This is a genomic window from Streptomyces sp. F63 (assembly GCF_018070345.1).
GTDB lineage: Bacteria > Actinomycetota > Actinomycetes > Streptomycetales > Streptomycetaceae > Streptomyces.
On the sequence record NZ_JAGPXX010000038.1, the window covers coordinates 1 to 56149 of the forward strand.

Sequence of the window (56149 nt, forward strand, 5' to 3'; positions counted from 1 at the left end):
CTTTCCCCCTTCCCGCCCTTCCCGTCGCCGGGCAGCCTCCCGTCGGCGCCGGGGTGGGCCGCTCCGCCGCCTCAACTCCCCGGCCGGTCCGGCCCCGTACCGGCAGCGCTCAGTTGTGAGCGGCGCAGATCACATGGGCGCGGGGGTGGCGCGGAGCGAACCGCCCGCCTACCCTCGTCGCAGGAGTTCGTACGCCGCCACAGCGGACAGTACGGACCAGCTTCCGGTGGCCTGGTGACGCAGCCGCCGGAGGCACCGCCGGTCCGGCCCGGTTCCGCCGGTCCGGCAGCACGGTGCGGTCCCGGGGACAGGGCCCGCCGATGCCCCGCCGGGCGCCCGCGCCCACCCGGGGCGTGACCGAAGTGCCTGAACAGCGGTGCCCGTCCGGGCGGCCGCCCGACTTCCCGGCCCCGCGCGCCCGTTCGGCGCCGGCAGGCCCCGTCCTCCTCAGTCGTCACTCTCCCCGGCTCCCTTGTCCGGGGATTTACCTTCTGGAGTCCGCGATGGACCGCAACTCTCCCGATCCCGCCTCCTCCTCCGTCACCCTTCCGGTGGTCGCCGTCGTCGGCCTGGGCACCATGGGGACCGGCATCGCCGAGGTCCTGGCCCGCGCCGGCCGCGAGGTCATCGGCATCGACATCAGCGAGGCCGCCGCCCGCGACGCCGTGACGGCCCTGGAGCGCTCCACCGCGCACGCCGTGGCCCGCGAGCGGATCACCGAGCAGGAGCGGCAGGATGTGCTCGCCCGCTTCCGCACCTTCTCCGACCTCCAGGCCGCGGCCGAGGCCGGCCTCGTCATCGAGGTGGTGCCGGAGGAGTACGAGACCAAGCGGCAGGTGTTCACCGCGCTCGACGGCATCGTCCGCCCGGAGGCGGTCCTGGCCACCGGCACCAACGCGCTGTCCGTGACCCGGCTGGCCGCCGACTCGGCCCGCCCCGAGCGGGTGCTGGGCCTGCACTTCTTCAACCCGGCCCCGGCGATGAAGCTCGTGGAGGTGGTCTCCACGGTCCTGACCGCCCCGGCCGCGACGGCCGCGGTGACCGAGCTCGCCCGTGAGCTGGGCAAGGAGCCGGTCGCGGTCGGCGACCGTCCCGGGTTCCTCGCCGACGGCCTGCTGTTCGGCTACCTCAACCAGGCCGCGGCCATGTACGAGGCCAAGTACGCCACCCGCGAGGACATCGACGCCGCCATGCGGCTGGGCTGCGGCCTGCCGATGGGCCCGCTGGCCCTGCTGGACCTGATCGGGATCGACACCGCCCGCACCGTCCTGGACGCCATGTACGCCGAGTCCGGCGACCGGCTGCACGCCCCGTCCCCGATCCTCAAGCAGCTGAGCGCCGCCGGGCTGACCGGCCGCAAGGCGGGGCGCGGCTTCTACAGCTACGAGGCGCCGGGCAGCGGCACCGTCGTCCCCGACGAGCTGACCCCGGCCGCGGACGCGGCGGCCGCCGCGGGCCGCCCCGTGAGCAGTGTGGGCGTGGCCGGCTCCGGCACCATGGCGAGCGGTATCGCCGAGGTGTTCGCCAAGGCCGGTTACGCCGTGGTGCTCGCCGCGCGCAGCCAGGAGAAGGCCGACACGGCCAAGGCGCGGATCGCCAAGTCCCTGGGCCGGTCCGTGGACAAGGGCCGGATGACGGCCGAGGCGCGGGACGAGACGCTGGCCCGGATCACCCCGGCCGGCTCGCTCGACGCCTTCGCCGACGTCGATCTGGCCGTGGAGGCCGTGGCCGAGGACCTGGCCGTCAAGCAGCAGCTCTTCGGCACCCTGGACAAGGTCTGCAAGCCGGGCGCGGTGCTGGCCACCACCACCTCCAGCCTGCCGGTCGTGGCCTGCGCGCGGGCGACCTCCCGCCCGCAGGACGTCATCGGGATGCACTTCTTCAACCCGGCCCCGGCCATGAAGCTGGTCGAGGTGGTCCGCACGGTGCTCACCGCGGACGACGTCCACGCGACGGTCCGCGAGGTCTGCGCCAAGGTCCGCAAGCACCCCGTGGACTGCGGCGACCGGGCCGGGTTCATCGTCAACGCGCTGCTGTTCCCGTACCTGAACAACGCGGTCAAGATGGTCCAGGAGCACTACGCGACGCTGGACGACATCGACGCGGCGATGAAGCTCGGCGGCGGCTACCCGATGGGCCCGTTCCAGCTGCTGGACGTCGTCGGTCTGGACGTCTCCCTGGCGATCCAGAAGGTGCTGCACCACGAGTTCCGGGAGCCGGGCCTGGCGCCGGCGCCGCTGCTGGAGCACCTGGTCGCGGCGGGCTGCCTGGGCCGCAAGACGGGGCGCGGCTTCCGCGAGTATGCGAGGGCCTGACCGGTCCCGGGGCTGGGGCGGACTGCTGGAACCCGGCGGCGGTCCGTCCCGGCACGGCCCCGAGGAGCCGTGTTACGTTCCCCACATGTCCCATCCCGTGAAGTCCGCCCGCCCCCCGCGCACGGCCGTGAAAGGCCCGACGAACCAGGACAGTTCGGACACCGCCGGTCAGCGCAGGGCCGCCGCCCAGCGGCTGACCATGCGGCGCAAGCTGGCGGCCGCGGCGATGGAGCTCTTCGCGTCCAAGGGTTACGAGGCGACGACCGTGGACGAGATCGCCGCCGCGGCCGGGGTCGCCCGGCGCACCTTCTTCCGGCACTTCCGCTCCAAGGAAGAGGCGATCTTCCCGGACCACGACGACACCCTGGTCCGGGCGGAGGCCGTGCTGGCCGCGGCCCCGGCGGCGGAACACCCGCTGGACACGGTCTGCCGCGGCATCAAGGAGGTCATGCGGATGTACGCGGCCTCCCCGGCCGTGTCCGTGGAACGCTACCGGCTCACCCGCGAGGTGCCCACCCTGCGGGAGCGGGAGATCGCCTCGGTGGCCCGGTACGAGCGGCTGTTCACGCGCTATCTGCTGGGTCACTTCGACGAGCGGGCCCACCGGGACGGGGACGACGACCCGCTGCTCGCCGAGGTCGCCGCCTCGGCGGTGGTGACGGCGCACAACCACGTGCTGCGGCGCTGGCTGCGGGCCGGCGGGGAGGGCGATGTGGAGGCGCAGCTGGACCGCGCGTTCGCGATCGTCCGGGACACCTTCGGCAGCGGCATCGCCCGGGCGGTGCGGCCCGCGGCGGAGGAGGCCGCGGAGGGTGCCGCAGGGGAGGGCGACGCGGAGGCGCGCGGGCGGGCACCGGCGGTGACGGCCTCGGCGACCGACGAGGTGCTGGTCGCCGTGGCCCGTACGGACGCCCCGCTCAGCGAGGTCATCCGCACCATCGAACGGGCCCTCAAGAAGGACTGACAGGACTGACCCCTCCCGCCGCCCGGCGGGGTTCTCCGCTCCGGCGGGACGGCCGCCTCCCGGGCGGCCGTCCCGCCGTCTTCCGCCTCACCTCCCCTCCCTTGCGCTCATGTGCGCATGCTTCACGACGGGTGAGAGAAATTCTTGGCACGCAGTGTCTTGTCGAGTGGCACGCCGTGCCATACGGTGGTGCTCGTCCAGGGCGCTGTCCCCGCGGCTTCCGCCGTGCGCCCTGAACGCCTGCGTCACAGGCATCCCCGGAACCCGTCCGGGACAGCAGAGGCGCCCACCGGCGCCGTCACACAGCACCACCCGTGCGGACCGCATGGCGAGCCGCACACCGTGCCGCCCCGGCGGCACAGTGACCCCCAGACCCCAGCGTTCCCTCAAGCGTCCCCAAACGCTTCGCCGGAGGCCCAACCGTGAATGAGATCCTGGACGCCATCGTCGCGGACGGTACGACGTCCGCCGACTTCGCCGCCCTGCAGCTGCCCGAGTCCTACCGGGCCGTGACCGTCCACAAGGACGAGCAGGACATGTTCGCCGGCGTCGAGAGCCGCGACAAGGACCCCCGCAAGTCCCTGCACCTGGACGACGTGCCGGTGCCCGAGCTCGGCCCGGGCGAAGCCCTCGTCGCGGTGATGGCCAGCTCCGTCAACTACAACTCGGTCTGGACCTCGATCTTCGAGCCCGTCTCGACCTTCGGTTTCCTGGAGCGCTACGGCCGGCTCTCCCCGCTCACCAAGCGGCACGACCTGCCGTACCACATCATCGGCTCCGACCTCGCGGGCGTCGTGCTCCGCACCGGCCCCGGCGTCAACGCCTGGCAGCCCGGTGACGAGGTCGTCGCGCACTGCCTCTCCGTGGAGCTGGAGTCCGCCGACGGCCACAACGACACCATGCTCGACCCCGAGCAGCGCATCTGGGGCTTCGAGACCAACTTCGGCGGCCTCGCCGAGATCGCCCTGGTCAAGTCCAACCAGCTGATGCCGAAGCCCGGCCACCTCAGCTGGGAGGAGGCGGCGGCCCCCGGCCTGGTGAACTCCACCGCCTACCGCCAGCTCGTCTCCCGCAACGGCGCCGGCATGAAGCAGGGCGACAACGTCCTCATCTGGGGCGCCAGCGGCGGCCTCGGCTCCTACGCCACCCAGTTCGCGCTGGCCGGCGGCGCCAACCCGATCTGCGTCGTCTCCAGCGATCAGAAGGCGGACATCTGCCGCTCGATGGGCGCCGAGGCGATCATCGACCGCAACGCCGAGGGCTACAAGTTCTGGAAGGACGAGCACACCCAGGACCCGCGCGAATGGAAGCGCTTCGGCAAGCGCATCCGCGAGCTCACCGGCGGCGAGGACGTGGACATCGTCTTCGAGCACCCGGGCCGCGAGACCTTCGGTGCCTCGGTCTACGTCACCCGCAAGGGCGGCACCATCGTCACCTGCGCCTCGACCTCCGGCTACAACCACGAGTACGACAACCGCTACCTGTGGATGTCGCTGAAGAAGATCGTCGGCTCGCACTTCGCCAACTACCGCGAGGCGTGGGAGGCCAACCGCCTGATCGCCAAGGGCAAGATCCACCCCACGCTGTCGAAGACGTACAGCCTGGAGGAGACCGGCCAGGCCGCGTACGACGTGCACCGCAACCTCCACCAGGGCAAGGTCGGCGTGCTCGCCCTCGCCCCCGAGGAGGGCATGGGCGTCCGCGACCACGAGATGCGTGCCAAGCACCTCGACGCCATCAACCGCTTCCGGAACGTCTGAGACGGGTCTTTCACCGATGACTGAGCGTCGCAAGGATCGTCCGTGGCTGATGCGGACCTACGCGGGGCACTCCACCGCGGAAGCCTCCAATGAGCTCTACCGGCGGAATCTCGCCAAGGGCCAGACCGGCCTGTCGGTCGCGTTCGACCTGCCGACGCAGACCGGCTACGACCCCGACCACGTCCTCGCCAAGGGCGAGGTCGGCCGGGTCGGGGTCCCGGTCTCCCACCTCGGCGACATGCGCCGGCTGTTCCAGGACATCCCCCTGGAGCAGATGAACACCTCGATGACCATCAACGCCACGGCCATGTGGCTGCTGGCGCTGTACCAGGTGGTCGCCGAGGAGCAGGGCGCCGACATCACCAAGCTGTCCGGCACCACGCAGAACGACATCGTCAAGGAGTACCTCTCCCGGGGGACGCACGTCTTCCCGCCCGGGCCGAGCCTCCGGCTGACCACCGACATGATCACGTACACGGTGGCCAACATCCCCAAGTGGAACCCGATCAACATCTGCAGCTACCACCTGCAGGAGGCCGGCGCCACCCCGGTCCAGGAGATCGCGTACGCCATGTCCACGGCGATCGCCGTGCTCGACGCCGTGCGCGACTCCGGCCAGGTGCCGCCGGAGAAGTTCGGGGACGTCGTCGCCCGCATCTCCTTCTTCGTCAACGCGGGCGTCCGCTTCGTCGAGGAGATGTGCAAGATGCGCGCCTTCGGCCGCATCTGGGACCGGGTCACCCGCGAGCGGTACGGCGTCGAGAACGACAAGCAGCGCCGCTTCCGCTACGGCGTCCAGGTCAACTCCCTCGGCCTCACCGAGGCCCAGCCGGAGAACAACGTCCAGCGCATCGTGCTGGAGATGCTCGCCGTCACCCTCTCCAAGGACGCCCGCGCCCGCGCCGTCCAGCTCCCCGCCTGGAACGAGGCGCTGGGCCTGCCCCGGCCCTGGGACCAGCAGTGGTCGCTCCGCATCCAGCAGGTCCTCGCCCATGAGTCGGACCTGCTGGAGTACGAGGACATCTTCGCCGGGTCGCACGTCATCGAGGCCAAGGTCGACTCCCTCGTGGAGGAGTGCCTGGCCGAGATCGAGCGGATCCAGGAGATGGGCGGCGCCATGGCCGCCGTCGAGTCCGGCTACCTCAAGTCCCAGCTCGTCGCCTCGCACGCCGAACGCCGCGCGAAGATCGAATCCGGCGAGGAGAAGATCGTCGGCGTCAACTGCTACGAGTCGACGGAGCCGAACCCGCTCACCGCCGACCTCGACACCGCCATCATGACGGTCGACCCGGAGAACGAGGCCCGGGTCGTCGAGGCCCTGCACCGCTGGCGCGACGAGCGCGACGAGGCCCGCGCGCAGGACGCCCTGTCCGCCCTCAAGGCCGCCGCCGCGGGTGACACCAACCTCATGCCCGCCACCCTGGAGTGCGCCCGCGCGGGCGTCACCACCGGCGAGTGGGCCTGGGCGCTGCGGGACGTCTTCGGCGAGTTCCGCGCCCCCACCGGCGTCAGCAGCGCCCCGCTGGCCGTCGCGGCCGAGCAGGGCACCCCGCTCGCCGCCGTCCGCGCCAAGGTGGCCCGCACCGCAGAGGAGCTCGGCAGCGGCAAGCTGCGCCTGCTGGTCGGCAAGCCCGGCCTCGACGGGCACAGCAACGGCGCCGAGCAGATCGCCGTACGGGCCCGCGACGCGGGCTTCGAGGTGGTCTACCAGGGCATCCGGCTGACCCCCGAGCAGATCGTCTCCGCGGCCGTGGCCGAGGATGTGCACTGCGTCGGTCTGTCGATCCTGTCGGGCTCGCACGCCGAACTCGTGCCGGACGTCGTGGAACGCCTCCGCCGGGCCGGCGCCGCGGACCTGCCGGTGATCGTCGGCGGGATCATCCCGAGCGCCGACGCACGGGCGCTCCGGGAAGCCGGGGTCGCCGCCGTCTTCACCCCGAAGGACTTCGGGATCACGGAGATCATCGGCCGCATCGCCGACGAGATCCGGATCGCGAACAAGCTCGACCCTCTCGACCTCCAGGAGGACTCCGCATGACCGCCCCCGCCCCCGCCGCCGGCGAGAACCGTCTCCGCCCGCGCCGCTCCTGCCTGGCCGTGCCCGGCAGCAACCCGCGCTTCCTGGAGAAGGCCCAGGGGCTCCCCGCCGACCAGGTCTTCCTCGACCTGGAGGACGCCTGCGCCCCGCTGGCGAAGGAAGGCGCCCGGCACACCATCGTCGACGCGCTGAACAACGGCGACTGGACGGGCAAGACCCGGGTCGTGCGGGTCAACGACTGGACCACCCACTGGACGTACCGGGACGTCGTCACGGTCGTCGAGGGCGCCGGTCCCAACCTCGACTGCATCATGCTGCCCAAGGTGCAGAGCGCCGAGCAGGTGGTCGCCCTCGACCTGCTGCTCACCCAGATCGAGAAGACCATGGGCTTCGAGGTCGGCAAGATCGGCATCGAGGCGCAGATCGAGAACGCCGCGGGCCTGGTCAACGTGGACGCAATCGCCGCCTCCTCGCCGCGCATCGAGACCATCATCTTCGGCCCGGCCGACTTCATGGCCTCCATCAACATGAAGACCCTGGTCGTCGGCCAGCAGCCGCCCGGCTACCCGGCGGACGCCTACCACTACATCCTGATGCGCATCCTCATGGCCGCCCGCATGCACAATCTGCAGGCCATCGACGGACCCTTCCTGCAGATCCGCGACGTGGACGCCTTCCGCGAGGTCGCCGGCCGCTCCGCCGCCCTGGGCTTCGACGGCAAGTGGGTGCTGCACCCCGGCCAGGTCGAGGCCGCCAACGAGATCTACTCCCCCTCGCAGGAGGACTACGACCACGCGGAGATGATCCTCGACGCCTATGAGTGGTGCACCTCCGAGGCGGGCGGCAAGAAGGGCTCCGCCATGCTCGGCGACGAGATGATCGACGAGGCCAGCCGCAAGATGGCGCTCGTGATCTCCGGCAAGGGCCGCGCCGCCGGCATGACCCGTACCACCACGTTCACCCCGCCGGAGGCCTGATCCCATGCAGTTCGGACGCACCTACGAAGAGTTCGAGGTCGGCGCGGTCTACAAGCACTGGCCCGGGAAGACGGTCACCGAGTACGACGACCACCTCTTCTGTCTGCTCACCATGAACCACCACCCGCTGCACATGGACGTCAACTACGCCGAGAAGACGACGGACTTCGGCAAGAACGTCGTGGTGGGCAACTACATCTACTCGCTGCTGCTGGGCATGTCCGTGCCGGACGTCTCCGGCAAGGCCATCGCCAACCTGGAGATCGAGTCGCTGAAGCACGTGGCGCCGACCTTCCACGGCGACACCATCTACGGCGAGACCACGGTCCTCGACAAGACCCCGTCCCGCTCCAAGGACGACCGCGGCATCGTGTACGTCGAGACCAAGGGCTACAAGCAGGACGGCACCCTCGTCTGCGTCTTCCGGCGCAAGGTGATGGTCCCGACCGCGAAGTACACCGAGGCGCGCGGCGGCGAGCAGCCCGGCCGCCCCCAGCTCAAGTCCCAGGAGAAGTGATGAGCCGTCTCGCGCAGACCCACGGTCTGACCGACATCCAGCAGGAGATCCTCTCCACCGTCCGGGACTTCGTCGACAAGGAGATCATCCCGGTCGCCACCGAGCTGGAGCACCGCGACGAGTACCCCACGCAGATCGTCGAGGGCCTGAAGGAACTCGGCATCTTCGGCCTGATGATCCCCGAGGAGTACGGCGGCCTCGGCGAGTCGCTGCTCACGTACGCGCTGTGCGTGGAGGAGATCGCCCGCGGCTGGATGAGCGTCTCGGGCATCATCAACACCCACTTCATCGTGGCGTACATGCTCAAGCAGCACGGCACCCAGGAGCAGAAGGACCACTTCCTGCCCCGGATGGCGGCCGGCGAGGTGCGCGGCGCCTTCTCGATGTCCGAGCCGGCGCTCGGCTCCGACGTCTCGGCGATCTCCTCCAAGGGCGTCCGGGACGGCGACGAGTACGTCCTCAACGGCCAGAAGATGTGGCTGACCAACGGCGGCACGTCCACGCTCGTCGCGGTGCTCTGCCGCACGGACGAGGGCCACCCCGAGGGCACCGCCCCGCACAAGTCGATGACGACCTTCCTCGTCGAGAAGGAGCCGGGCTTCGGCGAGGTCCGCCCGGGCCTCACCATCCCCGGCAAGATCGACAAGATGGGCTACAAGGGCGTCGACACGACCGAACTCATCATGGACGGACTGCGGATTCCGGCCGACCGCGTCCTCGGCGGCACCACCGGACGTGGCTTCTATCACATGATGGACGGGGTCGAGGTCGGCCGCGTCAACGTCGCCGCCCGTGGCTGCGGTGTCGCTCAGCGCGCCTTCGAGCTGGGCGTTTCCTACGCGCAGCAGCGCACGACCTTCGGCAAGCCGATCGCGCAGCACCAGGCCATCCAGTTCAAGCTGGCCGAGATGGCCACCAAGGTCGAGGCCGCTCATGCGATGATGGTGAACGCAGCACGCAAAAAGGACTCCGGGGAACGGAACGACCTCGAAGCGGGCATGGCGAAGTATCTCGCCTCCGAATACTGCAAAGAGGTCGTCGAGGACGCTTTCCGGATCCACGGCGGCTACGGCTTCTCCAAGGAGTACGAGATCGAGCGCCTCTACCGCGAGGCACCGATGCTTCTCATCGGAGAGGGCACCGCCGAGATTCAGAAAATGATCATTGGCCGCCGTCTGCTGGAGGAGTACCGGTTCCAGGGGTGATCGCAGTGGATCGCTCCGCTTCGGTGCCGATTCCTCCCTGCGGGAAGATCACGGAAGCTCACCCGGGGTGATCACTGTTCGGACATCGACTGAGCTTCTGGCTTGCCCAGTTGCCGCTCGTAACCGATACCATCCCGGAAAGCCGCCGTCCCCAGTCGAAGCGCGGCATCATCCGCTACGAAGGTCATCCATGCCCCACAGCCAACCCTCTGCACCACGCGGCCGGGTCCGCCTCGCGCGCGGCGCGTCGCCGTGGCTCCTCCCGACCGTGGCCACCGCGGCCCTCAGCCTGTCCCGCGCCCGGCGTTCCGGGCGCGCGGCAGCGGTCGCCGTGCCCGCCACCGCTCTGGCGGCGGGCATGCTGTGGTTCTTCCGCGACCCCGAGCGCGAGATCACCCAGGGCAGAGTGATCTCCCCGGCCGATGGTGTGGTGCAGAGCATCATGCCGTGGAAGGACGGGCGCACCCGCGTCGCGATCTTCATGAGCCCGCTGAACGTCCACGTCAACCGTGCCCCGCTCGCCGGCACGGTGACCTCCGTCGAGCACGTCCCCGGCGGATTCGTCCCGGCGTTCAACAAGGAGAGCGAGAACAACGAGCGGGTGGTCTGGCACTTCGACACCGAGCTCGGCGACATCGAGATGGTGCAGATCGCCGGCGCCGTGGCGCGCCGCATCGTCCCGTACGTCACGCAGGGCACGAAGGTCGAGCAGGGTGAGCGCATCGGCCTGATCCGCTTCGGTTCGCGGGTCGACGTCTACCTCCCGGAAGGGGTCGAGGTGGACGTCGAGGTGGGCCAGGCCACACAGGCAGGGGTGACTCGTCTTGACCGTGATTGATTCCCGGGCCGACAGCGCGTGGGTCCCGGACGCCGAGGGGGACGAGGACGACGACATGCCGCTGTCGACACGCCTGTCGATAGCGGACGCCCTCACCCTCGGCAACGCCACCTGCGGTTTCCTGGCGGTGTACTTCACCACCACCGGGGTGCTCATCCCGCACATCACGGGCAGCGAGGTCAGCGGCATGGCGCGGCACAGCGCCGCGACCGCCGTCATGCTGATGCTGCTCGCCTCGGTGTTCGACCTCTTCGACGGGCTCGTGGCGCGCAAGCTCCGCAGCTCGGCGATGGGCGCGGAGCTGGACAACCTCTCCGACCTGGTCAGCTTCGGCCTGGCCCCGGCGTACTTCGTCGTGGTCTGGGGCATGGTCGCCAACGACGCCCACCAGCTGATGTCGGCGGTGGCCGCCATCGTGGTGCTGCTGGCGGTGGTACTGCGGCTGGCGCGGTTCTCCTGTGTCACGCTGCGGGACGGCATCTTCCAGGGGATGCCGTCGCCGTTCGGGGCCCTGACGGTCGTGTCGATCGTGCTGCTGGAGCTTCCCTTCTTCCCCACGCTGCTGGCGATCATCGGGGTGGCCTGGCTGATGGTGAGCCGGGTCGAGTACCCCAAGCCCCGGGGACCGCTCGCGGTCGCCATGCTCGCCTGGATCGTCGCGAGCATGGGCATGCTGGCGGCCTGGGCGTTCGACTCGCCGGGCGGCCAGCTGCTGCTCCAGACGGGCTGCGCGCTCCAGGTGGTGCTGGGCGCGGTGATCCCGCTCTTCGCCACGGCGCGGCGGGTGAACACCTTCCGCGACAACCGCCGCGAGGCCCGGGCGGCCCAGCTGCCGTAGCGCTCGCCGCGTGTCGCACACGCCCGTGGGCCCGAGCACTCCGCTCGGGCCCACGGGCGTTTCCTGGTCCGGCCCGGCCGGCCTCCTAGCCGGACGGCAGCCGGTCCGCGGCCAGCCGCTCCCCCACCCGCACCAGGAGCGGCCCCGCGCGGTCGACGCAGACGGCGGGGTCGGGCTCCAGGGCGGTGAGGGCGTAGGCGTGCTCGATCCCGGCCGCGGCGAGCTGCTCCGGCGAGAGGGCCAGCCGGCCGCAGACCGCGACCACCGGCTTCCCCGCCGCCCGGGCGGCCCGTGCGACCCCCGCCGGTGCCTTGCCGCGGAGGGTCTGCTCGTCCAGCGAACCCTCACCGGTGACGACCAGATCCGCCCGCTCCAGCGCCCCGGCGAAGCCCAGCACCTCCATGAGCACCTCGATCCCGGGCCGGAAACGGGCTCCGAGCACGGCCAGCGCCGCGTAGCCGACCCCGCCCGCCGCACCGGCGCCCGGCGCGGCGGCCAGTTCGGCGGCCGGCGTCCCGAGCACGCGGTGCAGCACGGTGGCGTAGTGGACGAGGGCGTGGTCCAGGAGGCGGACGCACTCCTCGTCGGCGCCCTTCTGCGGGCCGTAGACGGCGGCGGCGCCGTGCGGGCCGGTGAGCGGGTTGTCGACGTCGCAGGCGAGGACCAGCTCCGTCGCCGCGAGCCTCGGGTCCAGGCCCGAGAGGTCCGCGGAGGCCAGCTCCCGCAGCCCGCCGCCGCCCGGCGGCACCGGTCCCCCGTCCGGGGTGAGCAGGTGGACGCCCAGCGCGGTGAGCATCCCCGCGCCGCCGTCGGTGGTGGCGGAGCCGCCAATGCCGAGGACGATCTCGCGCGCCCCGGCGTCCAGCGCGGCCCGCAGCAGCTCTCCGGTGCCGTAGCTGGTGGCCGTGCGCGGCGCGAAGTGCCCCGCGGGAAGGTGGCGCAGCCCGGAGGCCTCGGCCATCTCCACCACGGCGGTGGTGCCCTGGACCGCGTACACGGCGGTGTGCGGGGTGCCGAGCGGGCCGATCACGGTGGTCTCCCGGCGCTCGAACCCGGCGGCGAGGGCGGCGGCGACCGTGCCGTCGCCGCCGTCTGCCACGGGCAGGGCCTCGATCCGCGTTCCGGGGGCGGCCCGGCGGATGCCCTCGGCGAGATACCGGGCGACCTCGACGGCCGTGAGCGAGCCCTTGAACTTGTCCGGGGCGATCAGCACCGCCGCCCCGGCCCCCGCCTCCGCCTCCGCCCCCGCCTCCGTCCCCGTCCCCGTCCCCGTCCCCGTCTCTGCGCCTGCGGTGTCGGGCACCGTGCACCCCTCGCTTCCGTACGGACCGTGATGACGCCGTGACCCTACCCGCGCCGGCCCCGGCCGCCCATCCCAGCCGGCGGCCGTACCGGCGCGTCAACCGGGTGCGGCAGCCGCATCACCCCGTGGCCGGAACGGCCGGGCACGTGCCCGGGTGCCGGTGCGGGGCGCGGTCACGCGGCGTCGGCGGAGCCGGTCCAGGCCGTCTCGCGCAGCAGGCGCAGCCCGTTGAGGCCGACGATGACGGTCGAGCCCTCGTGCCCGGCCACACCGAGGGGCAGCGGAAGCGTGCCGATCAGGTCCCAGGCGACCAGGGCGGTGATGAACACCCCGGCGATGGCCAGGTTCTGCACGACCAGGCGGCGGGCGGCGCGCGAGAGGTTCACGACGGCGGGCAGGGTGGCCAGCTCGTCGCGCACGGCGACGGCACCGGCGGTCTCCAGAGCGAGGTCGGACCCGGCCCGGCCCATGGCGATGCCGGCGTGGGCGGCGGCCAGCGCGGGGGCGTCGTTGACGCCGTCGCCGGCGACGAACACCTTGCGGCCCCGCCGTTCCCACTCCCGCACGGCAGCCGCCTTGTCCTGGGGCAGCAGTCCGGCGCGGACGTCCGTGATGCCCACCTCGGCGGCCAGCTGCCGCGCCGCGCGCTCGTTGTCGCCGGTGAGCAGCACCGGCGTACGGCCGGTGAGGCGGGTGAGCGCGGCGACGGCGGCGGGGGCGTCCGGCCGGGGCCGGTCGGCGATGCCCAGCACCCCCACGGGTTCGCCGTCACGCAGGACGGCCACCGCGGTGCGCCCGGCCTCCTCCAGTTCCCGCACCACCACGTGGGCGGCGTCCGCCCGGGCGGGCAGCAGGCGGGAGGGTGCGCCGGCCTCGACGGTGTGACTCCCGACCGTGGCCCGCACGCCCCGCCCGGGGGTGGAGGCGAAGCCGGCGGCCCCGGGCAGCGGCAGGGAGCGCTCGCGGGCGGCACCGACAACCGCGCGGGCCAGGGCGTGTTCGCTCGGGTGCTCGGCCGCGGCGGCGAGGCGGAGCAGCGCGTCCGGGCCCAGGCCGCTGCCGGGCAGGGGGCGCAGTTCGGTGACACGGGGGGTGCCTTCGGTGAGGGTGCCGGTCTTGTCGAAGGCGACGGTGTCGATCTGCCCGAGGCGTTCCATGACGACCGCGGACTTCACGAGCACACCGTGGCGGCCCGCGTTGGCGATGGCGGAGAGCAGCGGCGGCATCGTGGAGAGCACCACCGCGCACGGCGAGGCGACGATCATGAACGTCATCGCCCGCAGCAGCGCCGGCTGCAGTTCCTCGCCGAGGGCGAGCGGAACACCGAAGACGGCGAGCGTCGCGATGACCATGCCGATGGAGTAGCGCTGCTCGATCTTCTCGATGAACAGCTGCGTGGGGGCCTTGGTCCGGGAGGCTTCCTCGACCATCTTCACGATCCGGGCGAGCACCGAGTCCGCCGGGGGACGCCCCACCCGCACGCGCAGGGCGCCGGTGCCGTTGACGGTGCCGGCGAAGACCTCATCCCCGGGCAGCTTCACCACCGGCAGGGGCTCGCCGGTGATGGCGGCCTGGTCGATGTCGCCCGTTCCGTCGAGGATCCGGCCGTCGGCGCCGATGCGCTCACCGGGGCGGACCAGGATCGTGTCACCGACCGCCAGCCGCGCGGCGTCGGTGCTCTCCTCGGTGCCGTCGGGCAGGAGCCGGGTCGCGGTGGCCGGGGAGAGATCGAGCAGTGCGCGCACGGAGTCGGCGGTGCGGGCGGTCGCGACCGCTTCCAGGGCGCCGGAGGTGGCGAAGATGACGATCAGCAGGGCGCCGTCGAGGACCTGGCCGATCGCGGCCGCGCCGAGGGCCGCGAGGATCATCAGCAGGTCCACGTCCAGCGTCTTCTCCCGGAGGGCCCGGCATCCCTCCAGGCCGGGCCCCCAGCCGCCGGTGGCGTAGACGGCGGCGAACAGCGTCCCCCACAGCCACGCCGGGGCGTCCAGCAGGTACGGCGGGAGGGCGAGGAGGAACAGCACCAGCGCCGCGAGCGCCCACCGGGCCTCCGGCAGTGCCAGGACGCGTGATCGGCGCCGCGGCGGGGCGTGCTGCGGCCGGGCCGCGGCCGGCGCGGGCCGCCGGTCCAGGGTGGAAGACATGACGGGGCACCCCTTCGGGAGGGACGGGAGGAGACAACCACCCCCACCGTACAGGAATACATGAACAGGTCTTCATGCATCATGGGTATGATGGGCCTCATGGGCCACGGAACCGACGCCACCAGGGGCAGCACCACACGCGAACGCCTCGACGCCGTCGGCGCCGCCGACGTCGCCGCCACCCTCCAGGCCCTCGCCACCCCCTCACGCCTGCGCATCCTGGCCCGGCTCCGGGAAGGCCCCTGTGCGGTGGGCGGTCTCGCGGAGGCCGTCGGCATGGAGGCATCGGCCTGTTCCCACCAGCTCCGTCTGCTGCGCAACCTGGGCCTGGTCACCGGCGAGCGGCACGGCCGCTCCATCGTCTACGCCCTCCACGACGACCACGTCGCCGAACTCCTCGACCAGGCCCTGTACCACGTCGAACACCTGCGCCTGGGGGTTCGGGACACGGTCGGCCGCCAGGCCCCGGAGACGGCCGCGACCTCCTGAGCCGGGCGCGGGCACGGTCCGGCGGGGCCGGCCGGCCCGGAACCCGGCCGCGGGCCCGCGTCCACCTGCGTTGACGGTCCGCCGTTCCCCTTCCGCCGGAGCACTACGCTCGGAAAGATGACCACCACCGACACTTCCGGCACCGAGACCGCCGACGACTACGCCGCCTACATCGCCGGTCTGCCCAAGGTCCTCGCGGGCGCCGCCGCGCTCTTCCGGGACTCCCGGGGCCACGTCCTCGTCGTCGAGCCGAACTACCGCGACGACGACCGGTGGATCTTCCCCGGCGGCACCGTGGAGTCCGACCTGGGCGAGACGCCCCGGCAGGGCGCCCGCCGCGAGACGGCGGAGGAGATCGGCCTCGACGTGGAACTCGGCACGCTGCTCGCCGTCGACTGGGTACCGGGCGCGGGCCGCCCGCCGATCGTCTCGTATCTGTACGACGGCGGGGTGCTCGACGAGCAGCAGCTCGCGGCCATCCGGCTCCAGGAGGAGGAGCTGACCGCCTGGCGGCTGGTGCACCCGGACGAGCTCGGCCGCTATCTGAGCCCCGACATGGACCGCCGCGTCCGCGCCGCCCTCGCCGCCCGCGCGGCGGGCCGGTGCCCTGTGGAACTGGAACACGGCCGGGTGCCGGGGAGCACAACCGTCAACTGACCTTTTTTCCGGCCCCGGATGCGGTGTTCGGCTGCCGGATCCGGGCGCTGATCGGCACAATGGGTCGGTGCCCGACTACGTAGAGCTGGAACTCGCCGACGGCGCCGCCGTCCGGCTCGAACTCACCGAAGCGGCCGGTGTGCCCGCGCATGCCCCCGAGCGCCCCGGGGACGGGCCCGACCTCCCCGACGGCTTCGGCGTCCCCACTCCCGTGGCCCGCCGCGGGCGGACCGGCCGGCCGGCGGCCGGGGCCCTGCGCTCCGTGCTGCGTCCCCTGGGGCCTCTCCTCCAGGAGATCCACGCGTCGGTCGCGGGGTCCGCCGACCCTCCCCACGAAGTGACGGTCGAGTTCGGGGTGCAGGTGACTCCACCCACGACTGAAGGTCGCGGGCTTCCTGTGGCGGTGGCTAGGCACCGGCGCAGAGGACCAGCCCGGCCCTGTGCAGGACGTTGAGCGCGCCGACGTGGTCGGCGTTCGCGACCAGACCGCAGTTGACGCACGCGAACTTCGCCTGGGTGACGCGGTTCTCCTTCGCCACGTGCCCGCATCCGCCGATTGCGGGTGGGCAGGTGCGGGACGTGTTGCGGGCGTCCACCGGGATCACACGGCGGCCGGCGCTTTCAGCCTTGTCCGCCAGGATCCTCAGGAACTGCCCCCAACCCGCGTCGAGAATGCTGCGGTTCAGCCCGGCCTTCGCCGCGGCGCCGTTCGCCGGGAACGCAGCATCGCGGTCGGGGTCGGGCCGGGGTGCGGGCGCCCTCGTCATGCCCGCGGTGTTCAGCCGCTCGTGCCCGATCACATCATGCTCGCGCACGAGAGCGAGGGCGGCTTTGTGGTGGTGATCCAGACGCCGGCGCCGGATCTTCGCGTGCAGCCGGGCGACCTTGCGGGCCGCGGCACGATGCTTCTTCGTACGACGCCGGGTGCGCTTGGGAAACGTCGCCAGGTGCCGCTGCGCTGCGGCCAGCTCCCCGGCCGAGACGTGCAGGAACCCGGGGTTGGCGACGTGGCGGCCGCTGGAGTCGGTGAGGAAGTGGACCGTGCCCAGGTCGATACCCACCCTGCTGCCCGTGGGCGGCAGCGGCTCGGCGGGCACCTCGTCACAGGCCACGATCACATACCAGCGACGCCCCTCCCGCTTCACGCTCACCGTCTTCGCCCGGCCCTTCACGCTCCGGTGCCGGTGGACGCGGACATGCCCGACACCCTGCAGCCGGACCCGCGTCTGCGCGGTGTGGGGAGTGGAATCCCACCGGCAGCCGTCCCCGTCCCTCGGGAACGTCACGGTGTCGAAGTGCCCGACCCCTTTGAAGCGCGGGTATCCGGGGGTGCCACCGGCCTTCACCCGCCGGAAGAACGCCTGGAAGGCCCGGTCCAGACGGCGCAGGCTCGCCTGCTGGCTGGAGAAGGACCACCGGCCCTGACGCTCCGGATCAAACGCCCGGATCTCCCTCAACTGCGCCGACTGATCCCCATACCGCACCGACGTCCTAGAGCTGTGCCGGTAGGCGTCACGACGCTCCTGCAACGCACCGTTGTACAGGGAACAGTGATCCCGCAGCATCTCCGCCAGCGCCCGCTCCTGGCGGACCGTGGGACGCAGCAGAAACTTGTACGCCCGCCTCACACCCACCCGGCCTCCCCCGTTTCCCCTGACCAACGCAGGTGTGTTCACGCTAACGCCCGCCACTGACATTGATGCTGATACTCGGGTTCCGGTGGTCGTGGCTCTGCCACTGACTGACGCCCTGCTGGGCTGTCTTCGTGTTGTTCAACGCAGCGTGCTCCGCCGCTGCGCGGCTCCGGCCCAAGGATTCCCCCACCGGCTGAAGCCGGTGGTCCCCTCGAAAGAAGGTCTGATGGAGGAGGCGCTGGAGCGGGTGGCGGCGGGCGAGGAGGACCCGCCGTGCCGGGTCTGCGGCGGGATCCTCAAGTCGGCCACGGTGATGTTCGGCGAGCGTCTGGACCCGGAGGTGCTGGGGCAGGCGACGGCGATCGCGCAGGCGTGCCAGATCATGGTCGCGGTCGGGACGAGCCTCCAGGTGCAGCCCGCCGCCTCGCTGGCCGGGACGGCGGCGCGGTACGGGGCGCGGCTGGTCATCGTCAACGCCGAGCCCACGCCGTACGACGAGCACGCCGACGAGGTTGTACGGGAACCGATCGGCACCGCGCTGCCGGAGCTGCTGGCCCGGGTCGCGGAGGAGGGCGCGTAGGGCCGGCGGAACGCGGGCGGCCAATGGGTGCCCGGTGCCGGGCCGGGGTCCGGGCCCGCCGGTGCCCGGGCGCCCGGAGCGCCGGCGCGGCACCGGGGGCGGCAAGTGGCCGGGAGACGGGGAACGGCGCGAGGTCGGTTCCCCGCGCCCTCCGGTGTTTCGCCGAGCCACGGTGTCCCGCCGCACTCCGGTCTCCCACCGCACTCCGGGCCCCCGGGCCTCAGAAGAGGGCCGCGTGGGCGGAGCCCGTTCCGGCCGGGACGGACGCCGCGGGCGGGACGGGCGCGGTCGGCGCGGCGGCCGGGGCCGGGGCCGGGGCCGGGGCCGGGGCCGGGGCCGGGGCCGGGATCGCGCCCTCCAGGACCAGGAGCCGGCGCTTGCGGTCGAGGCCGCCGCCGTAGCCGGTGAGACTGCCGCCCGCGCCGATCACGCGGTGGCAGGGGACGATGATGCCGATCGGGTTCCTGCCGTTGGCCATGCCGACGGCGCGGGAGGCCGTCGGCCTGCCGAGCACGGCGGCGAGTTCGCCGTAGCTGAGCGTTTCGCCGTACGGGATATCACGCAGCGCGGCCCAGACCTTCCGCTGGAACGGCGGTCCCGCCATGTGGAGCGGCAGGTCGAAGTCCGGGCGCTCCCCGGCGAAGTAGGCGTCGAGGAAGCGGACGACCTCGCCGAACGGGCTGCTGCCGGGGCCGGCGGGGTCGCCGAAGGTCTCCTCGGCGGGGCGGTGGCGCTGACCGGTCATGTACAGGCCGGAGAGGACGCCGTCGGTGGCGACCAGGGTCAGCGGGCCGACCGGGCTGCCGACGACGGTGTGGGTGATGGTGCGCTGGGGCATCTCGCTTCGTTCCTCCGTGAGGGGGCCGGTTCGTACGGTACGGGGCCGCGGCGGCGGTGCGGTCCGCGGGTGCGGCGCGGGCGCGGTCCCCGTGGGGGGTTCTTTCCGCGTCCCGGGGGTGCGGCGCAGGGCATGGCGGGGGTGCGGGTCCTTCCGCGGCCGGGCGGTGCGTGAGCGCTCCGCGGCCGGGCGGGCGTGCGGCACGGCCGGGCGGGGCTCGGACGCACGGTACGGCCGGGCGGACGGCCGGGCCGGTGCCGCCGGGCGATGGCGCGGGCCCGGGGTCCTCACCCGGCGGGCAGGTGGTTGATGGGGTGGTCGTCCGTCGCCCACAGGTACTGGACGGCGTACGCGCGCCAGGGACGCCAGGCGGCGGCGCGGGCGGTGAGAGCGGCCGGGGTCGCGGGCAGGCCGCAGACGCGGGCGGCCCGGCGCAGGCCGAGGTCGGTGGGGAGGAAGGCGTCGGGGTCGCCGAGGGCGCGCATCGCGATGGTCTCGACGGTCCAGGGCCCGAATCCGGGGAGGGCTGCGAGGCGTTCACGGGCGGACCGCCAGTCGCTGCCGGGGTCCAGCGCGAGGTCGCCGGAGGCGAGCGCGCCGACGAGCGTGGTGAGGGTGGTCCGGCGGCTGCGGGGCAGGGCGAGCTTCTCCGGGTCGAGGCCGGCGAGCGCCCCGGGGGACGGGAAGAGGTGGGTGAGGCCGCCGCCCTCGGGGTCGTCGACCGGGTCGCCGTGCGCACGGACCAGCCGTCCCGCGTGGGTGCGGGCGGCGGCGGTGGACACCTGCTGCCCGAGGACGGCGCGGACGGCGAACTCGGCGGCGTCCACGGTGCGCGGCACCCGGCGTCCGGGCGCCTCGTCCACGAGCGGCGCGAGGACCGGGTCGGCGCGCAGCAGTTCGTCCACGGCGACGGGGTCGGCGTCGAGGTCGAGCAGGCGGCGGCAGCGGCTGATGGCCCCGGTCAGGTCGCGCGGGTCGGTGAGAGAGAGGCGGCAGCCGATGTGGCCGGGCCCGGGGCGCAGGCTGACGACCCCGTGCCCGTAGGGGAGGCGGAGGGTCCGGCGGTAGGCGCCGTCCCGCCACTCCTCGACGCCGGGCACGGCCGTCGCGGCGAGATGGCCGAAGAGGTTGTCGGGGTGGAGCGGCGCCCGGTACGGCAGCCGGAGGGTGAGCGTGGCGGGGGCGGGAACGGAACCGGGGAGCCCGGTGCCGGGGTGCGGGGCCGTGCGGTCCCGGTCCGGAGCGCCCCCCGGGCCGGCGCCGGCGCGGGCCTCCGTACGGGCGCCGGAGCGCGCTCCGGTACGGCCGCGGACGGCCCGGGCGCGCAGGTCGCTCGGGGAGAGCGCGAAGACCTCGCGCACCGTCTCGTTGAACGCCCGGATGCTGGCGAAGCCGGCCGCGAACGCGATGTCGGTCATGGGGAGTTCGCTGGTCTCGATGAGCAGCCGGGCGGTCTGGGCGCGCTGGGCGCGGGCGAGCGCGAGCGGTCCGGCGCCCAGTTCAGCGTGGAGCTGGCGTTCGATCTGCCGGGTGCTGTAGCCGAGGCGGGCGGCGAGTCCGGGGACGCCTTCGCGGTCGACGACGCCGTCGGCGATGAGCCGCATGGCGCGGGCGGTGAGATCGGCCCGCTCGTTCCACTGCGGTGAGCCGGGGGTGGCGTCGGGGCGGCAGCGCTTGCAGGCGCGGTAGCCGGCCTGCTGGGCGGCGGCGGCACTCGGGTAGAAGGTCATGTTCCGGGGTTTGGGGGGCACGGCCGGGCAGCTCGGGCGGCAGTAGATGCCGGTGGTGCGGACGGCGGTGTAGAACCAGCCGTCGAACCGCGCGTCCTTCGACCGCACGGCCCGCACGCAGCTCTCGGTGTCGGTGTGCATGCTTCCAGCATCGGGGACGGCGGAGCACGGTACTGGCGGATTTCCGACATGGCCTTCCCGGGACACGGACGGGGCAAGCCCCCGGCCCCGCTCGGCCGGGGAAAGGCGCCCCGCGTCCCGGGGAGGGCCGTCGGGGCATCCCCCGCCCTCCGGGCTCTGCCGCAAACCCCGCTCGCCCCGCGCCTCTCCTCCGTGGCGTCCTCCCCGCCCGGGCCGCCGGTCTCACCGGGCCATCGTGGCGCAGCAGCGCGAACATGCCGTTGCCGGTGAGGTTGACGGTCGTCTCGAAGCCGGCGAAGAGCGGGATGAAGGCCAGGGCAGCGGTCTGTCTCGGCAAGGTGCTCGCCGTGGACGCTCGCCCGGATCGGACCGGAGATCGGATCCTCCCCCGGACCGGCCGCCGTCCGTCTCCGCCCGCCTCCGTCCGGCGCCCGGAGCCGGAGAACGAGGAAGACGGGATCGCCGCCTCAGCGGCTCATCCCCCGCAGCCGACGCCAGACCTGGTGAGCGGCGTGGTGGCCGCACATGCCGTGGACGCCGCCGCCCGGCGGGGTCGCGGAGGAGCAGAGGAAGACCGCAGGGTGCGCCGTGCTGTACGGCACCCGGGCGAGCTTCGGCCGGATCGCCGACTGGAGGCCGTCGAAGGCCCCGCACCCGATGTCGCCGCCCACGTAGTTGGCGTTCTTCGCGGCCATCTCGGGCGGTCCGGCGGTGGCGCGGGCCAGGACCAGATCGCGGAATCCGGGGGCGAACCGTTCGAGCTGCCGCTCGATCACCTCGGTGGCGTCGCCCGTCCAGCCGTTGGGCACATGGCCGTACGCCCAGAAGGTGTGCTTGCCCTCCGGGGCGCGGCTCGGGTCGATCAGGGTGGGCTGGGCGGTGAGCAGCAGCGGCGTCTTCGGGTCCCGGCCGCCGACCGCGCGGAGCAGCGCGTCACGGATCTCCCCGTACGTCGGCCCGATGTGGACCGTGCCGGCCCGCCGCGCCTCCGGGGCCGTCCACGGCACCGGGCCCGACAGCGCGTAATCGATCTTGAAGACGCCCGGTCCGTGCCGGAAACCGCGGTAGGCGTCGCCCAGTCCGGCGATCCTCGCGAGCGCGCCCGGCGCCGTGTCGAAGACGTACGCGCGCGCCGGCGGCAGCTCGTCCAGCCGTTTGACGGTGACGCCGGTGTGGACCGTGCCGCCCAGTTCCCGCAGATAGCCGGTGAGGGCGTCGGAGATCGCCTGGGAGCCGCCACGCGCGATGGGCCAGCCCCGCTCGTGCGCGGCGAGGGCGAACATCAGGGCGACCCCGCCGGAGGCGATGCTCGTCGGTGCGGCGATCACGTGCCCGGCCAGTCCGGCCAGCAGGGCGCGCGCCTTGCCCCCGCGGAACAGGCGCGCCAGCGCGGCCACCGGCAGGCCGGCGAGGCTCATGAAGCGCGCCCAGCGCAGCGGATCGCGGGGCGCGCCGAGCCACTGGGTGCGCAGGAAGTCGGCGGAGAGGGTCTCCCAGTGCCCGGTGAACGGCTCCAGCAGCCGCCGGTACGCCCCTGCGTCCCGGGCTCCGAGCGAGGCGGCGGTCTCCGCCACGGACGGGGCCAGTACGGCGGCCGTGCCGTCCTCCCAGGGGTGGGCGAGCGGCAGTTCGTGGTGGAGCCACTCCAGGCCGAAGCGGCCGAGCGGCATGGCGTCGAACGCGGGCGAGCCGACCCCCAGGGGGTGGACGGCGGAGCACGTGTCGTGACGGAATCCGGGGAGCGTCAGCTCCTCGGTGCGGGCTCCGCCGCCGACCTCGTCCCGGGCCTCGTAGGCGGCCACGGCGTATCCGCGCCGGGCCAGTTCCACGGCGGTGGTCAGGCCGTTGGGCCCGGTTCCCACCACGACCGCATCGAGCATTGACGGCACCGTACGACTCCCCTTCGGCTGCTGGTCCGCGGGTCCGCCCGCCGGTCCGGCCGGTCCGCCGCTGCGGCGGCGGGCCGGTGCGGCCCCTGACGACGCTCCCATCGGACCCCGGTCTGCGGCGGGTCGCCGGCGGCGTGCCCGCTGGTGCGGTTACCGGCCGCCACCGCCCGCCGGCCGTCCCGCTGAGGGTCCGTCAGCGAGATGGGCGGGCGGTCCGGTTACCGGCCGGGGGCCAGGATAGGCCCGCCCGGCCGCGGAGCACCGGACGGTACGGTGCCGCCGGCTGCCGGGCCGGTTCAGTGGCCCCCCTGGTCCTTGCGCCGCGGCAGGTCCGAACCGCGCATCAGCTCCAGGATCCGCCGGGCCGTGCGCCCGTCCCGGGCGGCCGTGAAGGGCAGGGCGTTGCCCCCGGCGAGGTGGAACGGCTCACCCGACATGGTGGCGCTCGCCCCGCCCGCCTCGGCAACGAGCAGCAGGCCCGCCGCGTGGTCCCAGGCGTTCTCCCAGCCGAACGCGACCGCGTCCAGCGTGCCCTGCGCGACGTGCAGGTACTCCAGCCCCGCCGAGCCGCACGGCCGGGGCGCCACCCCGTCCACCACGAGCCGGGCGAAGGCCCGGTCCTCCTCCAGCGAGGTGAAGTCGGGGTGCGAGGTGGCGATCTCCAGCAGCTCGCCGGGCTGCGCGGCACCGCAGCGCAGCGGCTCGCCGTCCAGCCGGGCGCCGGCGCCCTTCACCGCGACCGCCATCCGCCCGGTGGCCGGAGCGTACGTCCAGGAGGCCAGCACCTCCCCCTCGCGGGCGAGCGCGACCAGGGTGGAGAACCCGGGATCGCCGTGGACGAACTGACGGGTGCCGTCCACCGGGTCGACGATCCAGACGGGCGCGGAGCCCTCCAGCGCGTCCAGCACTCCGCGGTCCGCGGACACGGCCTCCTCACCGACGACGACGGAGCCCGGCAACAGCGCGGGCAGCGCCGCGGTCAGCCGTTCCTCCGCCAGCCGGTCGGCGACCGTCACCAGGTCGTGCGGCCCGCTCTTCACGTCGATCTCGTGCGAGGCCAGTTGCCGGAAGCGCGGCATCACCTCGGCGGCCACGGCCTCGCGCACCGCCTGTTCAGCGGCGTCCAGCAGCTTGGCCCACTCCTCCGCGGGCATGTCATCGATCATGCCGTCCATCGAATCACGCCCCCCGGACACCGCGCCCGCAGTGCACGGACACGGAGCACGGCGGGCCGGGGAACACCGGGGGAACGCCCGGGTGGGCGACCGGGACGGAACGTCCGGGCGGGGCGCCTCGGAGCACTGTCCCGGTTCCCGGCCCGCGGTCCCGCCCGGTGCCGGGCTCACGGGCTCGCGGGCGCCGGGGCAGGGCCGGGTTCACGGTGCCGGGCTCACGGTGTCGGGCCCACGGTGCCGGGCCCACGGTGCCGGGCCCACGGTGCCGGGTTCAGGGCTGCCGGTCCTCCTCCACGGCCGCCCGCGTCCGCCGCGGCGCCGCTCCCGGGCGGCTCCGCGCCCTCCTCCGGCCCGGCGGCCACCGGGCTGAGCGGCGGCGCGATGCGCGGAACCTGCCCCGCGCGAACACCCCCGGCCGACGAGCAGCCCTCCGCCCGGGGGTGTTCGCGGGCGGGCCCGGCGGTACGCGGCGCGGGCGGGCCGCCGGACCCCGGCACGTTCGGCACCGGTCACGGTCCCCGGCCGCGCACCTTCCCGTACGGCGGGCGGGCCGGGGTGACCGCGCGCGGCCGCCGGACGAGCAGGCCGCCCGCACCGGCGGCAGCGGCGGCAGCGGCCGGCCGGGCGGGCGGGCGTGGTTGCCCGTCACCCCGTGTCCGGGATCCCGGGCAGGCCGGCACCGCGCAGCACGTGCGCGAGGTTCCGGTACCGCTGCGGCGAGCCGGCCACCGCTTCCAGCAGGGGCGGCACCAGTTCGCCCGGAGCGGCTTCCGCCACCCGGGCCGCGTGCTCGTCCGTACGGGCCCGGAGCATCCCGCCCAGCAGGACCGCCGTCTCGTCGTGGCGGCCGGCCGCGCGCAGGGCGAGCGCGGTGTCCGCCACCTCGGCCGCGGGCCGGCCCGCGCACTGGCTGAGCAGGGCCCGGCAGTCGTCGCCGCGTCCGGCGTCGGCGAGGGCTCCGGCCGTCGCGGCGAGCGCCGGCGGGGGCAGTGCGGCGGCCTCCCACAGCAGTGTGGCGACCTCGGCCGCCAGCCCTTCGCGCTCCAGCTCCGCGGCGAGGAGCGGCAGCCGGGCCGGGGGCCGCGAGACGGCCTCGGAGAGCAGCGCGTACGCCTCGCCGCTGCGGCCGGCGGCCCGCAGGGCGCGCAGCCGCACCGCCGTGTCCCGCGCCTCGGCGCGCGCCGCGGCACGGTCCTCCCGGTCGCGGGCGGAGGCGCGCTCGCCCCGTTCGCTGTCCTCGTCACCCGCCCCGTACGCGCCCGCGAAGCGCGCCCCGCGCGGTGCGGTGGCGGGGGCTGCCGGGGGGCCGGGCAGCACCGGCGGAACGGCGGGCCCGGTGTTCCCGTCCTCCTCGGTCTCCGTCGTCTCCAGCCCGGCGAAGCGCGCGCCGCGCGGCCGGGTGGTCCGCTTCGGCGCCGCCCGGCGACGGGACGACGGCTCACCGGTGCGCCCGGCGGCGGCCCCGCCCTGCCCGGCCGGGGAGGGGGACGCCGTGCCGGGGCCGGCGTCGCCGGCGGGGACCGCCTCCGCGGCGGGCCGGAAGCGCCCGGGCCCGGCGGCGGCCGGTTCGGGGTTCCCGGGGGCGGCACCGGCCGGTCCCGCCGGGGCGGCCGCTTCCGGGACGTCCGGGGTCTCCAGGGCCTCCAGCCGTCTGCGGAGCTCCGCGCAGCGGGCCGCGGCCCGGCGCACGTCGTCCTCCGCCCAGGCCAGTTCGGCGCCGGTCCGGGCCCCACCGTCCGCCGCGGGGGCGCTTCCCGGGGCGGCGCCCGCCAGCCTGCGGCGCCGCATCTCCGCGTAGCGGCGTTCCCGGATCGTCGCGTCCAGCCGGTCCAGCAGCGCCTGCCGGCCGCCCGGACGGGCGTCGTACGCGGCGACGGCCGGCCGGTAGGCCTCGCGCACCCTCCCGTACAACTGCTCGGCGGCCGGGATGCCGTGCAGCGCCGCGACGTCCTGGAGCAGTGCCTCGGTCACGTCCCAGGGCAGCACCTCCCGTCCTCGGAAGCAGGCGTCCATACCCTCCGGGTCACGTCTCAGGAAGACCGCGTACCAGCCGCCCGCCGGATCCAGCGCGCCGGCCAGCTCCCCGAGCACCTGCGTGAACTTCCGCATTGCAGAAGGGCGTTGTTCGTCCGTCACTCGCGTCTCTCTCCCGACCGCGCGGTACGTGCCACTCCGTGGCATTGGACACCGCGTGTGTTCGGCGGGGGTGACAGCCACGCTACGGACGCTTTTCGTCCGGATGTGACGGAGCGGTGCACACGCCGCCCCCTGCGCCGGAACATGGGCCGCCCCCGAAAAACCCGGGGGGAGCGGAAGCAGCCCAGGCCGCGGCCCGGTCCCGGCCGGGGCCGGAGGGCGGACCGGGTGCAGCGTGCCGCCCGGCGGGGTCGGAGCCGCCGGGCGGCCGCGGCCGGTCAGAAGGTGACGGCGATCCCCGTGTGCGGCCGCTTGCCCAGGCGCGCCAGCGCCCCGGCCGCGTCGATGATCCGGAAGCGCCAGCCGTACTTGCGGGTCAGCGCCCGCCGGACGCGGACGAGCCCCGCCGGGTCCAGCAGCCGTGCCTCACCCGGAATGGGGCGGGCTCCCTCGTCCACCCGGCCCCGCACGTCGCACGGCGTCACGGTCACCCGGCCGCTGTTGCGGATCCGCTTGACCTTTCCGGTGTCGCTCTTCGTCCATACGTAGAGCCGCTCTCCGTCGGAGGCCGCCCAGACGGGGGTGGGCACAGGGGTGCCGTCCCGCCGGTGGGTCACCAGCCGGACGTAGCGGGCGCGAGCGAGTTCGTCGGGGACCATGCGCCAACCCTACGGGCGGATTCCGCACGATGGGACCGTCCGGGGCCCGCCTCCTCTCCCCCGGTCGCGCGCCCGCCTCCGCGAGCCTCCGGGACACCCGGGAACACGGAGGGAGCCGTGCGTCCGGGCCGGCTCCGGCGAGCCCTCCCTGGTCCGCCCGAAGGCCGGGTGCTGAAGGCGCTTCCGGATCCGGCCGGGCCGGCTCGGGCCGCCCGGCCGGGAGACCGGGCCCCCGCCCCGGGGCCTACGCCCCGGGCCCCCGCCCGGGGCCGTCCACCACCATCGCGGAACCGCCGCCCCGCCGCTCCTTCTCCGCCGCGGCCTGCCAGCGGCCGTCGGGCAGCAGCCGGATGCCCGTCACCGCGCCGATCTCCGGGTTGCGCGCGAAGCGGTGGCCGGTGGCCTCCAGCCGCTGCCGCACCGGGTCGTCCCAGAGGCCCGGCTCCATCTGCGTCGTGGCCGTGTTGCGCTGGCTGACGCGCGGGGCGGCGATGGCCTCGGCGAGCGGCATCCCGTGGTCCAGGTGGTTCGTGAGCGTCTGCAGCACGGTCGTGATGATCGTCGATCCGCCCGGCGACCCGAGAGCCACGACCGGCCGGCGGTCCGCGTCCAGCACGATCGTCGGAGACATGGACGAACGCGGCCGCTTGCCCGGGCCGGGCAGGTTCGGGTCGGGGACGCCCGGGGCGGCGGGCGCGAAGGAGAAGTCGGTCAGCTCGTTGTTGAGCAGGAAGCCGCGGCCGGGGACGGTGATGCCGCTGCCGCCGGTCTGCTCGATGGTGAGGGTGTACGCGACGACGTTGCCCCAGCGGTCGGCCGTGGTGAGATGCGTGGTGCTCTCCCCCTCGTACGGCGTCGGCGCCGCCGCGCCGCCCGCGCGGCAGGCGGCCGGGTCGCGCGGATCGCCGGGCGCCACCGGGCTGGTGAGCACCGCGTCATCCCGGATCAGGCAGGCCCGGGAGTCGGCGAAGCGCTGCGACAGCAGCCCCCGCGCCGGGACGTCCTCGAACGCCGGGTCGCCGACCCAGCGGCCCCGGTCGGCGAAGGCCAGCCGGCTCGCCTCGATCAGCCGGTGCAGACGGCGCCGCTCGTCCGCCGCCACGGGGCCGGTGCTCTCCAGGATGTTGAGCGCCTCGCCGACGGTGGTGCCGCCGGACGAGGACGGCGCCATGCCGTACACGTCCAGTCCCCGGTACGCGGTGCGGGACGGCGCCTGGCGCTTCGTCCGGTACTCCCGCAGATCGGCGGTGGTCAGGTCGCCGGGCCGCGGATCGCGGCCGGCGCCGGGGCGCACCGGGGGGCGGCGGACGGTGTCCGCGATGTCGCGGGCCAGTTCGCCCCGGTACAGCGCCCGGCCGCCACCGCGGGCCAGCGCGGCGTAGGTGCGGGCGAGATCGGGATTGCGGAGGGTGGAGCCGACGGCGGGCGGCTCGCCGCCGGGCAGGAACAGCTCGGCGGAGGCAGGGAAGTCCCGGAAGCGCTCCTCGTTGTCGGCGGTCTGCTGCCGGAAGGTCGCGTCGACGGTGAAGCCGTGCCGGGCGATCCGCTGGGCGGGCCGCAGCACGTCGCGGAGGGACGTGCTGCCCCAGGCGCCGAGGGCGGTGTCCCAGGTGGCGGCCGTGCCGGGGGTGCCGACGGAGAGGCCGCTGGTGACGGCCTCCCCGAAGGGGAGCGGTGCGCCGTCCTCGCCGAGGAAGAGGGTCTCGTCGGCCGTGCGCGGGGCGGTCTCGCGGCCGTCGACGGTGTGCACGGAGCGCCGCTTCGCGTCGTAGTACACGAAATAGCCCCCGCCGCCGATGCCGGCGGAGTAGGGCTCGGTGACGCCGAGCGCGGCCGCGGTCGCGACGGCCGCGTCCACCGCGTTGCCGCCGCGCCGCAGGATCTCGATGCCGGCCGCCGAGGCGTCCGCGTCGACGCTGGCGACGGCCCCGCCGTAGCCGGTGGCGACGGGCCTCTTGGCGGGTGTCCCGGCGGGTGTCCCGGCGGGTGTCCCGGCGGGTGTCCCGGCGGGTGTCCCGGCGGGTGTCCCGGCGGGTGTCCCGGCGGGTGTCCCGGCGGGTGTCCCGGCGGGTGTCCCGGCGGGTGTCCCGGCGTGCGGGGCGGCGGCCGGCACCACCCCCGTCCCCGCCTCCGTCGGTGGCACGGCTGCCGCCGTGGACAGGACGGCCGCCACGGCGGCGAGCAGCGGCAGACTCCGTACGGCGGCGGGACGGGTCATGCGGACCTCCATCGGCACGAACGCGGGTACGACGGGAGCACGGGAACGGGACGGCTGCGGGGCGATTCGGATCCGATACGGGCCGGGCCCGGACGCGGGCGCGGCCGGGGAGCACGGAGCGGATTCACGGACACGGACACGGACACGGACACGGGTGTGGGTGCGGGCGTCGGCCACAGCGACCGGCGCAGCCGTGCGGCCCGGCGCACGGCCGCGCGGGCACCGTCGTACGGGCGGCCCCAACCACGCGTCCCGCTGCGGTGGTTCGCGGCAGCCTAACCGCGCCGCCCGGTGCCCGTCAGCAGCGCCGCGCGCCCGCCGCCCCGCCACCCCGCCGCCTCCACGGCCCGGTCTCCCATGTTCCCGTCTTCTCCCCCATGGCCGCGCCTCGCGACTCACGGTCCGTCACCGCCGCCCCGAAACACGCCACCGGGGAGGCACCCTCCACCGGACTCGAACAGCGCACCCCCCACCGGGCCCCGACGGGCACGCTCCCACCGGGCCGGACAGAACACCGCACCCCCACCGAGCCCGACCGCCACATCACCGGCGGGCCAGAAGCCGCGCCTCCGACCGGGCCCGGCCACCACTTCACCCGCCGGGCTCGAACACGGATGCGTCGCGGCGCTACGATCCCCGGCCATGAACGACGATGTGCGCAACCTCGTCCTCGGCGTGATCGGCACCGGCCTCAGCGCGTCCATCGGCTGGTTCGCCCGGACCTATCTGTGGCGCCGCACCCTCCGCCGCAAGCAGCGCTTCTTCGGGCTGCCGACCAACTCCGAGTGCCTGCTGGTGGTCAACCGGTCCGCGGGGGCGAGCGACTGGACCGTCGCCCGGCGCGACGTGTTCGCGCTGCTGGAGCTCTCCGCGCTCATCAAGGACTGCGAGGCGCACGCCCAGATCGTCGCCCACGACACGGCACAGCAGGGCTTCGGCGACCGCACGGAGTTCTGCATCGGCGGCCCGGTGTCGAACCAGCGGATGGCCGCCCATCTGTACTCGATGCTGCCGGGGATCTCGGTGAACACCGACCCGGAGCCGGGCCCGGACCGCGGCTCCTTCAAGGTCGGCACCGAGCGGTACCGCTGGGAGCCGGGCCGGGTGGAGTACGTGATCGTGGCGCGGCTCACCGCCGAGGAGAAGAAGCGGCCGGTGTTCCTGGCCAGCGGTCAGCACTCGATCGCCAACCAGGCGGCGGTGCGCTATCTGGCGCGGCACCACGCCAAGCTGGCCCGCAAGTACGGCGACAGCACGTTCGTCCTGCTGCTGAAGGTGGTCAACTCGGCGGCCTACGGCCCCGACATGGTCGAGCTGGTGGCCGATGTGACGGAGGCGGCCACCACGCCCGCCCCCGTTCCGGGGCCCCGCGCCTCCCGCCGGGCGGCGAGCGGCTGACCGCACGGGGGCCCGGCCCGCCGTTCACCGGCCGGGGCCGGGCCGGGTACGGCCGGTTGGTGACCTGCCGGTCGGCGAGGTGAAGGAGGCAGCCCGCGTCGGCCGGCTGACGGGACACCGGCCGCTCCCGTCCTCAGCCCGGACGGCCGCATTGTTACCGTCGCGTAACTCTCCCGCCTATTACCCCCGGTAAATCCAGAGGTTACCGTCGAGTCACTTCCGCATGTTCGCGTGCCGGGCCTCACCCACCCGGCACCGATGTCAGGAGCTGACCCCCATGGGACACCCGCGTCGCAAGCCCCTGCGTGCCTCCACTGCCGGCGTGGCCTCGGCCGCCCTGCTCGCCGGCACCGCCCTCTCCCTCGCCCCCGTCGCCCCCGCCCGGGCGGCCGAACCCACCGCCCCCGCCTCCTCCCTCACGGCCGACACGGCTCTCTCCTCCCCCACCGTCCGGTTCGTCGAGATCGCCGGCCACGGCGGTACCAAGCTCGCCGCGAACGTCGTCACGCCGTCCGGCGGCGACGGCTCCCGGCGCTACCCCCTCGTCGTCCTGCCCACCAGTTGGTCGATGCCGCAGATCGAGTACCTCGCCCAGGCCCAGCGGCTGGCCGACGACGGCTATGTGGTGCTCAGTTACAACTCCCGCGGCTTCTGGCAGTCGGGCGGCGAGATCGAGGTGGCCGGCCCCGAGGACATCGGGGACGCGTCCAAGGTCATCGACTGGGCCCTGGCCAACACCCCCGCCGACCCGGACGCCGTCGGCATGGCGGGGGTCTCGTACGGAGCGGGGATCGGGCTGCTGACGGCCGGGTTCGACGACCGCGTCAAGGCCGTCGTCGCGCTCAGCGGCTGGGCCGATCTGATCGACTCCATCTACAGCGGCCGGACCCAGCACCTCCAGTCCGCCGCGCTGCTCACCGGCTCCGGTTACCTCACCGGCCGCCCGAGCGAGGAGCTGGAGACCGTGCTGAAGGGCTTCTTCTCCTCCGACCTCTCCCAGGAGGAGTCCATGCTCGCCTGGGGGAAGAAGCGCTCTCCCGCCACCTACCTCGACCGGATCAACGCGAACGGCGCGGCCGTCATGCTCGGCAACGCCTGGGGCGACTCGATCTTCCCGCCCAACCAGTACGCCGACTTCTTCGAGAAGCTGACCGTCCCCAAGCGGCTGGAGTTCCGCCCCGGCGACCACGCCACCGCGGAGGCCACCGGCCTCCTCGGACTGCCCAACGACGCCTGGACCAGCGCCCACCGCTGGCTCGACCACCACCTCAAGGGCGAGGACAACGGCGTCGACCGCGAACTGCCGGTCCGGCTCAAGTCCCGCTCCACCGGCGCCTACGAGAGCTACGCCGACTGGAAGTCCGTCCCGTCGAAGACGGAGCGGATCGCGCTGAGCACCACCCAGCACATCAACACCAACATCGACTCCGGGGCCAACGGCGGCACCCTCATGCTCTCCAGCATCCTGGACCAGTTCTTCCGGCTCCCGCCGATGGCCTCCATCCCGCTGCTGCCCCGCTCCCTGGCCGCCGTCTGGCAGTCGGAGCGCTACCCGACCGAACAGCGCATCCGGGGCACCGTGAAGCTGCACACCACCGTCACCAGCGACAAGTCCAGCGGTACGGCCATCGCCTACCTCTACTCCGTCGGCCCGCTGGGCCTCGGCAAGCTCGTCACCCACGCGCCCGTCACGTTCCACGACCGCACCCCCGGCAAGCCGTTCACGGTGGACCTGGAGCTGTACTCCACCGCGTACGACGTGCCCGCCGGGCACCGGCTGGCCGTGGTCGTCGACTCCGTCGACCCGCTCTACATCGAACACAATCCGAGCTGGGCGGACCTCACCTTCTCCTCACCCGCCGGCGACCCCTCGTACGTCTCGGTGCCCCTGCGGGACTGACCGCTGCCGTACGGCAGCGGCGCGGCGCGCCTGCCCGCGGCGGCGCGCCCCTCCGCGGACTCCCGTCCGGCCGGGCCCTCACCCGGCGGGGCGGGGCCCCGGGGGAGCGGTCCGCCGGTTCGGCGGAACCGGTGGACCGCTCCCCGGCGGCGCGGGTCAGAGTTCGGCCGCCTCCGCGTACACCTGCGACAGCTCGGGCGCCCCGCTGACCGCCCAGTCGACGCCCTTGCCCACCGCGTCCAGCTCCCGCCCCGACGGGAGCCGCACCATCGGCCCGACACCCGGCCACAGTTGCCACCGCGCGCCGGGCACCGTGCGGACCACGACCGTGCCCAGGTAGAGGCCGGCGTCGTTGCCCAGCCGGGCCAGCTCCTCGGGGTCGTCGCGCCGGCGCGGCAGCATCTGGTCGAGCGCCGCCAACGAGGCGGGGCTGCCGTCGAGTTCGATGCCCGACATCTCCGCCCGCGCGCGCAACAGCTCGCATTCCGCGAGCAGTTCCGCCGGTCCCTCCCCCTCCTCACCCCACAACTCTCCGGCCGGGCTCCGTAATCCCACTCCGTGGCCCGCCCCCCGCCGCTTGCGCCATGTGCCCAGAAAAGGGATCTCCATACCGGTCAGCGTGACACCCGTGACCACCCGGATGCCACAGGGCGCGCGGTCCCCATCTGGCCGATTGTTCGCACCGATGTCATCCTGGACTCTCCGGGGCTTCATCCGGCACCTGTCGTATCGCTGCTGCGCGCCCGCGCCCGCGCCCCGCCCGCGGCCGTGCGAGCGCCGTCGCCGTCGTTGTCGCCACTGATGGGGTTGGTCGCCGATGCCGAGGTCCAGGGCACGCCGGGAAGCAGCGTCCGGACGGGCGCGCCGGACCGCACCTCCCGGACGCTGGGGCACGGTGCTCCTCACCAGCCTCTCCCTCGTCCTCACGGGCACCCCGGCCCTGGCCGGCCCCGCCGGGCGGACGCCCGCCGCCTCCCGCCCGCTCCCCCTGCACCGGCTCTTCGACAACACCGCGGTCAGCGACGACGCCCGCCCGGACCGCGCGGACTTCGACGGCGCGGGCCACTCCCTCTCCGCCGGCGACCTGCACGCCGCCGGCTGGACCCCGGGCCGCTCCCTCACACTGGACGCGGCCCGGCTGACCTGGCCGCGTTCCGCCCCGGGAGAGCCCGACAACGTCCGGGCCGACGGCCAGTCCATGGCCCTGAGGGGGCGCGGGGGCGCGGTCACCTTCCTCGTCGCCGGCACCGGCGGCACCGCGAGCGGCAGCGGCACCCTCCGCTACCGGGACGGCACGAGCAGCACCTTCACGCTGACCGCCCCCGACTGGCGCTCCGGGCCGGCCGCGACCAGGGCCGTCACCCTTCCCCACGTCAACACCCCGGACGGGCAGCGCGCGGAGAAGGCCCGGCTGTACGCGGTGACGGTCCCCGCGGAGCGCGGCCGGGCCGTCGCCTCCGTGACGCTGCCCCGCGACCCCGGGCCGGAGACCGATCTGCACGTCTTCGCGGCCTCGGTGCGCGAGACGGACGACGGCTGGTCCGGCAGCTGGTCCCGGGCCGTCGGCGGCTACGCCCGGGTCGGGCCGTGGACCGACCGCACGCTGCGGCTCGTCGTGCACACCAGCACCGGCGGGCGGGGGCTCCGGATCCGGCTGAGCAACACCTTCGCGGACACCCCGGTGCGCATCGGCGGCGCCACGGCCGCCGTCCAGCGGGAGGGCGCGGAGCCCCGCGGCGAACCGGCGCGGCTGACCTTCGGCGGGCGGTCCGGCACCGAGATCCCGGCCGGTGCGCAGGCGTGGAGCGACCCGCTGCGCTTCTCCGTGCCCGCCGCCACGAATCTGCTGGTCAGCTTCCATCTGCCGGAGACGGTGACGGCCGTGCCGGTGCACACCAAGGCCATCCAGCGCTCCTACCTCAGCGAGCAGCGCAGCGGCGACCGCACCGGGGACGCCGACGGCGCGGCGTTCACCGGCTCCCTCACCACCTACCCCTTCCTGACCGGGGTGGATGTGCGCGGCGGCCCCGGGTCCGTGGTCGTGCTCGGCGACTCCATCACCGACGGCAACCACTCGGAGGAGGGCGGCAACCGGCGCTGGCCGGACGTGCTGGCGCGGCGCTTCCTCGCGCAGGACGACGTGCCCCGGTACGGGGTGCTCAACCAGGGCATCTCCGCCAACCGCATCGTGACCGACCGCTATCCGGGAGAGGGCGTCGACCGGGACACCGCCGGCGTCAGCGCTCAGCACCGGCTGGAGCGGGACGCCTTCGCGCAGACCTCCGCCCGCACGGTCGTCGTCTTCGAGGGCATCAACGACGTGCGCTGGGACACCCCGCCCGAGGAGGTGATCGACGGGCTGCGCGCCATCGGGGAGCGGGTGCGGGCCCGCGGGCTGCGCGCCGTGGCGGCGACCCTGACACCCTGCGGGGGCTACCACGACTGCACGCCCGAGGTGGACGCCCGCCGGACGGCCGTCAACACCTATCTGCGCGAGCGGGGGACGCGGGAGAACGGCGGGCCGTTCGACGCGCTGCTCGACTTCGACGAGGTGCTCCGCGACCCCGCACAGCCCGCCCGGATGCTGCCGGCCTACGACAGCGGCGACGGACTCCACCCCGGCCACGCGGGCCTCCGGGCGCTGGCCGGCTCGATCGACCTGCGGACGCTGGCACCGCGCCGCCGGTGAGCCGGCCGGGGCTCAGACGTCCAGGTCGACGACCACCGGGGCGTGGTCCGAGGCCCCCTTGCCCTTGCGCTCCTCACGGTCGACGTAGGCGTCCTTGACGGCGCCCGCCAGGGCCGCGTTGCCGTAGACCAGGTCGATCCGCATACCGCGGTTCTTCGGGAAGCAGAGCTGGCGGTAGTCCCAGTAGGTGTACGGGTGCTCGTACTTCAGCGGGCGGGGGACGACGTCGGACAGGCCCGTGCCGCGCAGGGCGGCCAGGGCTGCCCGCTCCGGCTCGGTGACGTGCGTGGAGCCCTCGAAGAGGGAACGGTCGTAGACGTCCTCGTCGGCCGGCGCGACGTTGTAGTCCCCGAGGACCGCGAAGGGGCGTTCCCCCGCGGCGTCCGCCGCGACCGCCGCGCGCAGCGCCTCCAGCCAGCGCAGCTTGTAGGCGTAGTGGTCGTGGCCCACCTCGCGGCCGTTGGGGACGTAGACCGACCAGAGACGCACCGGGCCGCAGGTGGCCGCTATGGCGCGGGGCTCCGTCGTGCCGTCGTAGCCCGGGTCGCCGGGGAGGCCGGAGGTGACGTCCTCCAGGCCCACCCGGGAGACCAGGGCCACGCCGTTCCACCGCCCGTCGGCGTTGACCGCGGACTCGTAGCCCAGCTCCCGCAGCTGCTCGCGGGGAAACTGCTCGTCGGTGCACTTGGTCTCCTGGACGCACAGCACGTCGGTGCCGCTGCTCTCCAGCCAGGCCAGCAGCCGGGGCAGCCGGGCAGTGATCGAATTGACGTTCCAGGTCGCGATGCGCATGGCACCGAATCTACCCGGCACCGCCGACAGTCATGGCCAGCCGGGAGCCGCCGCCCCGGGCCCACCACCGCAAGCCGCCGGAAGCCGCCGTGATCCGCCGCCCGGGGTCCGGGCCGGCCGCTCAGAGTCCGAGGCTGCCGCCGGGATCCAGCCGGCTGTGCTCCGCCCCGGCCACACCGGGGCCGCCCGGGCCGAGCATCCGGTCGTAGATCGGCCGGGCCTGTGCGGAGAGCAGGCCGTCGTGGACGTCGATCGCCTGCCGCGGCCGGACCTCGCGGACGTAGTCGATGATCTCGGCGACCTTGTTCCACGGCGCGTGCACCGGCAGCATCAGGGTGTCCACCGGGCGGCCGGGCACGGTCAGCGCGTCCCCGGGGTGGAACACCGAACCGTCCAACAGGTAGCCGACGTTGGTGACCCGCGGGATGTCCGGGTGGATCACGGCGTGCAGTTCGCCGTGCACCTCGACCTCGAACCCGGCCGCGGTGAAGGTGTCCCCGTGGCCCACGGTGTGCACCCGGCCGGGGAACGCCGCGGTGAGCTGCCGCGCCACGCTGTCGAGCGTCCAGATCCGCGCCTCCGGGTTGGCCTCCAGGGCGGCCCGCAGCCGGTCCTCGGCGAAGTGGTCGGGATGCTCGTGGGTGACGAGCACCGCCTCCGCCCCGACCGCCGCGTCGGGCTCGCTGAAGCCGCCCGGGTCGATGACGAGCGTCCGGCCCTCCTTCTCCAGCCGAATGCAGGCGTGGCCCTTCTTGGTGAGCTGCACTGGTCGCTCCTCCTGTCCGTACGGTGTGCCTCGGCGCCTCAGCGCCTCGCTGCTGCCGGGCGCCCGGCGGTGGTGGGGGTGGCGGCGGCCCGGCACCGCCTGCCCCTCCGCCGGTCGCGTTGCGGCCCCGCGGCCCTTGCCGCCTTGCCGCCTTGCCGCCTTGCCGCCTTGCCGCCTTGCCGCCGGTCATCCTGCTACACCGGCGGGGTGGTCTCCTGCAGGATCACCTCACGCGCCACCTTGAACGCGGAGTTGGCCGCCGGCACCCCGCAGTAGACCGCCGTCTGCAGCAGAACCTCCTTGATCTCCGCGGGAGTCAGCCCGTTGCGGAGCGCGGCCCGGGTGTGGAAGGCCAGCTCGTCGTGGTGGCCGCCGGCGACGAGCGCGGTGAGCGTGATGACACTGCGGGTGCGCCGGTCGATGCCGGGGCGAGTCCACACCTCGCCCCAGGCGTAGCGGGTGATGAACTCCTGGAAGTCGGCCGTGAACTCGTCGGTGGTCTCGATCGCCCGATCCACGTGGGCGTCGCCCAGTACCTCGCGCCGCACCTTCATCCCCGGCTCGTACGGGTCGGGCCGGCCGGCCGCCGTCTCCGCGGGGATCTCCGCCGGGGCGATCTCCCCGATGGGGCCGGTACGGGCTCCGGGCGGCGGGGTGGCGATGGCCCGCCGGTCGGCGGACGCGGCGGGCGGCACGGCGCCGGCCGCGCGGTCGCCGGCGCCCGGCCAGGAGCCGGCGAAGTGCCGTACCAGCAGGTCGGTGACGGCGGACGGCTGCTCCACGGGCACCAGGTGGGAGGTGCCGGGCACCAGCGCGAGCCGCGCGTCGGGGATCCCGGCGACGAGGACACGGGCGTCGGCGGGCGAGGTCACCCGGTCCTCGGACCCGGAGAGCACGAGCGTCGGCACGCCGATCCGGCCGAGTTCCCTGCGCACGTCGAAGGTCGCCAGGGCCTCGCAGGCGGCGATGTAGCAGCCGGGGTCGGTGGTCCGCACCATCTGCACGGACCACTCGACGATCGCGGGCTGCGCGGCCGCGAAGCCGGGGGTGAACCAGCGCTCGGGCGCCGAGCGTGCGATGGGGTCCAGCCCGTTGGTGCGGACGATGACACCACGCTGCCGGTGCTCGTCGGCCGTCCCGAAGCGGGCAGCCGCGGAGACGAGAGCGAGTGAGGCGACGCGGTGCGGGTCGCGGAGGGCCAGCTCGGCACCGACGGCGCCGCCGAGCGCGCAGCCCGCGTAGCCGAAGCGGTCGACGCCCAGGGCGTCGAGGGCGGCCAGAAGGCGGTCGGCGAGGTCGGAGACGGAGCCGGCGGGATGCGCCGGCGCGCCGCCGTGCCCGGGCAGATCGAAGCGGATGACGCGCCAGTGCTCGCTCAGTTCGGGAATCTGCCGGTCCCACATGTGCCAGGTGGTGCCGAGGGCCGGGCCGAGGATCAGTACCGGGGCGTCTTCCGGGCCGTCACAGCGGTAGTGCAGGGGGTTCGGTGGTGACTCGCTCACTCCGCCGACTCTCTCATGTCGCACGGGATCCCACATGGCCGGGACATCCCTTGCGGCCGCCGTCCCCCCGCCACGGCGGCTCGGCGCGGTCGGCCTCGCCTCGCGGGTCCCTGCCGAATTCTCCGGGCCCGGCGGGTCCTGCGGGCGTGAACCCTCAGGACGGGGGCGGCACGCAGGCGTTGTCGGCCTGCCGCCCGTCCTCGATCCGGGCGACCGGGGCGCCGGCCAGCCGCCGCAGGACGGTGCGCAGCAGATCCCGGGACGGGGGATCCAGGTCGTCGAGCAGGTTGCCCTCGATCGCCTCGATGTCCTTGCGGGCGGCGTCGAGGGCGCTCCGGCCCGCGGCCGTCGCCTCGACGATCCGGGCCCGGCGGTCGGCCGGGTCGGGGCGGCGGCGGACCAGCGCCGCCGCCTCCAGTTCGTCGAGGACGAGGACGAGCTTGCTCTTGTCGACGGAGACGGCCTGGGCGAGGGCGAGCTGGCTTCTCGCGGGCGTGTCGACGATGGCCATCAGCACGGTGTAGCCCCACAGGCTCATGCCGTGCTCGCGCACAACGGGCGTCTCAGCGGTGGCGAGCCCCTGCTTGAGCCGGGCGAACACCCAGTGCAGATCGCCGTGGAGCCGGCTGTCCGAGGGCTGCTCGTCGGTGGGACTGGTGAGGGACATGCCAGCAGAATAGCAAAAACCCAAATCGTCTTGACCTCAGATCATTTGAAGCTAGCCTGTTCTGGACTTCAGATCTTCTTGCCTGGAAAGGAATGCTGTGGCGCATCTGCTGCATCTGGACGCCGGCGCCCGGAGTGACTCGTTCTCCCGGGAACTCGGCGCGGCCTTCGTCGACCACTGGAGGCGGCCCACCCGGAGGGCACCTGCACCTGCACCTGCACCTGCCGGGACCTGCTGCCCCTGCCCCGGCTCCCGCCGGCGGGGAAGTCCGTCGTGATCCTCAGCGCCCGCGGCGGCGCCCCCGGCCCCGGCACCCCGCGGGAGCAGTTCGACTTCCAGGAGCCCTGCCTGCGCGCCTCCGTCAAGGCGCTCGGGCCGGAGGACGTGAGTTCGTGCACACGAAGCTGACCCACGCCCCGGTCATGCCGTTCCCGGCCCAGGTCCGCGACGCGCACGAGACGTCCCGGGCCGCCGCCCCGGACGCGGTCGAGGCGCCGGCCACCCGGGTCCCCGCCGAGCCCTCGGCGGCCTGAACCGCCCGGTCACACCGCACTTCCGTCAGAGAGGACACCCCGCACGATGGACACCGCACTCAAGGACCGCGTGGTCCTGGTCACCGGCGCCTCGACCGGTATCGGCGCCGCCACCGCCCGGGCCTACGGCCAGGAGGGCGCCCGGGTCGCCGTCACCTACCGCAGCAGCCTGGAGAAGGCGGAGCAAGTCGCCTCCGAGCTCGAGGCCGCCGGCGGTCAGGCCCTCGTGGTCCGGCTCGACCTGGAGGACCTGGCCACCGTCGAGGAGGCAGCCCGGACGGTCATCGGGCACTGGGGCGGCATCGACGTACTCGTGGCCAACGCCGTGCGCTGGGGCGGCGACGGCCCGCCGGACCCGAGCGTCCGCTTCGAGGACGTGCCGCTCGAGGAGTGGCAGGCCATGATCGGCGCCAATCTGATCGGTGCCGCCGCCCAGGCCCGCGCCGTCCTGCCGAGCATGCGCTCCCGGGGCTGGGGCCGGATCGTCCTGATCTCCTCCAGCGTCGCCGAGGAGGGCCTGCCCGGTCCCGGACCGTACGGCACCGCGAAGTCCGGCCTCCACGGTCTCGCCCGCGGCCTGGCCTGGGAGGGCGGCCGGGACGGCATCCTCGTCAATGTGGTGGCCCCCGGCTTCACCCTGACCGACAGCCGTCCGCCCATCCCCGAGGCCGTCACCGACAAGCTCGCCGCCGGCACCCCCACCCGCCGTCTCTCCGACGCCGACGACGTCGCCAAGCTGGTCGTCTTCCTCGGCTCGGGAGCCAACGGAAACCTGACGGGCGAGGTCGTCCGCGACGGCTCCTCCGCCGCGCGCGCCCCCCACGTCGGCCCCTGATCCTCGCGGAAGAACCGCCTGCGGCCCCCCGAACCGGGCCCCGTCCGACCCAGTACCCCTTCTTCTTGCGTGCCTTTGACCGCTGGTGTGCCTGTTTTGCGAACGAGTCGGTGGCGTGGAGCTGAGGTGTTCTTGCCGCCCGTGGACGTCCGGGACCGGGGGGCTGGTTTTCGGCAGACGGGCCGGGGTCCCCGGGCGATCACGCACATGTCGAAATGCACGGCGGACCCGGAAGGGCGTGAGTGGCCTGCCCGGTCGGGTCCGTCGCTCCCGAGGCCGGCGCGGGTCGGCGGTCAGGTCACGGGCGAGGCGGAGTGGGACGTGGGCGGCGACAGCAACCAGGCCCAGCGGACTGCCTGCTCGGGGTGCCGCAGCCGGGCGGCGGTCCGGCCGAGCTGGACTTCATCGGCTTGAAGGCGTGTTCCATGCCGAAACGGCGCAGGCAGGCCCGCCGGCACACGTCCAGGTCGGGAGCATTCGACTGATCCATCGTTGACATACGTCTACGGTGATCGGCTCGAACAGTTCAGGACTCGATACCTCAAACAGGAATTGAGTCAGCAACTCGACATCGAATTCATCGATCTCGACACGATCCAGCATGTGAACCGCCCCAGCCCATCGCGGCAAGTCATGAACGTCCACGGCTCCGGAAAGGCATCGCTGCAGAACATCCCCTACGGCATCACGGTCGAGACGAACAGAAGACCCCTCGCGCCGATCGCATCGATTGGCAGCTTCGATCAGGTCATCCAGAGATGATTCCCAGCGAATCAGGCCGGTCAGAGCCCGACACATATCCGATTCCACGGGTCTCATCCTCACTTGAACTTGAGGTGCGCCATGCTGCCGTCAGGGAGGAACGTCGTCCTGTAAGCCAACTCCGCGCCTTCGGAATCCACCCGCTTCCCAACACCGCGTATGCCCCAGGCACCCTTCCGGGGACCTTGCAGCCGAACTCCGCACTGCCTCCGGGGAGCCGACTGATCTGCGGAATCCCGGCATCCCGAGGGCTCTTCTTCATGAAGCCGGTGATGCTTTTGCGCAAGGCTGGAGACAGGCCATCGATACCCGCAGCAGCAACCTTTTCACCTCGTGTCGGGTTCGTACCACAGGGCTCATTCGCATGGTGAGCCAGTACCGGGGTCTCACCCGCCGGCACACAGTACGTGTGCTGCGCGGTACCGCTCTACCTGCTTCTTCGCAGGTCAGCGCCCGATGTGCGTTCCCCCGGGCGCAGCACGGCGTCCTGCCGGGCTCCCGGGGGCGGCGGCCCACGTCATCACAGCCTCACGGTGGAGACCACGTACACCATCGGGTGCGCCGGGTTGCTGCGGTCGACGGTCACCTCCAGCCGCGGCCGCGGACCCGGCAGGTTCCGCACCAGGCCGGACCAGTTCTCCTTGTCGGTGGGCACGGCGCTCAGGGCCCGGGACGACGCGGAGGGGTGGCCGGCGCCGAGGTGCCAGCCGACCTCGGCGGCCTCCTCGCCGCTGATGGTGATCCTGCCCTCGTCGAGTTCCCCGGGGCCGGTGCCGATGCGGTCCAGGAACAGGTTCAGCCCGTTCTCGGAGGTGGTGAACTGCACATACAGCTTGCTGGTGTTCCAGCTGTTGGTCTCGTAGAAGGCGACATCGGCGGAGTGGCCGGTGATCGGCACCTCGTAGATGCGGCGGGTCACCCGGGGCGGCCACTCCGCCGTGAGGCCCCTGGCGGCCGCCCGCGCCTGCTTGTCCTGACCGCTGTCCCGGCTCTGGCCCGCCGAGATGACGATGTAGCCGGCCGGGACGCCGATGAGCAGGACGACGACGAACAGGATGAACCAGCGGCGGCGGTTGCTGGGGTGCTTCCACGACGAGTGCCGCCGGGGGCCCGGGCCCTCCCCGGGCGGGCCGTCACCGGCCGGGCCGCCGCCCGCGCCCGGAGTGCCCCCCGCGCCGGAGCCGCCGTCGTGCGCCTCCTGCCCGGTGCGCTCGCCGCGCCCGGTTCGCCGGCCGTGCCCCGTGCGCCCGTCACGCCCGTCCCCGGGCCGTTCACCGGAGCCGGGACCGCCCCCGACGGCGCCGGCCTGCCCCCCGGGCCCGCCGAACCCCGGGCTGCCGCCGGTTCCCTCCTCGCCCGCGCCCGCACGGGCGCGGGGCCCGATCTCCTCCGTGGTCATGCCCGGCCTCCCCGTACCACCTGTGCGTACCGTTCGTAACGCTCCTGCCGCTCCACCCGGCGCCGGTTGGCGCGGCGGAAGCGGCGGGCCACCAGCCGCGCCAGGTCCGCGGCCCCCACCAGACCGGCCTCGTTGCCGAGCTGTGCCTTGCTGATCGTCGCCTCCGGGCGGTAACCGCGCCCGGTGAGCTGGCGGCGGAAGGCGTCGCGGGCGGGGCCGATCAGCAGGTCGTCGGCCGCGCTCACCCCGCCGCCGACGACGAAGCAGGCCGGGTCCAGGGCCGCCGCCAGATTGGCGATGCCGACGCCCAGCCACTGGCCGATGTCCTGGAGCAGCTCGACGCACATGGCGTCGCCCTCGCGGGCCAGCTCGGTGATGAGGGGCCCGGTGATCTCGGCGATGTTGCCGCCGACCCGGTCGATGATGTTGTACGCCACCGGGGAGTCGGCGACGGCCAGCTCGCGGGCCTCCCGGACCAGGGCGTTCCCCGAGCTGTACTGCTCCCAGCAGCCCCGGTTGCCGCAGGGGCAGCGGTGCCCGCCGGGCACCACCTGCATATGGCCGAACTCCCCCGCGACCCCGTACGCGCCCCGTTTGACCTGGCCCTCCTCCAGGATGGCGCCGCCGATCCCGGTCCCCAGGGTGATCATGACGAGGTGGTCCGTGCCGCGCCCGGCGCCGAAGCGCCACTCGCCCCAGGCAGCGGTGTTGGCGTCGTTGTCGATCATGACGGGGACGGCGAGCCGGGCGGTCAGGGCGTCCCGGATGGGCTCGTTCCGCCAGGCCAGGTGAGGGGCGAAGAGCACCCGGGAGCGGTCGGCGTCGACCCAGCCGGCCGCGCCGATGCCCACGGCGTGGACGTCGTGCCGGTCCGAGAGGTCCAGGACCAGCTCGACGATGGTGTTCTCGACGACCTTGGGGCTCTTGGACTTGTCCGGTGTCTCGGTGCGGATCTTCTCCAGGATGTTGCCGTCCGCGTCCACGACCCCGGCGGCGACCTTGGTCCCGCCGATGTCGATGCCGACGGTGGGGACGCGCGGCGCGGTGAGGTGCGAGCGCCGCTCGCGCGTCCCCACGGTCCGCAGGACGGTGGCCCGGGCCGGTCCCCGGTGGGTCAGCTCGCGGTAGGTGCTCATCGGCTCACAAGGTCGTCGGGGGTGGTCGCGGGCCCGGTCCGCGGACGGCACGGGCGCCGCCGGTCGGCGATGGTCGGTCGCCCGAGGGACGATTGTGCCTCAGACGGGGCGGACGGTGCACAGTGGTGGACATCCGGGCAGGGACCGGGGCCGCCGGGACGGCGCCGGCCCGTCACGCCGCCCCGCCCCGCCCCGTCACGCCGTGGCGGGGCCGGGCCGCCCGGGCGGCGTCAGGTCCGGTGCCGCGCCGCGTTCCAGTTCGTGGCTGAGCTGCTCCAGCTCCGAGCCGCCCGCCATCTGCCGGGTGAGTTCGTCCAGCCCGATGGCGTCCCGGGGGTGGCTGCCGGCCATCGCGCCCCGCTTGAGCAGGACGAACCGGTCACCGACGAGGTACGCGTGGTGCGGGTTGTGGGTGATCAGGACGACACCGAGACCGGTGTCCCGGGCGGCCGCGACGTACTTGAGCACCACCCCGGACTGCTTGACGCCGAGGGCGGCCGTGGGCTCGTCCAGGACGAGGACCTTGGCTCCGAAGTGGATGGCGCGGGCGATGGCCACGCACTGCCGCTCGCCCCCGGAGAGGGTCCCGATGGGCTGGTCGACGTCGCGCAGGTCGATCCCCATGCGCAGCAGCTCGCGGCGCGTGGTCGCACGCATCGTGGCGACGTCGAGCCGCTTGAACGGGCCCCTGCCGACGGTCGGCTCCGAGCCGAGGAAGAAATTGCGCCAGACCGGCATCAGCGGGACCACCGCCAGGTCCTGGTAGACCGTGGCGATCCCCAGGTCGAGGGCCTCCCGGGGGGAGGACAGCCGGCGTTCCGCGCCGTCGACCGCGAAGGTTCCGCCGTCGTGCCGGTGCAGCCCTGAAATGATCTTGATCAGGGTCGATTTGCCCGCCCCGTTGTCGCCCAGAACGCAGGTGATCTCCCCCGCGTGCACCTCCAGGCTGACATCCTGCAGGGCCCGGATGCTGCCGTAGAACTTGCTGACGCCGCGCAGGGCGACGAGAGGTGCGCCGGCCGCGGCCCGCGCCTCCTTCGGGCCGTCACCCGCCTCCCGGCCACTGCCGGCCGTGCCGGTTGTGCCGGTCGTGCCGGCGGTGTCGGCCGTGCCGGTCGTGTCCGTCATTTGCTCGCCTCCGCCCGCTTGCGGACCCATGCGTTGAGGAGCGTGGCCAGCAGCAGCATCGCCCCGAGGAAGAACTTGAACCAGTCGGCCTCCCACTGCGCGTACACGATGCCCCTGCTGGTCATGCCGAAGATCAGCGCACCGATCGCCGAACCGATCGCCGAGCCGTAGCCGCCGGTCATCAGGCAGCCGCCGATGACGGCGGCGATGATGTAGAGGAACTCGTTGCCGACGCCCTCGCCGGACTGCACCGCGTCATAGCGGAACAGCAGATGCTGCCCGGAGACCCAGGCGGCGAAGGCCACTCCCATGTAGAGGCCGATCTTCGTGCGGTTGACGGGGACGCCGACCGCCCGGGCCGCGTCCGCGCCGCCGCCCGCCGCGAAGATCCAGTTGCCGGCGCGGGTGCGCAGCAGGATCCAGGTGGCCAGCGCGACCAGGGCGAGCCACCACAGGACGGTGGCCTCCAGCCGCACACCGCCCAGCCGGAGGTGCGAGGCGAAGAGGGCGCGGGCCGACGCGAAGCCCTCCATGTCGCCGATGGTGTCGGTGGAGACCCCGCCGCTGATCAGCTTGGTGAAGCCGAGGTTCAGGCCGGTCAGCATGAGGAAGGTGCCGAGCGTGATGATGAAGCTCGGCAGCTTCGTCCGCACCAGCATCACGCCGTTGAAGAAGCCGATGGCCAGGGTCGTCAGGAGGGACACCCCGACGCCCACCCAGACGTTCGCCGACAACTGGTAGCTGAGCATTGAGGAGACCAGCGCGGAGGACGTCACCATGACGCCCGTCGACAGGTCGAACTCGCCGCCGATCATCAGCAGCGCCACCGGGACGGCCATGATGCCGATGGCCGACGAGGCGTAGAGCACGGTGCCCAGGCCGGCGGGGGTCAGGAAGCTGTCGGCCGCGAACGCGAAGAACACGAGGACCGCGACCGCGCCGACCACGGCACCGAGCTCGGGCCGGCCGAGCAGCCTGCGCGGCAGGGACCGGCGCGCCAGGCGCTCGTCGGCCTTCGCCGGGGGTGGGGACGCGGGAGGCGCGGCCGTGGCCGGCGCGCTCACCGCGTCTTCCGCTCGATGTACGACCTGAGCTTGCCGGCGTCCTTCCGGTGGATGATCTGCGGTCCGGTGAGCACGGGCTTGCCGCCCCCGAGGACGTCGGCGTTGTACCGGTACAGCCAGAGCAGGTCCACGGCCTGGTAGCCCTGGAGGTAGGGCTGCTGGTCGACGGCGAAGCCGAGTTCCTTCTTCTCCAGACCGCTCAGGACCGCGGGGTTGAGGTCGAAGGTGTTGATCTCCGCTTCGCTGCCGGCGCTCTCCTTGGCCTTCACGGCCGTGGCGGCGAAGGGCGCTCCGAGGGTGAGGACGGTGTCCAAGGACCGGTCGGACTGGAGCTCGGCCTCGATGGCGGACTGCACCTCGGGCATGTTGGTGCCCTCGACGTAGAGGTTCTCCATCGTGCCGTCGAAGGTGGCGCGGGCGCCGTCGCAGCGCTCCTCGTGGCCGACGTTGCCCTGCTCGTGCAGGACGCAGATGGCCTTCTTCTTCCCGCGCTTGTTGAGCTCCTCGCCGACGGCCTCGCCGGCGATGGTCTCGTCCTGGCCGATGTGGGTGAGGGCGCCGAACTTCGCGGAGTCGGCCGAGCCGGAGTTCACGGTGATGACGGGGATGCCCGCCTTGACGGCCTTGGCGACCACGTCCTTCATGGCCTGCGGCTTGGCGAGGGTGACGATGAGCCCGTCGACCTTCTGGTCGATCATGGACTGGACGAGTTCGGCCTGCTGCTGGCCCTCGTCATGACGCGCGTAGAGGAACCTGACGTTGTCCTTGGCCGCGGCCTTCTCGGCGCCCGTCTTCACGATGTCCCAGAAGGTGTCGCCGTCACCGGAGTGGGTCACCATGGCGAAGGTCCACCGCGGGGTACCCGCCGCGGACCGCCCCCCGGCCTCGTCCCCGGACCGCTCCTCGGCCTGCTTGCCGCCCGTGCTGCTGCACCCCGCCAGGGTCGTGCCGAGCACGGCCGCCAGCACCGCACCCGCTATCCGTACGCCTCTGTGAGCCCTTGCCACGGTGTCATACCTCTCTCGCTGTCCGTATCCGGCGGTACGCGGCCACCGGCTGCGGCGCCCACCGCTCCCGGCCCGTCCCGGTGCTGCCCGTCCGGCGGGCCGGTCAAGTATCCGTCACCGCCGGCCGCGCCGTCCCCCGCAGGTCCTTCCCCGGGTCCGGCGGACCCAGCCGGAAGCCGGGGACACGGTTCGGCCACAGCCCAACGGACCGGGTGACAGGCGGAGTTGCCCCGGAGGACTGAGGGAGTTGTAGCGGCGCGGGCACACGGCGTCAAGACTTTGTCCGTACATGGTGGGAGAGCGGCTCGGAGCGGCTCGGAGCGGCTCGGAGCGGCTCGGAGCGGCTCGGAGCGGCTCGGAGCGGCTCGGAGCGACTCAGGGCCGTGCGAGCAGCTGGAACTCGAAGGAGTAGCGGGAGGCCCGGTAGACGTGGGAGCCGAACTCGACCGCCCGCCCCGTGTCGTCGTAGGTCGTCCGCTCCACCGTCAGCAGCGGGGACCCCGCCGGCTCGGTCAGCTCCGCGCCCTCGGCCGCGGTCGCGGCGCGGGCGCCCACGCACTGGCGGGCACTGTGCAGGGTGATCCCCGCCTCACGCATCAGCCGGTACAGGCCCGTGGACTCCAGCCGGTCGGTGCTGAGTTCCAGCAGGCCCGGCGGCAGGTGGTTGCGGAGCCGGGCCACGGGTTCGCCGTGCGCCATCCGCAGCCGTTCGACGAGGCGCACGTCCGCCCCCTCGGGAACCCCGAGCGCCGCGGCGACCGCGGCACCCGCCGGTTCGACGGTGTTGCGCAGCACCCGGGTGGCGGGGCGCCGGCCCGCCGCCTCCAGGTCGTCGTAGAGGCTGCTCAGTTCGGGCGGGCGCCTGACCTTGCTGTGGACCACCTGGGTGCCGACCCCGCGGCGGCGCACCAGCAGCCCCTTGTCCACCAGCGACTGGATCGCCTGCCGGACGGTGGGGCGGGACAGGCCGAGCCGCGCGGCCAGCTCGATCTCGTTGCCGAGCAGGCTGCCGGGGGCGAGGCCGCCCTGTTCGATCGCCGCCTCCAGCTGCCGGGCGAGCTGGAAGTAGAGCGGTACGGGACTGCCGCGGTCGACGCCGAGCCGGAGGGAGGACGCCGCCCCGGCCCGTTCCCCGGCGCGCCCCCCGGCCCGCCCTGTGTCACGCTTCACCACGAGGGGGAGGGTAGCCCTCCAGGCCGGGCCGGGGACAGCGATCCGGTCAGATTGTCCGGACAATATGGCTCGCCCGCTCCGCCGGGAGCCGTTGCCGTGGGCGACACGGGGATCGCGGGCTCCACGGTGCGTCCCCGACGTTTCCCGGACGTCCTGGACGTCCCGGACGTCATGCTCCGCCGTGCCGCGGGCGGCCCTCAGCCGAGCCGCACGGGCAGCCGGCGGAGACCGCGGATCAGCAGTCCCGGAACCCAGGGAAGGTCCGAGGCGGGCAGATCCGGGTCGAGGTCGAGTGCCAGGCCCGGGAAGCGTTCGAGCAGCCCGCGGAGCGCGATCTGCCCCTCCATCCGGGCCAGCGGCGCGCCGAGGCAGTAGTGGATGCCGTGCCCGAAGGCGAGATGCCCGCCCGCCCGGCGGCCGGGGTCGAACCGGTCCGCGTCCGGGAAGTGGGCCGGGTCGCGGTCCGCCGAGGCGAGGGAGACGATGACCACCTCGCCGGCGGGGACGGTCACCCCGCCGACCTCGACCGGCTCCCGGGCGAAGCGGAAGGTGGCGTTCTTCACCGGCCCGTCCCAGCGGAGCGTCTCCTCCACCGCCTGCTCGGTCAGCGAGAGGTCGGCCCGCAACTCGGCGAGGCGGTCGGGGTGGCGGAGCAGCGCGTGCACAGCGTTCGTGATCAGGTTGACGGTCGTCTCGTGGCCGGCGACGAGCAGCAGGAACGCCATGCCGACGAGTTCGTCCCGGGACAGCCGGTCACCGTCCTCGTCGGTGGTGCGGATCAGACCGCTGAGGAGGTCGTCCCCCGGGTGGCGCCGCTTCTCCCCGATCAGCCCGGCGAGGTACTCGGCCATGGCGTGCACCGCGGCGTTCTCCGCGCTGGGGCTGGTCCGGGAGACCAGTTCGTTGCTCCAGGCGCGGAACGCCGCACGGTCGAGAGCCGGCACTCCGAGCAGTTCGCAGATGACCGACATGGGCAGCGGGAAGGCCAGCGCCTCGACGAGGTCCACCCGCCCGCCCGGCGCGGCCGTCATCGCGTCGAGCAGTTCGCCGGTGATCTCCTCCACCCGCGGGCGCAGGGACTCCACCCGGCGCATCGTGAACTCGCGTGCGACGAGCCGGCGCAGCCGCGTGTGGTCCGGCGGGTCGGACCCCAGCATGTTGGCGTTGATCGGGGAGTCGGTGAACTCCATGCCCGGCGCGTGACTCCGGTTCTTGCTGAACCTCGGGTCGGCCAGCGCGGCACGGGCCTCGTCATGGCCGACGATCAGCCAGGCCGTGCTCCGCTCGTCGAGACGCACCTTGTGGGCCGCGCCCCGGGCCCGGAGCTCCGCGTAGACGGAGTAGGGGTCCGCGGTGAAGCGGTCGCCGCAGGCGGTGAGATCGACGACCGGGGCATCCGGCGGGCCCGCCGCGCCCGGCGTCACGGGCGCCTCCGGCCTCTCCGGCGTCTCCGGTGCGTCCGCCCGCGGGTGGTGCGGCCCGGGCCCGGACGCTCCCCCGCGTACTGGTTCCGCTAACCGCGTATCGGTCTGCTCCGCCATCTGCCGCTCCTCTGGGTGCTGTTCGTCCGGCCGCGGTCCCGGCCGGCTGTCCGTGACCGCCTCTGCGGCGTGGTCCCGTTCGTGCCCCGGCCGCGTTCGCACGACCACGTGACGTGACCGTGCCCGCGCGCGTGCCCGCGTCCACACCCGGACGCGGGGCCGCCGTGGGCCCGGGTACCGGAAGCCTACGGGCCGCACCGCCGGCCGGGCGTCGGCCCGGCGGGGGAGCGTGCGTCCACCGGTCCTCCCCCGGCAGTACGGCCGGTACGGCGGGTGCGGTAGGAGGGCGGGCCCCGGCACACGGCGGGGCCGTCGCGGGCGGCCCGTCCGGGGACGGCCGGGGCCGGTGGGCCGCCCCGGTGGTGCCCCCGGGCCGGAACTGCGACGCTGGCTCCATGAACGGACACCGGCCCGGGACCCGGCGGCTCCTCACCTGCGCCGTTCCCGTCGCGGCGGGAGCCGTCCACGGCGCCGTCGTACGACCGCGGCTGCTGAACTGGGGCGCGACCCCCGAGGAGGCCGCCCGCCCCTGCCCCGGGGACGAACTCGTCCCCGATCCCGACGGCTCGTCGACCATGGCCACGACCCTGCCGGCACCGCCCGCGGAGGTCTGGCCCTGGCTGGTGCAGATGGGCTGTGACCGCGGCGGCTGGTACAGCTGGGACCGGCTGGACAACGGCGGGCGGCCGAGCGCGGAACGCATCGTCCCCGAGTGGCAGCGCCTGGAGGAGGGGCAGCGCCTGGCCTCGGTGCCGAGCGGCCGCTCCTGGTTCACCGTCGCGGTGCTGGTGCCGGAGAGGACGCTGGTCCTGCGCGCCCAGCTGGAGCTGCCGTCCGGACGCCCCTTCGACGCCCGGTACGAACCGCTGCCCGCTGTGTACGTCGACGCCGTGTGGGGGTTCCACCTCAGCCCGGCGCCCGGTGACCGGACCCGGATGGTGGTCCGCACGCGCGGCCGCGGCCGCCCGCGGGCGCTCTTCCGCGTCATGGACGTGCTGTACAACGAGCCGGCCCATCTCATCATGCAGACCCGCCAGTTCCGGAATCTGCGCAGCCGCACCGGCGGGGCGGCCTGAGGACGCGCCGGCCGGCTGCCCCGGGCGCCGGGCCCCGCCGTGCGGGTCCCGCCGTGCGGGTCCCGCCCTGCCGGTCCCGCACCATCCCGCCCCGGCATCCGCCCGCCGGAGGGGAGGGGAGGACGAGACGGCGGCGGGCGGGCCGCGGCGGGCCGGAGTCCCTCCGGATGCGGCAGCCGCCCGTGGGGGAGGGCGGCCGCCGCCACGTGGGGGGCGCCATGGGGGGATCCGCGCATCCCCAGCCTGACGCGCGTAGAGAGCGCCCTCAAGCACACCCGGCAGATGTTCGCACGGCATTCACAGGACCCGCACGAAGATCACCTCACGGTCCCTTCCGCGAGCGGCCGCCGCCGACCGCCCGCCGACCGCCCGTTCGCACCACCCGCCGACCACCCGCCGACCACCCGCCGGGATGCCGTCCCGCGGCAGCCGCGGCCGCTCACGGAAGGCTCCGTGAGACGGCCCGGTAGGCTGCTGGCACCGGTCCGCCGCCCCTTCTCACCGCTGTAACGACCCGTAACGGCGACCGGCCCCACCGCCCGAAAGGATGCGACGTGCCGCCGTCCAGCGACAGGACCACCGCAGCCGCCAGGCCAGCCAACGGCTCCAGTGGCGTGCAGTCCCTCGAACGGGCCTTTGACCTGCTCGAACGGATGGCGGACGCGGGCGGCGCCGTGGGGCTCAGCGAACTCTCCAGCAGCAGCGGTCTGCCCCTTCCCACCATCCACCGGCTGATGCGGACCCTGGTGGCCTGCGGCTACGTCCGCCAGCAGCCGAACCGCCGCTACGCCCTCGGCCCCCGGCTCATCCGGCTCGGCGAGAGCTCGGCCCGCCTGCTCGGCACCTGGGCGCGCCCGCATCTCGCCCGGCTCGTGGAAGAGACCGGGGAGACGGCGAACATGGCACTGCTCGACGGCGACGAGGTGGTCTACGTCGCCCAGGTGCCCTCCCGGCACTCGATGCGGATGTTCACGGAGGTCGGCCGCCGCGTGCTGCCGCACTCCACGGGAGTGGGCAAGGCCCTGCTGGCGCACCTGCCGGCCGACGAGGTGCGCGCGCTGCTGGCCCGCACGGGCATGCCCGCCGCCACGGAGAAGACCATCACCAGGCCGGATGCCTTCCTCACCGCCCTGGAGGAGGTACGGGCCTCCGGCTACGCCATGGACGACAACGAGCAGGAGATCGGGGTCCGCTGCCTCGCCGTCTCCGTACCGGACTCGCCGACCGCGGCGGCCATCTCGGTCTCCGGGCCCGCGGGCCGGCTCACCGAGGAGGCCACCGGGAGGATCGTGCCGCTGCTGCGCGAGGTCGCGGCCGAACTGTCGGAGACACTCACCGGGACCGGGACTCCCGCGTAGCGGCCCGCGCGGTCCGGCCCCACGCCCGCGGGGCCGCTACACCGCCCGGTCGCCCGTTCTCTGCTCCGGCCCGCCGCCGAACAGTTCGACCGCCTGGCGTACCCGTGCGAGCGCGGGCGCCAGCGCGCTCACCGAGCCCACGGCTCCCACGACCAGGAGCAGAGAGCGCCGCATCCGGGTGATGTCGGGCAGCCCGGCGCCCACCATGGCGGAGAGGGCGGCGAGTTCGTCCTCGGCTATGGCCCTGTCCCGCAGGTCGGCCGGATGAGCGGCCAGCTCGCGACGGAGCCGCGACACCGCGGTGCGCAGCACCTCGGCCCGCGGATCCGGGCCGCCGCTCCCGGCCGCGGGCCGGCGGCCCTGACCGCCCGCCTTGGTCCCTGCCTTCGCGACGACGGCCGTCCGCGCCCCGCAGTCCGTCCGATCACTTCGCAACGCGCTTCCCCTCGCTCCTCGACATGGCACTACGGGCCCCATCGGCCCCGGCCCCTCGGGTAAGTCGCACCGGGCTGCGGACAGTTAACGCCACGCTCCGCTGCGAGCGCTACACGGAGGGCGAAAATCAGCCGTACGATTCCGTCCGTACCGGACAACCGGACCGGCGGCCGGCAGCGGCACGGCCGCCCTCCGGCCGCCGGTGCGGTATGCAGGGGGCATGACGGAGCCGACAGGGACAGCGTCCGGGACGGAACCGGCCGGGGCCCCGGCGGACCGCCCCGGGCCCCGGGTCGCCGGTCTGCTGCTGGCGGCCGGCGGTGGCCGGCGGCTGGGCGGCCGGCCCAAGGCCCTTCTGCCCCACCGGGGGCGGCCGCTCGTCGAGTACGCGGCCCGCGCTCTCCGTGACGGCGGATGCGAGCCGGTGCACGTGGTGCTGGGCGCGGCGGAGGAAGAGGTGCGGGCCCGCGCGGAGCTCCCCGGCTGCGTACTGGTCGGCAATCCGCGCTGGGAGGAGGGCATGGGCTCCTCGCTGCGCACGGGGCTGACCTCTCTCCCGGCGCCCACGGCCCCTCCCGGGCTCCGCCCGCGCCCCGTCCCCGCGGAGCCCGGCGCGCGCGGCACCGGCCCGCACGAGGTGGCGCGCGCGGCGGCGCACGAGGTGACGGCGGTGATCGTCGCCCTGGTGGACCAGCCCCGGGTGGGGGCGGAGGCGGTGGCACGGGTACGCGCCGCCTGCCGTTCCCGGACGAGCCTGGCCGCTGCCGCGTACGGCGGCCGGCGCGGGCATCCGGTGCTGCTCGGCGCCGCCCACTGGGCCGCCGTCGCCGGCCGGGCGGCGGGCGACCGGGGCGCCCGCACCTATCTGGCGGAGCACCGTGCCGCCCTGGATCTGGTCGACTGCTCCGGCATCGCGGCACCCGACGACATCGACACCCTCGACGACCTGCGCCTCCTGGACGGCGACGGGTGACGCCGTCGCAACCGGGAACGGCGGCCGGGAGATCACCCCGGCCCTCCCCGGGGCCCCGCCCCGCCACGCCCCCCGCTTCCAGCCGCTCCGGATCCCACCCGGCGTTGAACTTCCACGATGAGAAAACTAGTCTCCATTCATCAGAAGTACCCCCTGGCCCCGCCCCCGAAGGAGCGACCGCCATGCCCGCACCGGTGCCGTCCGCGCCGACCGTCGTCAACGCCCAGCCGGTGGAACGGCAGGAGGAGGTCCTGACCGCGGAGGCACTCGCCTTCCTCGGCGAACTCCACCACCGGTTCACCCGGCGCCGCGACGAACTCCTCGCCCTCCGCACGGAGCGGCGCGCGGACATCGCCCGCACCGGCACCCTGGACTTCCTCCCCGCCACCTCCGGCATCCGCGAGGCGGACTGGCGGGTCGCCCCGGCCCCCGCCGCGCTCAACGACCGCCGGGTGGAGATCACCGGCCCCACCGACCGCAAGATGACCGTCAACGCCCTCAACTCCGGCGCCAGGGTCTGGCTCGCCGACTTCGAGGACGCCACCGCCCCCACCTGGGAGAACGTGCTCCTCGGCCAGCTCAATCTGATCGACGCCCACGAGCGCCGCATCGACTTCACCGACCCCCGCGGCAAGACGTACGCGCTGCGCCCCGCCGGGGAACTGGCCACCGTCGTCACCCGCCCCCGCGGCTGGCACCTGGACGAGCGCCACCTCCGCGGCGAGGACGGCCGCGCCGTCCCCGGCGCTCTCGTCGACTTCGGCCTGTACTTCTTCCACAACGCCCGGCGCCTCATCGATCTCGGCAAGGGGCCGTACTTCTACCTCCCCAAGCTGGAGTCGCACCTGGAGGCCCGGCTCTGGAACGACGTGTTCGTCTTCGCCCAGGACCGGCTGGGCATCCCGCAGGGCACCGTCCGCGCCACCGTCCTCATCGAGACGATCACCGCCGCGTACGAGATGGAGGAGATCCTCTACGAGCTGCGCGACCACGCCTCCGGACTCAACGCCGGCCGCTGGGACTACCTCTTCTCCATCGTCAAGAACTTCCGTGACGGCGGAGCGCGGTTCGTTCTCCCGGACCGCAACGCGATCACCATGACCGCTCCGTTCATGCGCGCCTACACCGAACTGCTGGTCCGCACCTGCCACAAGCGCGGCGCGCACGCCATCGGCGGCATGGCGGCCTTCATCCCTTCCCGCCGCGACCCGGAGATCAACAAGGCGGCCCTGGAAAAGGTGAAGGCGGACAAGGACCGGGAGGCGAACGACGGGTTCGACGGCTCCTGGGTCGCCCACCCCGACCTGGTGCCCGTGGCCCGGGAGTCCTTCGACGCCGTGCTCGGCGACCGGCCCCACCAGAAGGACCGCCTCCGCGAAGACGTCCGCGTCTCGGCCTCCGATCTTCTCGCCGTCGACTCCCTGACGGCCAGGCCCACCTACGACGGCCTGGTCAACGCCGTCCGGGTCGGCATCCGCTACATCGAGTCCTGGCTGCGCGGCACCGGCGCCGTCGCCATCTTCAACCTCATGGAGGACGCCGCCACCGCCGAGATCTCCCGCTCCCAGATCTGGCAGTGGGTCGACGCCGGAGTGGAGTTCGAGAACGGCGAGAAGGCCACGGCCGAACTGGTCCGCCGCATCGCCGCCGCCGAACTGGAGGCGCTCCGCGCGGAACTGGGTGAGGAGGCCTTCGCCGCGGGCGCGTGGCAGCGCGCCCACGACCTGCTGCTCCGCGTCTCCCTGGACGAGCGGTACGAGGACTTCCTCACCGTGCCCGCCTACGAACTGCTGGACTGAGCCGCCGCCACCCGCCCGGCCCGGGCCCGGCCCGTCCGCCCCCACCCGGGACGGGCCCGGGCCGGGCAGCACCGTTCCCGCTCCCGCCCCTTGTGAGGCCCGTATGAAGAGCGCCCTGCCGCCGCCCCGTGACCTCGGTGATCTGCCGTACGCGGACTACCTGGAGCCGTTCGGCGGGCTGCTGCGGCCGGAAGCCGTCCACGACACCCTGCACTTCGACGACAGCTCCTTCGAGGACGCCGACAGCGGCAGCGCCCGGTTCACCGAGTGCGCCTTCTCCTCGGTCACCTTCACCGGCGGCCGTCTCCGGCGAGCACGCTTCAACGACGTGTGGCTGCACACCGCACGCCTGGTGGGCACGGACCTGGCCGAGACGGACTGGCTGGACGCCGAGATCGTCTCGGGCTCGCTCGCCGGACTGGAGATGTTCGGCGCCGAACTGCGCCGCGTCACCTTCCACCAGTGCAAGTTCGACTCCGTCAACTTCCGCACCGCCACCCTGCGGGACGTCGCCTTCCGGGACTGCCTGCTGCGCGATGTCGACTTCGGCGGCGCGTCCCTGACCGATACGGCGTTCCCCGGTTCCGACCTGGACGGGGTGCGGTTCGAGAAGGCCCGGCTGGAGCGGACGGACCTGCGCGGAGCCGTCCGGCTCGGCATCACGGCCGGCTACGGCTCCCTGGGCGGGGCCCTCATCGACACCGCCCAACTCCTGACCATCGCACCGATGCTGGCGCAGACCCTCGGCATCACGGTCCGGGACCATCCCTGACTCGGCCACACGGAGCACCGCGCCCGCCCACGTAGGCCCTGCAGACACGTGGGCCAGCTGAACGGGAAGGCCGCCACCCGGCCACCACCGGCGGCTCCGGGTGTGCACCGAGGAGCCGGCAGCGGGTTCGCGCTACTCAACGCACGTGCCCAGGCTCTCGGCGAGAGGTCGGTCTGCCCCCCTCCTGGCAGGGATCACCGCCTGGCAGGGATCACCGCCTGGCAGGGATCACCGCCTGGCAGGGATCACCGCCTGGCAGGGATCACTGTCCCGGCGCCGGGTGGGCGGCGCGGTGGTGGTGGCGGGTGGGTTGCGGGCTGCCGGGTGGTTGTCGTGGTGGGGGTTACGGCATCCGGGTCGGGGTTGGGCGGGGGTCGGTCGTCTATCCGGTGTCGTGCG

48 protein-coding genes and 2 pseudogenes are annotated in these 56149 nt (G+C 73.9%); 25 read left to right on the plus strand and 25 right to left on the minus strand.

Going from position 1 to position 56149, the window contains the following annotated elements; translation table 11 throughout:
• The first annotated feature begins 503 nt into the window (after positions 1–503).
• The 9 genes from KBZ10_RS25925 (at position 504) to pssA (ending at position 11452) form a co-directional block, all read left to right on the plus strand.
• A complete protein-coding gene (locus KBZ10_RS25925) occupies positions 504–2315 on the plus strand; it encodes a 3-hydroxyacyl-CoA dehydrogenase family protein (RefSeq protein ID WP_210990160.1) in 1812 nt (603 codons plus the stop codon).
• An 85-nt stretch (positions 2316–2400) separates the two neighbouring features.
• Positions 2401–3279 (plus strand): TetR family transcriptional regulator, encoded by an 879-nt coding sequence (locus KBZ10_RS25930; RefSeq protein WP_210990161.1) that lies wholly within the window; start codon positions 2401–2403, stop codon positions 3277–3279.
• Positions 3280–3701: 422 nt separating this feature from the next.
• Positions 3702–5039, plus strand: a complete 1338-nt coding sequence (ccrA, locus tag KBZ10_RS25935; RefSeq protein WP_210990162.1) for a crotonyl-CoA carboxylase/reductase — start codon at positions 3702–3704, stop codon at positions 5037–5039.
• Between the two features lie 16 nt (positions 5040–5055).
• Positions 5056–7077 (plus strand): protein meaA, encoded by a 2022-nt coding sequence (locus tag KBZ10_RS25940; protein WP_210990163.1) that lies wholly within the window; start codon positions 5056–5058, stop codon positions 7075–7077.
• On the plus strand, positions 7074–8054 hold the full coding sequence (locus tag KBZ10_RS25945; RefSeq protein ID WP_210990164.1) for a CoA ester lyase: 981 nt from the start codon (positions 7074–7076) through the stop codon (positions 8052–8054). The genes KBZ10_RS25940 and KBZ10_RS25945 overlap by 4 nt, the downstream gene beginning before the upstream one ends.
• Before the next feature lie 4 nt (positions 8055–8058).
• Complete coding sequence (locus tag KBZ10_RS25950; protein WP_019710957.1) at positions 8059–8571, plus strand: MaoC family dehydratase; 513 nt, start codon at positions 8059–8061, stop codon at positions 8569–8571.
• Complete coding sequence (locus tag KBZ10_RS25955) at positions 8571–9776, plus strand: acyl-CoA dehydrogenase family protein (RefSeq protein ID WP_210990165.1); 1206 nt, start codon at positions 8571–8573, stop codon at positions 9774–9776. The genes KBZ10_RS25950 and KBZ10_RS25955 overlap by 1 nt, the downstream gene beginning before the upstream one ends.
• 190 nt (positions 9777–9966) lie before the next feature.
• Positions 9967–10614 carry a phosphatidylserine decarboxylase gene (locus KBZ10_RS25960; RefSeq protein WP_210990166.1) on the plus strand — a complete coding sequence of 216 codons (648 nt, stop codon included), beginning with the start codon at positions 9967–9969 and terminating at the stop codon, positions 10612–10614.
• A gap of 55 nt (positions 10615–10669) precedes the next feature.
• Entirely contained in the window at positions 10670–11452 is a 783-nt protein-coding gene (pssA, locus tag KBZ10_RS25965; RefSeq protein WP_374223421.1) for a CDP-diacylglycerol--serine O-phosphatidyltransferase, read from the plus strand.
• A gap of 85 nt (positions 11453–11537) precedes the next feature.
• On the opposite strand, the gene KBZ10_RS25970 is transcribed toward pssA, so the two are convergent.
• Together KBZ10_RS25970 and KBZ10_RS25975 are read right to left on the minus strand one after the other, a co-directional pair.
• The gene (locus KBZ10_RS25970; protein WP_210990200.1) at positions 11538–12665 is read right to left on the minus strand and encodes a glycerate kinase; all 1128 of its coding nucleotides are present in this window, start codon (positions 12663–12665) and stop codon (positions 11538–11540) included.
• Positions 12666–12928: 263 nt separating this feature from the next.
• Positions 12929–14899, minus strand: coding sequence for a heavy metal translocating P-type ATPase (locus tag KBZ10_RS25975; protein WP_210990168.1), 1971 nt, complete (start codon positions 14897–14899; stop codon positions 12929–12931).
• A gap of 99 nt (positions 14900–14998) precedes the next feature.
• Here KBZ10_RS25975 and KBZ10_RS25980 point away from each other — a divergent pair, with 99 nt between their 5' ends.
• Entirely contained in the window at positions 14999–15388 is a 390-nt protein-coding gene (locus tag KBZ10_RS25980; RefSeq protein ID WP_210990169.1) for a metalloregulator ArsR/SmtB family transcription factor, read from the plus strand.
• A 117-nt stretch (positions 15389–15505) separates the two neighbouring features.
• Positions 15506–16045, plus strand: a complete 540-nt coding sequence (locus KBZ10_RS25985) for an NUDIX hydrolase (RefSeq protein WP_210990170.1) — start codon at positions 15506–15508, stop codon at positions 16043–16045.
• Here KBZ10_RS25985 and KBZ10_RS25990 read toward each other — a convergent pair.
• Complete coding sequence (locus KBZ10_RS25990) at positions 16038–16196, minus strand: hypothetical protein (RefSeq protein ID WP_210990171.1); 159 nt, start codon at positions 16194–16196, stop codon at positions 16038–16040. The genes KBZ10_RS25985 and KBZ10_RS25990 overlap by 8 nt on opposite strands.
• A 60-nt stretch (positions 16197–16256) precedes the next feature.
• Between KBZ10_RS25990 and KBZ10_RS30160 the strand changes: the two genes are divergently transcribed.
• On the plus strand, positions 16257–16499 hold the full coding sequence (locus tag KBZ10_RS30160) for a CU044_2847 family protein (RefSeq protein ID WP_374223422.1): 243 nt from the start codon (positions 16257–16259) through the stop codon (positions 16497–16499).
• Here the strand turns inward: KBZ10_RS30160 and KBZ10_RS25995 are convergent.
• Positions 16453–17673 carry an RNA-guided endonuclease TnpB family protein gene (locus KBZ10_RS25995; protein ID WP_210990201.1) on the minus strand — a complete coding sequence of 407 codons (1221 nt, stop codon included), beginning with the start codon at positions 17671–17673 and terminating at the stop codon, positions 16453–16455. The genes KBZ10_RS30160 and KBZ10_RS25995 overlap by 47 nt on opposite strands.
• Before the next feature lie 232 nt (positions 17674–17905).
• Here KBZ10_RS25995 and KBZ10_RS26000 point away from each other — a divergent pair.
• A pseudogene (locus KBZ10_RS26000) lies at positions 17906–18259 on the plus strand (NAD-dependent deacetylase); the annotation flags it as partial.
• 220 nt (positions 18260–18479) lie between these two features.
• Here KBZ10_RS26000 and KBZ10_RS26005 read toward each other — a convergent pair.
• From KBZ10_RS26005 to ggt, 8 genes and pseudogenes are all read right to left on the minus strand, one after another.
• The gene (locus KBZ10_RS26005; protein ID WP_210990172.1) at positions 18480–19097 is read right to left on the minus strand and encodes a methylated-DNA--[protein]-cysteine S-methyltransferase; all 618 of its coding nucleotides are present in this window, start codon (positions 19095–19097) and stop codon (positions 18480–18482) included.
• A 287-nt stretch (positions 19098–19384) separates the two neighbouring features.
• Positions 19385–20968 (minus strand): AlkA N-terminal domain-containing protein, encoded by a 1584-nt coding sequence (locus KBZ10_RS26010; RefSeq protein WP_210990173.1) that lies wholly within the window; start codon positions 20966–20968, stop codon positions 19385–19387.
• A 229-nt stretch (positions 20969–21197) separates the two neighbouring features.
• Positions 21198–21360 (minus strand): annotated as a pseudogene (locus tag KBZ10_RS29835) (cytochrome P450); the annotation flags it as partial.
• Positions 21361–21435: 75 nt separating this feature from the next.
• Positions 21436–22848: an NAD(P)/FAD-dependent oxidoreductase gene (locus KBZ10_RS26015; RefSeq protein ID WP_210990174.1), complete on the minus strand. Its 1413-nt coding sequence runs from the start codon at positions 22846–22848 to the stop codon at positions 21436–21438.
• A 305-nt stretch (positions 22849–23153) separates the two neighbouring features.
• Entirely contained in the window at positions 23154–24023 is an 870-nt protein-coding gene (locus tag KBZ10_RS26020) for an inositol monophosphatase (protein WP_210990175.1), read from the minus strand.
• 654 nt (positions 24024–24677) lie between these two features.
• Positions 24678–26141: a hypothetical protein gene (locus KBZ10_RS26025; protein WP_210990176.1), complete on the minus strand. Its 1464-nt coding sequence runs from the start codon at positions 26139–26141 to the stop codon at positions 24678–24680.
• 305 nt (positions 26142–26446) lie between these two features.
• Positions 26447–26827 carry a PPOX class F420-dependent oxidoreductase gene (locus KBZ10_RS26030; protein ID WP_210990177.1) on the minus strand — a complete coding sequence of 127 codons (381 nt, stop codon included), beginning with the start codon at positions 26825–26827 and terminating at the stop codon, positions 26447–26449.
• A gap of 244 nt (positions 26828–27071) precedes the next feature.
• Positions 27072–29045 carry a gamma-glutamyltransferase gene (ggt, locus tag KBZ10_RS26035; protein WP_210990178.1) on the minus strand — a complete coding sequence of 658 codons (1974 nt, stop codon included), beginning with the start codon at positions 29043–29045 and terminating at the stop codon, positions 27072–27074.
• Between the two features lie 642 nt (positions 29046–29687).
• On the opposite strand from ggt, the gene KBZ10_RS26040 reads away from it, so the two are divergent.
• Positions 29688–30443: a hypothetical protein gene (locus KBZ10_RS26040; protein WP_210990179.1), complete on the plus strand. Its 756-nt coding sequence runs from the start codon at positions 29688–29690 to the stop codon at positions 30441–30443.
• 277 nt (positions 30444–30720) lie between these two features.
• Positions 30721–32343 carry an alpha/beta fold hydrolase gene (locus tag KBZ10_RS26045; RefSeq protein WP_210990180.1) on the plus strand — a complete coding sequence of 541 codons (1623 nt, stop codon included), beginning with the start codon at positions 30721–30723 and terminating at the stop codon, positions 32341–32343.
• Between the two features lie 156 nt (positions 32344–32499).
• Here KBZ10_RS26045 and KBZ10_RS26050 read toward each other — a convergent pair whose 3' ends face one another.
• A complete protein-coding gene (locus KBZ10_RS26050) occupies positions 32500–32952 on the minus strand; it encodes a DUF6278 family protein (RefSeq protein WP_210990181.1) in 453 nt (150 codons plus the stop codon).
• A gap of 208 nt (positions 32953–33160) precedes the next feature.
• Here KBZ10_RS26050 and KBZ10_RS26055 point away from each other — a divergent pair, with 208 nt between their 5' ends.
• The gene (locus KBZ10_RS26055) at positions 33161–35032 is read left to right on the plus strand and encodes an SGNH/GDSL hydrolase family protein (protein ID WP_210990182.1); all 1872 of its coding nucleotides are present in this window, start codon (positions 33161–33163) and stop codon (positions 35030–35032) included.
• Positions 35033–35044: 12 nt separating this feature from the next.
• On the opposite strand, the gene KBZ10_RS26060 is transcribed toward KBZ10_RS26055, so the two are convergent.
• The 4 genes from KBZ10_RS26060 to KBZ10_RS26075 form a co-directional block, all read right to left on the minus strand.
• Positions 35045–35824, minus strand: a complete 780-nt coding sequence (locus KBZ10_RS26060; RefSeq protein WP_210990183.1) for an exodeoxyribonuclease III — start codon at positions 35822–35824, stop codon at positions 35045–35047.
• Between the two features lie 121 nt (positions 35825–35945).
• Entirely contained in the window at positions 35946–36590 is a 645-nt protein-coding gene (locus KBZ10_RS26065; RefSeq protein ID WP_210990184.1) for an MBL fold metallo-hydrolase, read from the minus strand.
• 194 nt (positions 36591–36784) lie between these two features.
• A complete protein-coding gene (gene pcaC / locus KBZ10_RS26070) occupies positions 36785–38092 on the minus strand; it encodes a 4-carboxymuconolactone decarboxylase (protein ID WP_210990185.1) in 1308 nt (435 codons plus the stop codon).
• 154 nt (positions 38093–38246) lie between these two features.
• Positions 38247–38759, minus strand: coding sequence for a MarR family winged helix-turn-helix transcriptional regulator (locus KBZ10_RS26075; RefSeq protein WP_210990186.1), 513 nt, complete (start codon positions 38757–38759; stop codon positions 38247–38249).
• Positions 38760–39032: 273 nt separating this feature from the next.
• On the opposite strand from KBZ10_RS26075, the gene KBZ10_RS30165 reads away from it, so the two are divergent.
• The 4 genes from KBZ10_RS30165 to KBZ10_RS26090 all read left to right on the plus strand — a co-directional run bounded on the left by KBZ10_RS30165 (position 39033) and on the right by KBZ10_RS26090 (position 40889).
• On the plus strand, positions 39033–39167 hold the full coding sequence (locus tag KBZ10_RS30165) for a hypothetical protein (protein ID WP_282107887.1): 135 nt from the start codon (positions 39033–39035) through the stop codon (positions 39165–39167).
• Positions 39152–39292, plus strand: coding sequence for a hypothetical protein (locus KBZ10_RS26080; RefSeq protein ID WP_210990187.1), 141 nt, complete (start codon positions 39152–39154; stop codon positions 39290–39292). Before KBZ10_RS30165 ends, KBZ10_RS26080 begins: the two co-directional genes overlap by 16 nt.
• 46 nt (positions 39293–39338) lie before the next feature.
• Positions 39339–40127 (plus strand): SDR family NAD(P)-dependent oxidoreductase, encoded by a 789-nt coding sequence (locus KBZ10_RS26085; protein WP_210990188.1) that lies wholly within the window; start codon positions 39339–39341, stop codon positions 40125–40127.
• A gap of 492 nt (positions 40128–40619) precedes the next feature.
• Positions 40620–40889, plus strand: a complete 270-nt coding sequence (locus KBZ10_RS26090; RefSeq protein ID WP_210990189.1) for a hypothetical protein — start codon at positions 40620–40622, stop codon at positions 40887–40889.
• Positions 40890–41409: 520 nt separating this feature from the next.
• Here KBZ10_RS26090 and KBZ10_RS29840 read toward each other — a convergent pair.
• The 7 genes from KBZ10_RS29840 to KBZ10_RS26125 all read right to left on the minus strand — a co-directional run bounded on the left by KBZ10_RS29840 (position 41410) and on the right by KBZ10_RS26125 (position 49220).
• Entirely contained in the window at positions 41410–42288 is an 879-nt protein-coding gene (locus KBZ10_RS29840; protein ID WP_247703008.1) for a hypothetical protein, read from the minus strand.
• The gene (locus KBZ10_RS26100; protein WP_210990190.1) at positions 42285–43424 is read right to left on the minus strand and encodes an ROK family glucokinase; all 1140 of its coding nucleotides are present in this window, start codon (positions 43422–43424) and stop codon (positions 42285–42287) included. The genes KBZ10_RS29840 and KBZ10_RS26100 overlap by 4 nt, the downstream gene beginning before the upstream one ends.
• A gap of 195 nt (positions 43425–43619) precedes the next feature.
• Positions 43620–44552, minus strand: coding sequence for an ATP-binding cassette domain-containing protein (locus tag KBZ10_RS26105; protein WP_247703009.1), 933 nt, complete (start codon positions 44550–44552; stop codon positions 43620–43622).
• Positions 44549–45616, minus strand: a complete 1068-nt coding sequence (locus KBZ10_RS26110) for an ABC transporter permease (protein WP_210990192.1) — start codon at positions 45614–45616, stop codon at positions 44549–44551. Before KBZ10_RS26110 ends, KBZ10_RS26105 begins: the two co-directional genes overlap by 4 nt.
• Complete coding sequence (locus KBZ10_RS26115; RefSeq protein WP_210990193.1) at positions 45613–46623, minus strand: sugar ABC transporter substrate-binding protein; 1011 nt, start codon at positions 46621–46623, stop codon at positions 45613–45615. Before KBZ10_RS26115 ends, KBZ10_RS26110 begins: the two co-directional genes overlap by 4 nt.
• Positions 46624–46998: 375 nt before the next feature.
• Entirely contained in the window at positions 46999–47796 is a 798-nt protein-coding gene (locus tag KBZ10_RS26120) for a GntR family transcriptional regulator (protein ID WP_307847606.1), read from the minus strand.
• A gap of 197 nt (positions 47797–47993) precedes the next feature.
• Entirely contained in the window at positions 47994–49220 is a 1227-nt protein-coding gene (locus KBZ10_RS26125) for a cytochrome P450 (RefSeq protein WP_307847607.1), read from the minus strand.
• 512 nt (positions 49221–49732) lie between these two features.
• Between KBZ10_RS26125 and KBZ10_RS26130 the strand changes: the two genes are divergently transcribed.
• Positions 49733–50413, plus strand: coding sequence for a hypothetical protein (locus KBZ10_RS26130; RefSeq protein WP_210990195.1), 681 nt, complete (start codon positions 49733–49735; stop codon positions 50411–50413).
• Positions 50414–50967: 554 nt separating this feature from the next.
• Positions 50968–51771 carry an IclR family transcriptional regulator gene (locus KBZ10_RS26135; protein ID WP_210990196.1) on the plus strand — a complete coding sequence of 268 codons (804 nt, stop codon included), beginning with the start codon at positions 50968–50970 and terminating at the stop codon, positions 51769–51771.
• 36 nt (positions 51772–51807) lie between these two features.
• On the opposite strand, the gene KBZ10_RS26140 is transcribed toward KBZ10_RS26135, so the two are convergent.
• Positions 51808–52206 (minus strand): DUF5955 family protein, encoded by a 399-nt coding sequence (locus KBZ10_RS26140; RefSeq protein ID WP_282107888.1) that lies wholly within the window; start codon positions 52204–52206, stop codon positions 51808–51810.
• A 220-nt stretch (positions 52207–52426) separates the two neighbouring features.
• Here KBZ10_RS26140 and KBZ10_RS26145 point away from each other — a divergent pair, with 220 nt between their 5' ends.
• The 3 genes from KBZ10_RS26145 (at position 52427) to KBZ10_RS26155 (ending at position 55750) form a co-directional block, all read left to right on the plus strand.
• On the plus strand, positions 52427–53179 hold the full coding sequence (locus tag KBZ10_RS26145; protein WP_210990197.1) for an NTP transferase domain-containing protein: 753 nt from the start codon (positions 52427–52429) through the stop codon (positions 53177–53179).
• A 182-nt stretch (positions 53180–53361) separates the two neighbouring features.
• Positions 53362–54978, plus strand: a complete 1617-nt coding sequence (gene aceB, locus KBZ10_RS26150) for a malate synthase A (RefSeq protein ID WP_210990198.1) — start codon at positions 53362–53364, stop codon at positions 54976–54978.
• Between the two features lie 103 nt (positions 54979–55081).
• On the plus strand, positions 55082–55750 hold the full coding sequence (locus KBZ10_RS26155; RefSeq protein ID WP_210990199.1) for a pentapeptide repeat-containing protein: 669 nt from the start codon (positions 55082–55084) through the stop codon (positions 55748–55750).
• Positions 55751–56149 lie beyond the last annotated feature (399 nt).

Excerpts from the sequence above, each read along its gene's own strand:
- KBZ10_RS25925 (WP_210990160.1), top strand. The coding sequence starts at position 504 with ATGGACCGCAACTCTCCCGATCCCGCCTCCTCCTCCGTCACCCTTCCG.
- KBZ10_RS25930 (WP_210990161.1), top strand. The coding sequence starts at position 2,401 with ATGTCCCATCCCGTGAAGTCCGCCCGCCCCCCGCGCACGGCCGTGAAA.
- KBZ10_RS25940 (WP_210990163.1), top strand. The coding sequence starts at position 5,056 with ATGACTGAGCGTCGCAAGGATCGTCCGTGGCTGATGCGGACCTACGCG.
- KBZ10_RS25945 (WP_210990164.1), top strand. The coding sequence starts at position 7,074 with ATGACCGCCCCCGCCCCCGCCGCCGGCGAGAACCGTCTCCGCCCGCGC.
- KBZ10_RS25950 (WP_019710957.1), top strand. The coding sequence starts at position 8,059 with ATGCAGTTCGGACGCACCTACGAAGAGTTCGAGGTCGGCGCGGTCTAC.
- KBZ10_RS25955 (WP_210990165.1), top strand. The coding sequence starts at position 8,571 with ATGAGCCGTCTCGCGCAGACCCACGGTCTGACCGACATCCAGCAGGAG.
- KBZ10_RS25960 (WP_210990166.1), top strand. The coding sequence starts at position 9,967 with ATGCCCCACAGCCAACCCTCTGCACCACGCGGCCGGGTCCGCCTCGCG.
- pssA (WP_374223421.1), top strand. The coding sequence starts at position 10,670 with ATGCCGCTGTCGACACGCCTGTCGATAGCGGACGCCCTCACCCTCGGC.
- KBZ10_RS25975 (WP_210990168.1), bottom strand. The coding sequence starts at position 14,899 with ATGTCTTCCACCCTGGACCGGCGGCCCGCGCCGGCCGCGGCCCGGCCG.
- KBZ10_RS25980 (WP_210990169.1), top strand. The coding sequence starts at position 14,999 with ATGGGCCACGGAACCGACGCCACCAGGGGCAGCACCACACGCGAACGC.
- KBZ10_RS25985 (WP_210990170.1), top strand. The coding sequence starts at position 15,506 with ATGACCACCACCGACACTTCCGGCACCGAGACCGCCGACGACTACGCC.
- KBZ10_RS25990 (WP_210990171.1), bottom strand. The coding sequence starts at position 16,196 with ATGCGCGGGCACACCGGCCGCTTCGGTGAGTTCGAGCCGGACGGCGGC.
- KBZ10_RS26005 (WP_210990172.1), bottom strand. The coding sequence starts at position 19,097 with ATGCCCCAGCGCACCATCACCCACACCGTCGTCGGCAGCCCGGTCGGC.
- KBZ10_RS26010 (WP_210990173.1), bottom strand. The coding sequence starts at position 20,968 with ATGCACACCGACACCGAGAGCTGCGTGCGGGCCGTGCGGTCGAAGGAC.
- KBZ10_RS26015 (WP_210990174.1), bottom strand. The coding sequence starts at position 22,848 with ATGCTCGATGCGGTCGTGGTGGGAACCGGGCCCAACGGCCTGACCACC.
- KBZ10_RS26020 (WP_210990175.1), bottom strand. The coding sequence starts at position 24,023 with ATGATCGATGACATGCCCGCGGAGGAGTGGGCCAAGCTGCTGGACGCC.
- KBZ10_RS26025 (WP_210990176.1), bottom strand. The coding sequence starts at position 26,141 with ATGCGGAAGTTCACGCAGGTGCTCGGGGAGCTGGCCGGCGCGCTGGAT.
- KBZ10_RS26030 (WP_210990177.1), bottom strand. The coding sequence starts at position 26,827 with ATGGTCCCCGACGAACTCGCTCGCGCCCGCTACGTCCGGCTGGTGACC.
- ggt (WP_210990178.1), bottom strand. The coding sequence starts at position 29,045 with ATGACCCGTCCCGCCGCCGTACGGAGTCTGCCGCTGCTCGCCGCCGTG.
- KBZ10_RS26040 (WP_210990179.1), top strand. The coding sequence starts at position 29,688 with ATGAACGACGATGTGCGCAACCTCGTCCTCGGCGTGATCGGCACCGGC.
- KBZ10_RS26045 (WP_210990180.1), top strand. The coding sequence starts at position 30,721 with ATGGGACACCCGCGTCGCAAGCCCCTGCGTGCCTCCACTGCCGGCGTG.
- KBZ10_RS26050 (WP_210990181.1), bottom strand. The coding sequence starts at position 32,952 with ATGGAGATCCCTTTTCTGGGCACATGGCGCAAGCGGCGGGGGGCGGGC.
- KBZ10_RS26055 (WP_210990182.1), top strand. The coding sequence starts at position 33,161 with ATGCCGAGGTCCAGGGCACGCCGGGAAGCAGCGTCCGGACGGGCGCGC.
- KBZ10_RS26060 (WP_210990183.1), bottom strand. The coding sequence starts at position 35,824 with ATGCGCATCGCGACCTGGAACGTCAATTCGATCACTGCCCGGCTGCCC.
- KBZ10_RS26075 (WP_210990186.1), bottom strand. The coding sequence starts at position 38,759 with ATGTCCCTCACCAGTCCCACCGACGAGCAGCCCTCGGACAGCCGGCTC.
- KBZ10_RS26085 (WP_210990188.1), top strand. The coding sequence starts at position 39,339 with ATGGACACCGCACTCAAGGACCGCGTGGTCCTGGTCACCGGCGCCTCG.
- KBZ10_RS29840 (WP_247703008.1), bottom strand. The coding sequence starts at position 42,288 with ATGACCACGGAGGAGATCGGGCCCCGCGCCCGTGCGGGCGCGGGCGAG.
- KBZ10_RS26100 (WP_210990190.1), bottom strand. The coding sequence starts at position 43,424 with ATGAGCACCTACCGCGAGCTGACCCACCGGGGACCGGCCCGGGCCACC.
- KBZ10_RS26105 (WP_247703009.1), bottom strand. The coding sequence starts at position 44,552 with ATGACGGACACGACCGGCACGGCCGACACCGCCGGCACGACCGGCACA.
- KBZ10_RS26130 (WP_210990195.1), top strand. The coding sequence starts at position 49,733 with ATGAACGGACACCGGCCCGGGACCCGGCGGCTCCTCACCTGCGCCGTT.
- KBZ10_RS26145 (WP_210990197.1), top strand. The coding sequence starts at position 52,427 with ATGACGGAGCCGACAGGGACAGCGTCCGGGACGGAACCGGCCGGGGCC.
- aceB (WP_210990198.1), top strand. The coding sequence starts at position 53,362 with ATGCCCGCACCGGTGCCGTCCGCGCCGACCGTCGTCAACGCCCAGCCG.
- KBZ10_RS26155 (WP_210990199.1), top strand. The coding sequence starts at position 55,082 with ATGAAGAGCGCCCTGCCGCCGCCCCGTGACCTCGGTGATCTGCCGTAC.